Source organism: Nonomuraea sp. NPDC049504 (assembly GCF_040676845.1).
Classification (GTDB): Bacteria; Actinomycetota; Actinomycetes; order Streptosporangiales; family Streptosporangiaceae; genus Nonomuraea; species Nonomuraea salmonea.
The window spans coordinates 56,421-112,453 of the sequence record NZ_JBFAPT010000030.1 but is presented as its reverse complement, the minus strand read 5'-3'; the positions used below and the strand labels follow the sequence as shown (position 1 = coordinate 112,453).

Sequence of the window (56,033 nt, the reverse complement as noted above, 5' to 3'; positions counted from 1 at the left end):
CAAGGGCAACCTGTTCGCCGACGTGCTGGCCGCCGAGCGGGCCGCGGGCACGCGGGTGGTGGCCGCGAACGAGCTGTGGACGGCCTTCGTGCCCGCCGCGGCGCGCTGGCCGTTCGAGGTGCACATCTATCCGCACCGGCAGGTGCCCGACCTGGCGGCGCTGACGGAGGCGGAGCGGGCCGCGTTCGCGCCGCTCTACACCTCGGTGCTGCGGGCGTTCGACGGGCTGTTCGGGGTCGTGATGCCGTACATCTCGGCCTGGCACCAGGCGCCGGTGCGTACGGGGAGGGAGCTGGCGTACCTGCACCTGGAGCTGTTCAGCATCCGGCGGGCGCCGAACAAGCTCAAGTATTTGGCCGGCTCGGAGTCGGCGATGGGGGCGTTCGTGAACGACGTACGGCCGGAGGAAGCGGCGCGTATGCTCCGGTCACAGATAGATCACTAATAGATTTCTACTTAAGGTCGCATGACTCGTGATCTACCACTAATATCCCCATATGCGGCGGCCGTAACCCGGCCGACCGCCCGCCTAATCCCGGGCGCGTCGCCCGGGAGCCGGGGACCCAATCCGCACCTTGGGGTGAATCCGCGACAGCGGTAGGGAGCTCCATGCCCGAACCCGTCAGCTAACCCGGCCGGCAGAGGGAGAGGAACTCCTACGTGGCGGCTTCGTCCCCCGCGAAACTTGCCATCGGTCTCGTCACCGCCGCCGCCCTCGCCATCCTCCCGGCGAACGTCGCGGCGGCCGCGCCCAAACCGACCGAGTCCGAGCTCCGCGCCCAGCTCAAGCAGCTCAACAACAAGGTCGACAAGCTCATCGAGAAGTACAATCTCAAGCGGGTCGAGCTGGCCGAGGCGCAGGAGGCCGCCAGGAACGCGCAGGCCAAGCTGGCCGCCGCCGAGCAGACGCTGGCCGCGGCCGAGCAGCGGGTCGCCGAGATCGCCCGCCTGCGCTACCAGAACATCGACCCGTCGCTGCCCGGCTTCATGCTGCCCAGCAACGGCGGCAGCGCGGCCCTGCTCGAACAGCTCACCGCCGAGCAGCAGGCCGTCGTGCAGAGCGTGGCCAAGGCCCGCGACGAGCGCAAGAAGGCCAGCGAGGAGGCCGCCGCACTGACGGCCAAGATCAAGTCGGACGCCGCCACGGTCGCCGGCCAGCGCGGCGAGGCCGAGGACGTCATCAAGGACATCGAGAAGAAGCTGCAGGACCTGGTGCCGGTCGCCACGGGCCGCAAGTCCAACGGCACCTGGGCGCCCGAGCTGCCCGGCGGCACCGACAACATCACCCCGCGTACGCGGCTGATGAAAGCCCAGGTGGAGAAGAACTTCGCGCTGCCGTTCACGGTCGGCTGCTTCCGCGGGGGCTCCAGCGGCGAGCACCCGCTCGGCCGGGCCTGCGACTTCATGATGAGCACCGGCGGCAGCATGCCCACGGCCGCCAACAACGCGCTCGGCGACCGCCTCGCGGAGTGGGCGCTGCAGAACAAGGACAAGCTCGGCGTGAAGTACGTGATCTGGAAGCAGCGCATCAACTCCGGCAGCGGCTGGCGCACGATGTCCGACCGCGGCAGCATCACCGAGAACCACTACGACCACGTGCACATCTCGATGAACTGAAAGAGGGACGAATAGCATCTGATGGGCTATTCGCGCATTTGAAGAAGGCATTTGAGCTGGTCATCGTCCTGCCCGGGTGACCTTCATCGAGGTTGTTGTGCACGGCCGTCTGCCTGCTGACTTCGAGGTTCGCCAGACGGATCTCGCATCAGATGCGAGCATGTCGCATCTGGTGCGAGGTGGTACTCAGGGTGAAACGGGTCCTGCTACCCGCGCACCCAGGCCAAGTAGTCTGTTCCGACCGCGGCGAGCTGGCCCCACCCTTCGTGGTTCCGGGCGGCCGAGGTGTCCTGTGCGATCTGTGGTCGGCGCGACCGTGGTCGGCACACCGGCATCGGTGATGCTCCGGCGTGCTTTAGTTGCATGCTCGTCGATCGCGTGGACGGCCTGCTCACGGGGCCTGACCGGAGCAGGCCGCGAGGGGTCAAGAACCGGCACCGGCTCCTGTCGTGTACAGCCAGGCCGTCGAGAGCTAAGGGTCTGAATTACCCCAGCTCGTGGACATATGTGCCTTGGTTCCTGCAGGATTCAACCTCGATCATTCGAGGAGGCGGCCCTCATGCGTGAGCGGCATATGAGTTGATCAGGACTGAGTAGAGGTGGATGACGTGGCCGAAGCGCCTGAGATGCTGCTGTCTGTCTTTGAAAGCCAGTTACGAGGCCTGGTTCCGCAGGACCTGCCATGGGGAGCCGTCGTCGAGCGGGACGGGCCGCTGGTGCGCACCCACTATGGCACCCACGGGACCGTCGACCACACCGGTCCAGCCAGCGACGACCTGGCGGAGTTGATCCGTCGACAGCAGGACCTCTTCGCCGCGCGCCACGAGCCAATCGAGTGGAAGGTCTACGCTCACGACTCTCCGCTACTCGGCGAATCGCTGCGGGCCGCGGGTTTCATCCCCGGGCCGGAGCGCACCGTTCTCGTGGCTGACATCGCGGACGTCCCGTCGCTCGAACTCCTTCGGCCGGGCATGCAGGTACGGCACCCTCTCTCCGGAGAACGTGAGCGACTCTCCCGTAGGGCCGCGGCCGCACCCGATCAACGACGGCCGCTCTCGGAGATGGAGGCCGACGGAATGGCCCGCGGGACGGGATTGGAGATGGAGATCCTGGTGCTGGAGTACGACGGGCGAATCCTGGACGCGCTCTGGATCGAACGCGTGGGCGGCACCGACTTCGCAGCCATCGGAGGCATCACCGGCCCCCGCCGCGAACTACTCCAAGCCGCGGCCGCATGGGCCGAATGGCGTGGTCTACGCGTGTTCCGGCCCCGTACGCCGCGATATCTCGTAGCCGAAGCGCCCGACTCGCTGGTGCCCGCTTACGTCACCACGGGCTTTCATGAGATCGCCCAGGTGAGCACCTACCGATGGGCGCCCGCAGGTGAGCCGGCCACTGACCGTGCCACGAAGCAACTCCTGTCCGACCCCGAGCACGACGAGATCTGGAAGCGGTTCGAGACCCGGTTCGAGGTGACCTATGAGACCGCCGATCGCGGCATCATCGAACCTCCAGACTCCGCCACCTGGCTTCTCGCCACCGTCGAGCGCTCGAACGATCCCTTGCTGACCCAGGTGGAGGAGGTCATCAAGCGCGGCATACGCGCCGGTGCTCGATCTGGAGATCGACTCTACTGTCTCAAGTGGCACATCAGCGGATCCCGTATGGATCCGCTCCGTGCCGGTGAGCCAGGTCAACCACGCTGGGCAAGTTACGCCTACCTCGTCGATGAACACGTCATCCAGGTCACCAAGGACCTCAGGATGGGCACGTTCGGCAACTGGCGCGAAGCCTCCCTGTGTGTCTTCGGCGAGGAACTCCTGGCACACGTGGACGAAGAACTGACCGCGCTGCTCGGCACCGTCCTGCGACGCGGTGGGCGCCCGATCGGCAACGTCTGGAGCTTCGGTCCCTGACGACATGCCGCCCGCGCGGATTCAACCCGACAAAGGCCGATCGGAGCAGCTGCCATTCCCACACTCTGAAAAGACTCTCCGCCACCACGGGGTGAAGGGTCAGGGCTGTTCAGGCGCGCGTGGGACGAGCAGCCTCCGGTTGAACGCCTCGGTGACGGCGGCGGCGCAATCCCCCACGCCGAGCTTGGCGCAGATGTTCAGAAGGTGGCTCTTGACCGTGGCCTCGGTGATGAACAGCCGGGCGGCCGCCTCACGGTTGGTGTTCCCGGCCGCCACGGGTTCGAGGACCTCAAGCTCACGCCGGCTGAGCAGTTGCGGCGCGGGCGGCCTGACCCGGTTCATCAGCCGTGCCGCGACCGAAGGGGACAGCACGCTCTCGCCCTTGGCGGCGGCCCGCGCACCCCGCAGCAGGTCCTCCCGGAGAGTCCTTGAGCAGGTACCCGGTCGCACCCGCCTCGATCGCGGGAAGGACGCGGGTGTCGGTGTCGTAGGTCGTCAGAACCGGCACACGCGCGGTGACGCCGAGCCTGGTCAGCTCCACGGTCGTGGTCTTGCCGGCGCCGTTCGGACCGAGGATGCCGAAGATCTCACCCTCCTGGACGGTGAGCGAGACATCATCGACCGCGATCTTGTCGTCGTAGCGTTTGTGGAGGTCGCGTACCTCGATCACTGGTGGCATGCGCGCGTCCTTCCGTGGTCGGCCCATCGGTGATTGGCGCATTCAGCGTGCTACGACCAGCACCTCCGCCACCATCGGGCAGGAGACGCGCATGACGAAAGTGGCATCCCGTACCTGCCGAACGGCAGATGCGGCGGTCTTCTCCCGCACGCCAGGGTGAGCGCCATGTCATCGATCACCCTCACTCCCCCGTCGGTCCACACCAACGCCTGGTTCCCCGGGCGGCTCCTCGGTGGCGGCGCCCTGGTGCTCGGCCCGCTCCTGTGGTTCGCCGGGCTGGCGCTGCGCCATCTGGCGTGGAGCACGGCGGACTTCACGCCGGAGCAGCGGGCGTCCTTCGCCGCGCAGCCGTTCGCCGCACCCGAGCAGCTGGCCGCGTACGTCGTGAACCCCGGGCTCGCCACGGCCGGGTACGCCCTCTACACGGCAGGCGCCATCGTGCTGTGCCTGGCCTTCGCCACGCTGGCCAGGGTGGTCGCCACGCGCTCGCCACGAGCGGCCCTCCTGGGCGGCGCGCTGCTGGTCGTGGGGCTGTTCTCGCGCCTGTACTGGGCCGGGGTGGACGAGACGGCCCTGCGGCTCATCGGGACGCTCGGGCTGGAGCGGACGACCGGGATCGTCATGGACCTGTACGCGGACATCTCCTACGGGCCCTGGCGGGTGCCGGTCTCGGCCGCCTTCGGCCTCTACCTCGGGACGCTGGTCCTCGGCGCGGCCGCCTTCCGTTCGGGCGTGTTCGGCACCGGGCGGCTCGCGCTGTTCGTGTTCTCCGGGTGGCTGTGGACCGGCGTGCTGAAGAGGAGCGAGCTTGTCGACGGCGTCCTGTCGGGCGCCGCCCTGTGCCTGGTGCTGGTGCCGTTCGGGATCACGGTGCTGCGCGACGCCGTGCCCGAGCTGCGGGTGCAGGCGCGACCTGCCGGAGAGCGGGCGCGGCTGCGGGTGCTGAGCTGGTGACGCCCAGCGGACCGCCAAGGGGTCAGTTCGTCAGCGTGAGCGGGTTGACCAGGTCGGCGTAGACGAGCAGGCCCGCCATGATGATCATGACGATCGCCACCGCGTACGTCACCGGCAGCACCTTCGCGATGTCCACATAGGCGGGCTCCGGCCTGCGCATGATCCTGGCGTAGGCCCGCTTGATGCCCTCCCACAGGCCCCCGGCGATGTGGCCGCCGTCGAGCGGCAGCAGCGGCAGCAGGTTGAACATGCCGATCGCCAGGTTGAAGCCGGCCAGCAGGTTGACGAAGATGGCGATCTTCTTCTCGGTCGACAGGTCGGAGGCGAGGATCTCGCCGCCCATGCGGCCCGCGCCGACCACGCCGACCGGGCCCTCGGGGTCGCGCTCCTCGCCGGAGAAGGCGGCGTGCCAGACGCCGACCATCTTGTTGGGCAGGTTGAGCAAGGAGCTCGCGACCCTGACCGACAGGTCGCCCATGTAGCCGACCACCTGACCGATGCTCTGCTTCTCCATGACCTCGGTGGGCAGCACGCCGAGGAAGCCGACGTTCTTGTCGATCTTCGTCGGGTCGTCGAGGTTGGGCCGGTCTTGGGCGATGAGCGTGACGTCGAGCGTCATCGGCTTGCCGTCGCGGACGATGCTGACCTTGGCCGGGCCGGGGCCGTGGGAGCGGATGAGCTTGGTGGCGTCGTCCCACGAGGTGATCTTCTTGCCGTCGAAGGCGACGATCTCGTCGCCCGGCTTCATGCCGGCCTGGGCGGCCGGGGTCGGCTTGTCGGCGGGCGTGCACTGCGCGCGCTGCTCGGAGATCGGGATCACGCACGTGTTGGTGTCGGGCGAGACGATCGGGGCCCAGGTGGGCAGGCCGATGCCGACCAGCAGGATGCTGAAGAAGACGAAGGCGAGCACGAAGTTCATCGCCGGGCCGCCCGACATGATGATGACCTTCTGCCACCACTTCTTGCGGTAGAAGACGCGCTCTTCGTCGCCCGGCCGCACCTCTTCCTGGGCGGCGTCGCGGGCCGACTCGATCAGGCCCTGGAACGGCCCGGTGGCGGTGCTGCGCACCTTGGTCGGGTCGTCGCCGGGACGCGGCGGCAGCATGCCGATCATGCGGATGTAGCCGCCGAACGGGATCCACTTGATGCCGTATTCGGTCTCGCCCTTGCGCCGGGACCACGCGGTGCCGCCGAACCCCACCATGTATTGGGTGACCTTGACCCCGAAGAGCTTGGCGGGGACCAGGTGACCGAGCTCGTGCAGCGCGATGGAGACCATCAGGCCGAGGAGGAACAGGATGATCCCCACGGCGTAGAGCCAGTTCATCTAGACGCGCTCCCGGCAAACGATAAGGACAGACGAAAGGTCCGACAGCCCCAGAGTAGTCGAACTCGCCACGCCGCACGGCGTACCGCTTTTGACGGGCATTGACAGGGTGCGATCAGACGATCACCCTAAGAGACGACGGAGGGGGACGTCTTGATCCGCATACTGATCGCCGAGCACCTTCCCTTGGTGCGCCGTGGTCTGCTCGCCACGCTCGGAGCCGAGCCCGACATGCGGGTGGTGGCCGAGGCAGGACACGCCGACGAGGTGGTCCGTGCGGCGCTGGACGCCGATCCTGACGTGGCGGTCGTCGATCTCGACCTTCCAGGACGGCCGGCGAGCGCCCTGCTCGCCGAGCACGCGCCCCGCTGCGGGGTGCTGCTCCTGTCGGCCGCCCCCAACCCGGCCCAGGTCCGCGAGGCGCTGGCGGGTCGCACGCTGGGCTTCATGAGCCTGTGTGTACGCCCCGAGCACCTGACGGAGGGCGTGCGCCAGGTGGCCGCGGGCCATCGGGCGATCGAGGCGGAGCTGGCCGTGGCCGCGCTGGAGTGCGCCACCAACCCGCTGACCAGGCGCGAGCTCGACGTGCTGCGCATCGCGGCGGGCGGCGCCCGTTCGACGGAGATCGCCGACGAGTTGTTCCTGTCGGTCGGCACCGTGCGCAACCACCTGTCGCGCATCATGTGTAAGACGGGCGCGCGCAACCGGCTCGACGCGGTGCGCATCGCGAGCGACTGCGGCTGGTTGTGATGGGAGGAGCCGCGTGACGGGACCCGGTGGAGCCGCGCCGCTCCGCCGGGGCCCGACCCCCTAGAGGATCTCAGCCGGGCGGCGTCCGCTGAAAGTGACCGGTGTCACGACTCGTCCCGTGTGAAACGTCACGGTCGCCAGATGAGCACCAGCGCGCAGTCGTCGTTGTGGCCGGAGGCCATGGCGTTGACCAGGGCCCTGGCGCCGTCGCGGAAACCCGACGGCAGCAGCCGCTCGGCCTCGCCGAGCAGCCGGTCGAGCCCGGCGTCGATGTCGCGGCCGGGCTGCTCGATGAGGCCGTCGGTGAACAGCAGCAGCGCGTCGCCCTTGCGCAGGGTGCCGCTGTCGGGCTCGCAGTGCAGGTCGGGCACCACGCCGAGCACGACGCCCTTGGCCGAGGCGACCTGCCAGTTGCCGGTGCCGGCGTCGAACTTCACGACCGGCGGATGCCCGGCCGAGGTGATCGTGTAGTCGCCGGTGGCGAGGTCGAGTCGCAGGTGCACGGCCGTGACGAAGCCCTCGTCGCCGCGCTGCCTGTGCAGGTAGGCGTTGCAGGCGGGCAGGAAGTCGTCGACCGAGCCCAGCAGGCCGCCGAACGTGCCCGACAGCAGCAGCGCGCGGGTGCCGGCGTCGACGCCCTTGCCGGAGACGTCGACCAGAGCGATCTCGACGGAGTCGCCGTCGCGCATGGAGACCAGGAAGTCGCCGCCGAACGACGAGCCGCCCGCCTGCTTGAGCACGACCTTCGCGCCCCAGTCCTTCGGCAGCTGGGGCAGCTCACCCTGGCTCTTCAGCCGGTCGCGCAGCTCCAGCAGCATGGCGTCGCCGCGCAGGCCCTGGACGCCGAGCTTGCCCCTGGTGCGGGCCATGAGCACGGCGAGCACGGTGGTGAACAGGATCGTCACGCCGAGCCCGAGCCCCACCCGGCCCGCGCCGAGGTTGACGGCGACGTAGCCCAGCGAGACCCCGACGCCCACCAGCAGCTTGATCAGGCTGCGCAGCCGGAGCTGGAGCCCGCCGACGAGCGTGACGAGGATGAGCAGCGACGGCGAGAACCACTCGTTGGACACCTCGGCCGCGAGGAACCCGATGACGAGCGCCAGCACGATGAGCGTGATGAGCAGGTTGCGGTCACGCGCGATGAACACGCGCCGGACGAAGCGGACGACGTGCACGAGGAAGGGCACCCGCACCAGGGCGGCGCGGACCCGTGGCGGGATCAGCGGCGCCGGACGGGAACTCATGATGCGCCTGACTGTATCGGTCTGACCCCTGTTTGGGCAGCCCACTTGACCAACGCCTTGATCATTAAGCAGGTATATTCGGTGGCCTCACCCCTTTGCCCGCTCCTACCGTGGACGGATGACGTACCCGATCCGTCCGATTGACGAGTCCGAGTTCCCGGTCTACAGCCAGGTGCTCGAAGAGGCGTTCGGGTGGGCGCCCCATCCCGCCATGATCGAGCGGGCCAAGGCCGAGACGGAGTTCGACCGCACGCTCGCGGCCTTCGACGGCGACCAGATGGCCGGCGTCACCTCCGTCTACAGCTTCACGATGACGGTTCCCGGCGGGCAGCTGCCCGTCGCCGGGGTGACGGCCGTCAGCGTCCTGCCCTCCCACCGCCGGCGCGGGGTGCTGTCCGCACTCATGCGCAGGCAGCTGTCCGACATCCGTGAGCGCGGCGAGCCCGTGGCCGCGCTCTACGCGTCCGAATCCCTCATCTACGGCCGGTACGGCTACGGCAGGGCCTCCACCAGCCTGCCGTTCCGCATCGACACCCGCCGCTCGGCGTTCGTGCGGAACGCTCCCCAGGATCCGTCGCTGCGGATCAGGGTGGCCAAGCCCGCGCAGGTGCGCGAGGAGCTGGAGAAGCTCTTCGCCGCCGTCGTCATGCGGCGCCCCGGCCGCTACGAGCGCAACGCGCACCACTGGACGGGCATCCTGGCCGACGAGGAGGCCGACCAGGCGGGGCGCGGCCCGCTGCGGGCGATCCTGGCCGAGGACGACCAGGGCGTGCGCGGCTACGCGTTGTTCCGCATCAAGTCGTCGTGGGACGAGAACGACATCCCGGCGGGCACGCTGATGCTGGGCGAGCTGGAGGCGGCCGACCCGGCCGCGTACGCGCTGCTCTGGCGCAACGTGCTCGACCGCGACCTGGTCACCCGCGTCGAGACGTACGGCAGGCCGGTCGACGACCCGCTGATCGCGCTGCTGGCCGACCAGCGGCAGGTCCGCGCCCGGTGGGCCGACGAGCTGTGGGTGCGCGTGGTCGAGGTGGACAGGGCGCTGTCGGCGCGGTCGTACGCGGCGCCGGTGGACGTGGTGATCGAAGTCGAGGACGACGTCTGCCCGTGGAACGCGCGGCGCTGGCGGCTGACCGCCGACCTGACCGGCGCCACGTGCAAGCCGGTGGACGACGAGCCGGACGTCACGCTGCCGGTGGCCGCGCTCGGCTCGGCGTACCTCGGCGACGGGATGCTCGGCGAGCAGCTGCAGGCGGGCCTGCTGCGCGAGCACACCGCGGGCGTCGTGCACAGGCTGGCCACGGCGATGTCGTGGAGCCCGAGGCCGTGGACGGGGCTGGTCTTCTGACCCGCCCGGCGATCCTGACGTAGGCTCGACGGCATGGCCTTGCAAAGTCTGCAGATCACGCCGGTCGTCGCGATGCGCGCCCGCGACGTGTCGCGACCGTCGAAGAACCAGCAGGAGGCCGCCGACAGGCGGCCCCTGCGCGACGAGATGCCCAGGCGCGAGGCCAAGCGCAAGGGCTAAGGGAGCGAGGGCAGCTGGCCGATGGTCTCGTAGGAGGTCAGCTGCGCGATGCGCCTGCTGTGGCGCTCGCTGCCGGAGAACGAGGTCGACAGGAAGACTTCCACGAACCTGGTGGCCTCCTCGGTGGAGTGCATGCGGGCGCCGACGCTGACGATGTTGGCGTTGTTGTGCTCGCGGGCGAGACCGGCCGTCTCCTCGCTCCAGGCGAGCGCGGCGCGGATGCCGCGCACCTTGTTGGCGGCGATCTGCTCGCCGTTGCCCGATCCGCCGATCACGATGCCCAGGCTGCCCGGGTCGCCGGCGACGCCTTCGGCGGCGCGCAGGACGAACGCGGGATAGTCGTCCTCGGCGTCGTAGACGAAGGGACCGCAGTCGGTCACCTCGTGCCCGTGGTCCTTCAGCCAGGACACGAGGTGGTTCTTGAGCTCATAGCCGGCATGGTCGGCACCGATGTAGACACGCACGGTGCCAGTCTTCCACAGCCCCGGCGAGAGGTTCCCGCTCGGTAGAGTAAGGACTCCTATGCACATCCAATCCTTACACGAGAGGCGAGAGCAGAGTCATGCGAGAGATCCGGGCCCTCGGCGACCCCGTCCTGCGCACGCCCGCGGAGCCGGTGACGGACTTCGACCGCGAGCTGCGCAGGCTCATCGAGGAGATGTTCCAGGCCATGTACGCGGTCAACGGCGTCGGCCTGGCCGGCCCGCAGATCGGCGTGTCGCGGCGGTTGTTCGTCTACGACATCGCGGGGCGGAAGGGACACGTGATCAACCCGGTCCTGACCGTGGACGACCCTGAAGAGGTGATCGACGAGGAGGGCTGCCTGTCGGTGACCGACCGCGGCACCCGCAAGCCGCTTTATGCGCCGGTCGCGCGCGCCGCGGGCGTGTCGGTGGAGGGGCTCGACCGGTTGCAGCGGCCCGTACGCCTCAAGACGCGCGGCTCGCTGGCCCGCTGCATGCAGCACGAGACCGAGCACCTCGACGGCAAGCTCTACATCGATCGCCTGCCGCGAACCGAGGCCCGGACGATCATGCTCAAGGCGTAGCTTGGCGGCATGAGCGTACTTTCCGGCAAGGGCGCACTGGTCACCGGCGGCTCCAGGGGCATCGGCAGGGCGATCGTCGAGCGGCTGGCCGCCGACGGCGCCGAGGTCGTCTTCTGCTACCAGAGCTCCGCCGAGGCGGCCGAGCAGGTCGCCAAGGAGACGGGAGCACACGCCGTGCGCGCCGACCTCGGCGACGAGGAGGACCTGCGGCGGCTGTTCGCCGAGGCGGAGGCGCGGCTGCCCGGCCTCGACATCCTGGTCAACAACGCCGCCACCGCCGAGGCCCAGAAGCCCATCGACGCCATCACCGGCGACGACTACGACCGGGTGTTCGCGGTCAACGCCAAGGCGGTCTTCCTGGCGATTCAGTGGGCGGGCCGGGTGATGCGCGACGGCGGGCGCATCGTCAACGTCTCCTCGCTCAACACGCGGGTGCCCGCCCCCACCCTGGCCCTCTACTGCGGCAGCAAGGGGGCGATGGAGCAGTTCGCCAAGGTGGCGGCGCGCGAGCTGGGCGGGCGCGGCATCACGGTCAACGTGGTCTCGTCCGGCGCCACCGACACCGACATGCTGCGTGGCGCCAACCCGCCGGAGGCGCTGGCGCAGACGCCCGCCATGACCGCGCTGGGGCGGCTGGGCAGGCCCGACGACATCGCGGCCGTGGTCGCGTTCCTGGCCGGCCCCGACGGGCGGTGGGTGACCGGCCAGAACATCCTGGCCACGGGCGGCCTGGTCGTCTAGAGCTGCAGTGACTTGATCTCCAAGAACTCCTCCAGGCCGTGCTCGCCCAGCTCGCGGCCGAGGCCCGACTGTTTGTAGCCGCCGAAGGGGGCCATGGGGTTGAACCGGCCGCCGTTGACGGCCACCTGACCGGTGCGCAGGCGGCGGGCGACGTCGAGTGCGCGCTCGTCGGTGCCCGCCCAGACCGCCCCGGCCAGGCCGTAGGGAGTGCCGTTGGCGATCTTGACGGCGTCGTTCTCGTCGAAGTACGGGATCAGCGACAGCACCGGGCCGAAGATCTCCTCCTGCTCGATCGTCATGCCCGGCTCGACGGCCGCGAAGACCGTGGGCTCGACGTAGTAGCCGCGCTCGTACGGCCGCTCGGTGCCGCCCGCCACCAGCCTGGCGCCCTCCTCCTGGCCCCGGTTGACGTAGCGGGTCACCCGGTCGCGCTGGGCGGCCGAGACCAGCGGCCCGATCTTGGTGGACTCGTCGAAGGGGTCGCCGACGCGGTAGCCGCGGGCCAGCTCGACGGCCAGCCCGACGGCCTCGTCGTACTGGTCGCGCTGGACGAGCATGCGGGTCCACGCCGAGCAGGTCTGGCCCGCGTTCACGAAGCAGTTGGCCACGCCGACCTTGACCGCGAGCGGCAGGTCGGCGTCGGGCAGGATGAGGTTGGCGGACTTGCCGCCCAGCTCCAGCGCCACCCGCTTGACGGTCTCGGCGGCGAGCGCGGCCACCCGGCGGCCCGCCGCGGTGGAGCCGGTGAAGGAGACCATGTCGACGCCCGGGTGGGCGGCCATGGCCTCGCCGACGACCGGCCCCCGGCCGCTGACCAGGTTGAACACCCCCGGCGGCAGGCCCACCTCGTCGAAGATCTCGGCCAGCGCGTACGCGGCGAGCGGCGCCACCTCACTCGGCTTGAGCACCACGGTGCAGCCGGCGGCCAGCGCGGGCGCGACCTTGCACACGACCTGGTGCAGCGGGTAGTTCCACGGCGTGATGGCGGCGACGACCCCGACCGGCTCCTTCACGATCAGCGAGTTGCCGACCCGCGACTCGCGCGGGTGGCTACCGGCCAGCTCGGCGTAGGAGGCGAGGACGGCGGCGGGCGTGAGCGTCTGCACCTTGAGCGCGAACCCGAGCGGCGCGCCCATGTCGGTCGCGATGGTCTTGGCCATGTCGTGCGAACGCTGTCTCAGCAGCTCGGCGGCCTCGGCGAGCAGTCTGCCGCGCTCGGCGGCGGGCGTGCGCGACCACTCGGGGAAGGCGCGCCCGGCCGCGGCCACCGCCGCCTCGACGTCATCGGGCGTGCCGGCGGGCACGTGATCGATGACGTCTTCGGTGGCCGGGTTCACGACCTCGATGGGTTCGTCGGATGCCGATGCGGTCCAGGAGCCGCCGATGTACAGCTGACGCATGGACCCATCCTGACAGCGACCCGGCCCGGGATGCGAGGGCTCATCCGCACTCGGGGATAAGCCCTTTACACCGCGACCCGCTTTTCTTCTTCCCGGAGTGGTCAGTCGAACTGCGGGCGCTTGGTCCTGGTGCGCTTGAGTTCGAAGAAGTCGTGGTACTGGGTGACCATGAGGACGCCGTCCCAGAGCTTGCCCGCGTCCTCGCCACGAATGATCTTGGTGATGACCGGGCCGAAGAAGGCGTTCTGGCCGACGCGGATGATCGGGGTGCCGACCTCCTCGCCGACCAGGCCGATGCCCTCCTCGTGGGAGGCGCGGATGGCCGGGTCGTAGTCCTCCGAGCGCATCTCGTCGGCGAGCGAGCGGTCGAGGCCGACCTCGTCGAGCGCGCCCTCGATGACCTCGCGCAGCCGCTCGGACTCCTTGCCGAGGCCCTCGTTGTGCAGGCGGGTGCCGAGCGCGGTGTAGAGCGGGCCGATGACCTGCTCGCCGTGCTTGGCGGCGGCCGCGGCGACGACGCGTACGGAGCCCATGCCCTTGGCGGCCCGCTCGAGGTAGTCGGCGGGGACGTCCTTGTCCTCATTGAGGAAGTAAAGGGACATCTGCCGCCAGCGCGGCTCGATCGGCCTGACCTTCTCGACTTCGAGCAGCCATCGTGAGGTGATCCAGGCGAACGGACAGGCAGGATCGAACCAGAGATCCACGGGAATCTTCTCTGTCATGTCAGCCCGTAACCTGAGGTGGTTCGGGTCCTATTCCCGGCGTGGCAGGATACGGACAACCCCGACGAAGTGGTGAAAAGGAGCGCAAGTTGGCAGGCAACCTGACCCGGGACGAGGCTCGTGAGCGCGCCCGGCTGTTGACGGTCGAGTCGTACGACGTGGCACTCGACCTGACCGAGGGAGACGAGCGCTTCGAGAGCGTCACGAAGGTCCGCTTCACCAGCACGGCCCCGGGGTCGTCCACCTTCATCGACCTGCACGGCGCCGAGGTCAGGCGGGTCACGCTCAACGGCGAGGACCTCGACGTCAGCGCCTATGACGCCGGGCAGGGGCGCTTCCCGCTGCTGTCCCTGGCCGCCGCCAACGAGCTCGTCGTCGACGCCCGCTGCAGCTACATGCGCACCGGCGAGGGCCTGCACCGCTTCGTCGACCCGGTCGACCAGAAGGTCTACCTGCACAGCCAGTTCGAGACGGCCGACGCCCACCGCATGTACGCCTGCTTCGACCAGCCCGACCTCAAGGCCGCCTTCAAGCTCACCGTGCTGGCGCCGGGCGACTGGGAGGTCGTCTCCAACGCCGCCGCCGAGACGGTGAGCGACGTTCCCGGGCAGACCGCCAAGCGGTGGGAGTTCCCGCCCACGCCGGTCATGTCCACCTATATCACCGCGCTCGTCGCCGGGCCGTACCACAAGGTGACCTCCGAGCACGACGGCATCCCGCTCGGCATCTACTGCCGCGCCTCGCTCGCCGAGCACCTCGACGCCGACAACATCCTCGAGGTCACCCGGCAGGGCTTCGACTTCTTCCACCGCGTGTTCGGCGTGCGCTACCCCTTCGGCAAGTACGACCAGCTCTTCGTGCCCGAGTTCAACGCCGGCGCCATGGAGAACGCGGGCTGCGTGACGTTCCTGGAGGACTACGTCTTCCGCTCCCGCGTCACCGACGCCGTCGTCGAGCGGCGCGCCGAGACGATTCTGCACGAGATGGCCCACATGTGGTTCGGCGACCTCGTCACCATGCGCTGGTGGGACGACCTGTGGCTGAACGAGTCGTTCGCCACCTACATGTCGGTGCTCGCCCAGGCCGAGGCCACCCGGTGGGGCGGCGGCGCGTGGACGACGTTCGCGAACGTGGAAAAGGCATGGGCCTACCGCCAGGACCAACTGCCCTCCACCCACCCCATCTCCGCCGACATCCCCGACATGCAGGCGGTCGAGGTCAACTTCGACGGCATCACGTACGCCAAGGGCGCCTCCGTGCTCAAGCAGCTCGTCGCGTACGTGGGGCTGGACAACTTCCTGGCCGGCGTCCGCGACTACTTCGCCGAGCACGCCTGGGGCAACACCGAGCTGAAGGACCTGCTCGACGCTCTTGAGCGCACCTCCGGGCGCGACCTGTCGGCCTGGTCGAAGGAGTGGCTGGAGACCTCCTGGGTCAACACGCTGCGGCCGGAGTTCGAGGTGTCCGGGGGCCGCTTCACCAAGTTCGAGGTGCTGCAGGAGGCTCCCGCCGACTACCCGACGTTGCGCTCGCACCGCATCGCGATCGGCCTGTACTCGCTCTCCGGCGGCACCCTCACCCGCACCAAGCGGGTCGAGCTGGACGTCGTCGGCGCCCGTACCGAGGTGGCCCAGCTCGTCGGCGAGGAGCAGCCCGACCTGGTGCTGCTCAACGACGACGACCTCACCTACGCCAAGATCCGCCTCGACGACGCCTCCCTGCGCACGCTCGTCGACGGCGGCATCGCGAAGATCACCGAGTCGCTGCCGCGCGCCCTGTGCTGGTCGGCGGCCTGGGACATGACCCGCGACGGCGAGATGCCCGCCCGCGACTACGTCAGGCTCGTCGTCTCCGGCGCGGCCACGGTCACCGACATCACGGTCCTGCAGGCCGTGCTGCGCCAGGCCAGGCAGGCCGTGCAGCAGTACGCCGACCCGGCCTGGCAGCCCGAGGGCCTCGCGCTGCTGGCCACCGAGCTGCGCGCGCTGCTCGGCTCCGCCGCGCCGGGCTCCGACCACCAGCTCGCCTTCGTGCAGGCGTTCGCGGGCGTCGCCACCTCGGGCGGCGACCTCGACCTGATCCAGGGCATCCTCGACGGCACCTCGGTGCCCGACGGGCTGGCCGTCGACACCGACCTGCGCTGGACGCTGCTGCAGGCGCTCGTCTCCGGCGGCCGGTGCGGCGAGGCCGACATCGAGGCCGAGCTGCGGCGCGACCCCACGGCCACCGGTGAGCGCTCGGCCGCCACGTGCCGGGCCGCCATCCCGACGGCCGAGGCCAAGGCGGCGGCGTGGGAGCGCATCGTGGGCGGCGAGCTGGCCAACCACATCGCCAGGGCCACCATCGGCGGCTTCCAGGACCCGCACCACATCGACCTGCTGGCGCCGTACAGGGAGAAGTACTTCGCCGAGGCCGGGCGCATCTACAAGGAGTGGACGTTCGACCAGGCCTCGACGTTCGCCGTCGGCTGCTTCCCCTCGTTCCTCATCGAGCCCGCCACGGTCGAGGCCGCCCAGCGCTTCCTCACCGAGGCGCAGCCGCCGCAGGCGCTGCGCAGGCTCATCCTCGAGGGCGCCGACGGCGTCGGCCGCGCGCTGCGCAACCGGGAGAAGGACGCCGCGGCGGCAGGTTGATCGGTCACAGCCGGTAGGTCTCCGTGGCCTACCGGCTACATCGAGTTGACGATGGCACCCCGGGTGCGGTGTTAGCCTCGAACGGTGCTAGGCGCGGGGACCACCCTCAACGACCGCTACGTGCTCGGCGACCGTCTCGGCGGCGGCGGCATGGGCGAGGTGTGGCGTGCCGGCGACACCGTGCTCGGGCGCACGGTCGCGGTCAAGGTGCTGATGCCCGCGCTCAGCGAAGACCCGACCTTCATCCAGCGTTTCCAGAACGAAGCCAGGGCCATGGCCACGCTGCGCCACCCCGGCGTCGTCGACGTCTACGACTACGGCGTCTGCGAGGTCGAGGGGCGCCGGGTCAGCTTCCTGGTGATGGCCTACGTCGAGGGCGAGTCGCTCGACCGGGTGCTGCGGCGCGGGCCGCTCGGCGTCGAGACCACCATGCGGCTGGTCGCCGAGGTCGCCGACGCGCTGGCCGCCGCCCACGCCCAGGGCATCGTGCATCGCGACGTCAAGCCGGCCAACCTCATGGTCAGGGCCGGTGGGGGCGTGGTGCTCACCGACTTCGGCATCGCCCACTCCGCCTCGGCGGGGCAGCTCACGGCCACCGGCACCATGCTCTGCTCGGCCGGCTACTGCGCTCCCGAGATGGCCACCGCCAGCGACGTGACGCCCGCGGTCGACGTCTATGCGCTGGGGGTGGTGGCGTACGAGTGTCTGAGCGGGGAGCTGCCGTTCCAGGGCGACACTCCCGTACAGATCATCTTCAAGCACCTCAACTCCCCCGCGCCCCGGTTGCCCGACAGCGTGCCGCCCGGGCCGCGGCAGGTCGTCACCAGGGCGCTGGAGAAGTCGCCCGACGCGCGCTGGCAGTCCGCGCCGCAGATGGCCGAGGCGGCGCGCAAGGCGCTGAGCGCCCCCCGCGAGCTGCCCGCGCCGCGGCGCCGCAACAAGACGCTGCGGGCCGGGCTCACCATGCTCATCGCCGTCATCGTCACCGCCGTCGTGGCCGGGACCGTGTGGTGGCGTCCCGCCGAGCCCACGAGCGGCGGCGCCAACGTCTCGCCGCCCACGTTCCTCGGCACCCCGGTCGACATCGTGCCTCCCACCCCCACGGCCACCCCCAGGCGCCCCACGGCCCAGCCCGTCCGGCGCTCCCCCACCCCGAAACCGTCGGCGACGAGCACCCCCGCGCCCAGCGTCTCCCACCCGACCACCACCCCCACCACCCCGACCCGCACCCCCAGCTCCCCGCCCACGACGCCGCCAGAGCCGACCCCGACGGAGGAGCCGACGACCCCGCCAGGCCCTGAGGAGCCGACGTCGGAGCCCACGGTCAGCAAGCCGACGGGCGAGATCCAGTGCATCCGCGCCCCCTGCCCCTAACCAGGCCGCCAGCCCCTTAGCGGGCGTTCCGCCCTCGCCCACGTTTTCCGGCTCCGTCCCGCACCTCTTGTGAGCGTTCCGAGCCTCTCCTGTGCTTGTCCGGGGCGCCTCGCCCTGCTCCTGCGCTCAGCCGGGCGTTGCGGGCGGGGGATCGAGGGGTGTATGTCCGTCATCGGGCGCTGATCGTGAGAAAGTCATCGCGTGGACTCGACTCGTGACCTGTTCATCGCCCTTGCCCGTCGTTACGCCTTCGCCGATCTCGGTGCGCTCGCGCCCGCCGGGGAGATCGAGGAGGTGTGCGAGTTCGGGCACCGGTTGCTTTCGCTGGACGCCGAGGACTTCGCGGCCGAGGCGCGGGTGGTGCCCGCCGACCTGCGGCGGCGTGCCCGGGCTTGCCACATGCCGCAGACCCCGCGCGAGCAGCCGCGCGGCGCCCTGGAGTCGCTGCGGCCCGCGTACGGGCTGCTGCTCGAGGTCATCGCGGCCCGCTGGCACCGGCGCGAGCTCAGCCCGATGATCGCGGCCGTGCACATCGCCAGCGAGTACCTGCCGTTGCTGGCCTTCGAGCCGCAGCTCGGGCACGCCGGCGATCCGGCGCGGTGGCCTGAGGGGCTGAGCGCGGTGGGCAGCCGGTTCGGGGTGATCGGGGATCGGGAGTGCGATCACACCAAGTCCGAGCAGTCCGCCACCAACCGGACGTTGCGCGTTTCCGTGGAGCCGGCCGCGGGGTGGCGGGCGTACTTCGACCGGCAGCACAGCCAGGTCGCCGGGGCGCTGGCCGTGTGCGTGGCCGCCTGCCGCAACCCCTGCACGGCCATGCACTGGATCGATCCCGAGCCGCGCGCCGACCTGGAGACGCGGGCCCGTACGGCGCTGACCTTCGCCGAGACCCCGCTCGTACGGCTGCGGCACGCGGCGCCGGTCGGGCACGGGTTCGGGGTGCCGTCCCCTGAGGAGGTGCTGGACGCCTGGGAGCGCAGCCGGGCCTCGCTCGACAAGAACGCGGTGGGTGCGGCGGCGCTCAAGGACGACGGGTTCCCGCTGCCCGGCCTGCCGTCGCTGTTCTCGGCGGTCGCCGACGCGCCCATCGAGCCCGCGACGCTGCTGGAGGGCGTCAGCCGCCACATCGTCACCTTGCTCGAACGCCTCTGACCGCGCTGCCTTCTCTGGCCCCGTTTCCGGGCTGTGAGTGACCGCTCCGGCGGAGCGGGACGACGAGAGTGTGGACGTCCCGGCGGCGTGGGTGCTCCCCCTGCGGGCCGGCTTCGGTGTGGCGGGGCGAGGGGGGTCAGCGGCGGGCGGTGGCGTGTTCGCCGAGGGCGGCGATGCCGTACAGGAGGCCGCCCGCCAGGTCGCCGACGCTGAACGCGGTGGCCATCGACATCGCGACCAGCCGGCAGGCGCCGTCGCTCAGGCGGCGCCTCGCGTTCTCGCCGGTGACGATCTCCAGGCCGCGTCCGTTCAGGTCGACGAAGATGACGACGGCGTCGGGGGCTTCCGTGCCGAGTGCGGCGTGGAGGCGTTCGGCGAAGTGGCGCCGGCCGCCGGCGGATTCGCCGATGAAGAGGCCGAAGCGCAGGCCGCTGCGCCGCTCGGCGGTGTGCAACGCCTGCCGGATGTCGTCGGCCTGTGCGGCGGTCAGTCCTCGCATGACGTACCTCGCCAGGTGGTGGGACGGGCGGCGATCAGCCTTCGGCCGGTGGTGCGGCGGGCCAGGGATGTGGGGAGGTGGGGCATGGGGGTCACCAGCCGGCGGAGGCGCCGCCAGTGCGGGCGCTGGGTTCGGCGGTCTCCGCGGCGGTCACCCAGTCGTGCTCTGGGACGTCGGCCCACTCCGGTACGCGGTCGGCCAGCGCCAGGCCGGAGGTGCTCACCCCGCGTTCGCTCCTGGAGGGGCCGCCCAGCCAGATGGGGCCCGAGCGGGGCCGGGCGGAGCCGCGGCCGGGGAGCAGGACGAGCAGGGTGATCAGGACGAACAGCCCCATGGACGCCCCGATGAGGAAGAGCAGGATCTCTGCCGCGCTGTTCACAACAAGACCGTAATCCTCGCCGCCGGGTCCGGCCAGACCCGCCGCGGGTGTCTTACCAGACCGGGGGCCGCCGGGAGCCCCAGAAGCCGCCCTTGGCCGCCTCCACCTGCGCCGACAGGGAGATCAGCAGGCCCTCCTCGCCGATCCGGCCGGCCAGCATGACACCGATGGGCAGCCCGCCGGCGCTCCAGTGCAGGGGCAGGTTCACGGCGGGCTGGCCGCTGACGTTGTAGATGGCGGGGAAGGCGGCGAAGCGTTTCATCCGCTCGAACCTCTCCTCCGGGTCGTCCACGTCCTCGAACCAGCCGACGGGCCGGGGCGGCTGGGTGACGGTCGGGGTGAGGACGGCGTCGTAGGCGTTCGTGATCTCCAGGGCGGCGCGCGTGGCGAGCTGGAGCTGCGCCTGGGCCTGGAGGAAGCCGGGCGCCGAGGTGGCGTGGCCGCGCCGGCGCAGCCAGCGGGTGAGTGGCCGCAGCAAATGCTCGTTCTCCTCGGGTACGGGGTGCATGCAGGCGAAGGCGTACCAGAGGGTGACGAACGTGGGCACCACGTCGGGCCCGAAGGGACGGGGGATCTCGACGACGTCATGGCCGAGGTCGGCGAGGGTCTTGGCGGCCTCCTCGTACGCGGCCAGCACCTCGGCGTCGACCTCCGCCTCCGGCACGACGGGCTCGGCGTAGCGGGCGATGCGCAGCCGGCCGGGTTCGCGGAAGGCGCAGGAGAGGAACGTGCCCTCGTGCGGCGGCGCCAGGTAGAGGTCACCGGGCGCGTTGTGGGCCATGACGTCGAGCAGGGCCGCGGCGTCGGCGACGGTACGGGCGATGGGCCCGTTCGTGGACAGACCGGCGAGGTCGGGGATGATCGGCGCGAAGCTGATGCGCCCGCGCGTGGGCTTGATGCCGTACAGGCCGCAGACCGAGGCGGGGATGCGGATCGAGCCCGCGCCGTCGCTGCCGTGGGCGGCGGGGGCGAGCCCGGCGGCCACGGCGGCGGCGGCTCCCCCGCTGGAGCCGCCCGCCGACGTGCGCGGATCCCACGGTGAGCGGGCGGGCGGCCCGACGGAGGTCTCGGTGTAGCAGGGCAGGCCGAACTCGGGGGTGGCGGTCTTGCCGAGCATGATCGTGCCGGCTGCGCGCAGGCGGGTGACGACGGTGTCGTCGACGGGTGCGACGAAGTCACGGTAGGTGGCCGAGCCGAAACGGATCGGCACGTCCTTCACCAGGTTAAGATCTTTGACCGGGATCGGCACTCCGGCGAGCGGCCCGTCGGGCAGCTCGCGTTCCAGGCTGCGTGCCTGGTCGAGTGCCTGTTCGCCGGTCACGGTCACGTAGGCGCCGATGTCCGGATCGATGCGTTGGATCCGGTCGAGGTAGTGCCGCGTGAGCTCGACGGGCGAGATGTCGCGCGAACGGATGGAGCGGGCTTGGTCGAGCGCGGACAGCTCGTGGAGTTCAGGCACGTTCGGAACCCTTGGACATCTCTAGAGAAGAACAAAAGACATACCCCGAAAACATGCGTGGAACACGATGAGCCGGGCCATAAAACTATGGACACGACAACACTAGGAATCGATCGAAACCCCGGGCTACGGTGAGTTGCGTGGACTCCGACAACCAGCGTGAAGACGGTCACAACGCCTCACCCATCTGGGTGAGCGACCGGCCAGAAAGCGAGCAGACCGCCGCTGCGAGGCCTTCGGCGCCCACCTCCACGTACGCGCCGGTCGAGCGCGCGTCCGTGCGCAGCCTGCTGCAACAACCACGGGTCCGCCGCCTGCGCAACCGCGCTCTGGTGGCGGTGGCCGTCGGCTTGGCGGTGGGCTTCCTTGTGCACGACTGGCGGATAGGGGTGACCGCGGGCGTGATCGCGGCCATCCTGGAGGCGGTCTACCGCTCGCGGTCCCACTCGTCCGTGCCGGCGTGGCGGCGCTCGTCCGTCGCGGAGCGCCGCACCGAGGCGCAGTTGAAGAAGCTCGAACGTAGCGGCTACCGCACGTTGCACGCCCGTGCGATTCCCGGCAGCGAGGCGCAGATCGACCATCTCGTGGTGGGCCCGACCGGCGTGTACGCGGTCGACTCCGAGAAGTGGGATCGCCGGCTGCCCGTACGCGTGCAGATGGGCAAAAAGCTTTTCCACGGCCCCTTCGACATGAAGCCCCGGCTCACCGAGGCCAAGTGGGAGGCGACGGAGGCGAGCAAGCTGATCAGCGAGATGTTCGGCCGGGAGATCTCGGTCGTGCCGTCGCTGGCCATCTACGGCCCGCCGGTCCCGTGGAAGATCATGACCATCCGCGACGTGGACGTCTACCAGGGCGATCGCGCCCGTAAGTGGATCACGAAGCGCGAGCGGGCGCTGACCGCCGCCGAGATCGACCGCATCTACGACATCGCCGCGCAGGTGCTGCCGCCGCGCTACGGCGAGGGCTGACCGACCAGACGTCGACCGGCCGCCCGTCTCGATCACCGAGACGGGCGGCCGGTTTTTTTCACGCCGGGATGTCCGGCGTCTGGACAGTCGTCTCATGTACCGGGCGGTGGCCGTACCATGTGAAGACTCACCAAGCGATGGGAGAAGCCCAATGCCCGCCCTCAGGTCACGTACAGTCACCCACGGCAGGAACATGGCCGGTGCCCGGGCCCTGCTCCGGGCGACCGGCGTAGCCGGGAGCGACTTCGGTAAACCCATCATCGCCGTGGCCAACAGCTTCACCCAGTTCGTCCCTGGCCACGTGCATCTGCGCGAGGTGGGCGACGTGGTGTCCGCGGCGATCAGGGAGGCGGGGGCGATCCCCCGCGAGTTCAACACGATCGCGGTCGACGACGGCATCGCCATGGGCCACGGCGGCATGCTCTACTCGCTGCCGTCGCGCGAGCTGATCGCCGACGCCGTCGAGTACATGGTCGAGGCCCACTGCGCCGACGCGCTGATCTGCGTCTCCAACTGCGACAAGATCACGCCGGGCATGCTGCTCGCCGCGTTCCGGCTGAACATCCCGACGGTCTTCGTCTCGGGCGGCCCCATGGAGGCCGGCAAGACGCCCGGCAAGAAGCTCGACCTGATCGACCCGATGATCGCCTCCGCCGACGACTCCGTCTCCGACGCCGAGCTGCTGGAGATGGAGGAGAACGCCTGCCCGACCTGCGGCTCGTGCTCCGGCATGTTCACCGCCAACTCCATGAACTGCCTGACCGAGGCCATCGGCCTGGCGCTGCCCGGCAACGGCACCGTGCTGGCCACCCACAAGGCCCGCAAGCAGCTCTTCGAGGACGCCGGCCGGCAGCTCGTCGAGATCACCCGCCGCTACTACGAGGACGGCGACGAGTCGGTGCTGCCGCGCTCGATCGCCACCCGCGCCTCGTTCGAGAACGCGATGGCCCTCGACGTCGCCATGGGCGGCTCCACCAACACGATCCTGCACCTGCTGGCCGCCGCCCGCGAGGCGGAGGTCGACTTCGGGCTCAAGGAGATCAACGAGATCTCGCTGCGGGTGCCGTGCCTGTGCAAGGTCGCCCCGGCCACCGACAAATACCACGTCGAGGACGTCCACCGGGCCGGCGGCATCCCCGCCATCCTGGGCGAGCTCGACCGGGCCGGGCTGCTGCACCGCGACGTGCCCACGGTCACCGGCGGCACGCTGGCCGACGTGCTGGCGGCCTGGGACGTGCGCTCGCCGTCGGTCAAGCCCGAGGCCGTCGAGCTGTGGCACGCGGCGCCCGGCAACGTCCGCACGGTCAAGGCCTACTCCCAGGACAACCGCTGGGACACCCTCGACCTCGACCGCGAGGCCGGCTGCATCCGCGACCGCGAGCACGCCTACACCGCCGACGGCGGCCTGGCCGTGCTCTACGGCAACATCGCGCGTGACGGCGCGGTCGTGAAGACGGCCGGCGTGGACGAGTCGATCTGGACGTTCAGCGGTCCGGCCGTGGTGTTCGAGTCGCAGGAGCAGGCCGTCGAGGGCATCCTCGGCGGGCGGGTCAAGGCCGGCGACGTGGTCGTCATCCGGTACGAAGGCCCCAAGGGCGGCCCGGGCATGCAGGAGATGCTCTACCCGACGTCCTTCCTCAAGGGCAAGGGCCTGGGCAAGGCGTGCGCGCTGGTCACCGACGGGCGCTTCTCCGGCGGCACTTCCGGCCTGTCCATCGGCCACGCCTCACCCGAGGCGGCCGAGGGCGGGGCGATGGCGCTGATCGAGGACGGCGACATCATCGACATCGACATCCCCAACCGGGGTCTCGAGCTGCGGGTGCCGGAGGACGAGCTGGCTCAGCGCCGCGAGCGGCTGCTGGCCGAGCTGGGCGGTTACCGGCCGCGCGACCGCAACCGGCCGGTGAGCGTGGCGCTGCAGGCGTACGCGGCGATGACGACGTCCGCCTCCACGGGCGCCTCCCGCGACCTGACGCAGCTCTCCCGCTGACGCACCGACACGAAGGACCCCCGTCGCACTGCGGCGGGGGTTCTCGCGTCTCCGAGGGAACCGGCCCACGTGGTCCGGCATCTCATCCCACATGAGGTCATATCTGCGCGCGAGCGCGTGGCTGGCCGCGTTCGTCGCAGGCGTGCCCGCGCTGTGGCTGCTCGCGGTGGTCGTCGCGTTATGGGGACGGTCGTGGGTGGCGTTCGCGGTTCCCTATCTGGGGCTGTTCGGCCTGGCCTTCCTCGTGGGCCTGATCCCGCTCGCGCTGCTGCGCTTCCGGCCGGACTGGCTGCGGGCGCTGGCGGCGGCCGCGGTCGTGTACGCGCTCGCGTCCTTCACGCCGATGGTCGCCGAGATGACGCGGTACCCGTACCACGTGGTCAGGTGCGGTGGCCTGCCGGTCGTCGCCTCCGGCTTCATGGCCGCCATGAGCTACAACGTCCCCGGCGACGAGTTCTACACGACGCCGCTGCAGGACCGGTTCTTCTGCACGGAGGAGGAGGCGAGAGCCGCCGGATACCGCCACTATCCCTGATGTGAGGGGTGTCCTTCCGGACAGGTTTTCGAAAAATGTCGGTCGTCATCTCTATTGTTGGGGTATGACGACAGTCGTGAAGCACGATACTCGCCCGCTGACGACCGCCGAGATCGCCGCACTCGCACTCTCCCTCGCCCACCTCGGAGCGGGGCCCCAGGCCGTCACCGCACGGCGTGGCCTGCAGCACGCATTCGAGCACCTCGACCTCGACGACGACGTCATCGCCACCACGCTCACGACCCTCACAGAGCCGCTGCCTGCCGACGTCGCCGCGCGGGCCAGGCTCATGGCCGACGCCATCACCAGCCGGCTCAACGTCCGCCTGCACTACCGCGACGCCTCTGGCCGCGTCACCGCGCGTGACGTGGAGCCGGTGACGTGCCTGGTGCACCGCGAATACTGGTACCTCGTCGGCGTGTGCAGGATGCGCCGGGCGATCAGGGCGTTCAGGTTCGACCGCATCATCGCCGTCGAGCCGACGCTCACACCGTCCAGGCCGCACCTCGCCGACCGGTTCCTGCCGTTCCAGCGCCGCAAGCGGCGCGCCTCCAACACAGCTGCCTGACCCGGGAGAACTGGCCGGGGCTTGACTCCGCTCGCCCCGGCCGTTGGGGTGACGGCTGGCAGGCTCCCGCACATGCGCGTACGGGAGTTGTCGCTGTTCGCCGCCCTGCTGGTCACCCTCCCAGGCGGCCCGGGGCCGCCTGAGCCGCCCCCGAGCCTTCCTGTCCTGCACGCCCCCGAGCCGGGCGAGGGTTCGCCGCCCACCGACGTGTGGCGAGCCCTCGACCTCAAGCTGGAGCGCTACCTCGGCGGGCGGCCAGGCAGGGCCGCGCTGGCCGTCCACGACCGTACGACGGGCGTCAGGTACGCCTTCCGCGAGCGCGCCTCGTTCCTGCTGGCCAGCGTCGCCAAGGTGGACATCCTGCTGGCGTTCCTGCTGGACGGGCACGACCGCCGGCTCAGCGCGCACGAGCGGCGGCTGACCTCGCGGATGATCCGGCAGAGCGACAACGACTGCGCCCGCGAGCTGTACGCCGCGATCGGCGGCGCGCCCGGCCTGGCGCGGACGTTGCGCCGGCTGGGCGTGCGGCACACCACGCCCGGCGCGGACACGTCGTGGGGCTACACGCGCAGCCGGCCCTCCGACCAGGTGGAGGTGCTGGAGCGGCTGGTCGTGCCCGGCGGGCCGCTGCCCGACCGCGAGCGCCGCTACGCGCTGGAGCTGATGTCGTCGGTGGAGCCGGCGCAGGCATGGGGCGTCAGCGCGGCGGCGGCCGGCGGCGAGGTGGCGCTGAAGAACGGCTGGCTGCCCGCCGCGCGGCACGACGGGCTGTGGACGGTCAACAGCGTGGGCCGGGTCATCGTCCCCGGCCACGACCTGCTCATCGCCGTGCTGTCGGAGCGCAGCCCCACCATGGAGGCGGGCGTCACGACGATCGAACGACTGTCGAGAATCGCGGTCACCGCCCTCACGGAACAGCCGCCGGCGGGTGGGGCGGGGCTAGGAGGCGCAGCAGCCACCGCCGCAGCAGCCACCGCCACCGCCGCCCTTGGGCGCGGCGGCGCTGCCCGTCATCGAGACGGTGGACAGCAGCTTCACCGTGTCGTCGTGCCCCTCGGGGCAGGCGGCCGGGGCGTCGGAGGCCGACATGGGACGGGACACCTCGAAGGTGGAGCCGCAGGCGCGGCACCGGAAGTCGTAACGCGGCATGCAGCCATGGTAACCGCGTCAGGCGTAGACGACATGGCCGTAGTCGCCGACCGGTTCGTAGCCGATGGCCTGGTAGATGGCGTTGCTGGTGGGGTTGTCAAGGTCGGTGAAGAGCACGACCTGCGCCTGGCGCTCGTCCGTCCCCGTACGGCTGGCGTACGCCGTGACGGCGGCGCCGTAACCGCGGCGGCGGCGTGAGGGCGGCGTGTAGACGGGACCGATGCGGCACACCCCGCCGCACGACGGCGAGAGCCCGGCCAGCGAGACGGGCGCGCCTTCGTCCTCCCACACGAACAGCTCCCTGCCCGCCAGCCGCCTGGCCACCCGCTCGACGACGTCGCCCTCCGGCATGCCGGTCTCTTCGCCGAAGGCGTGATACCAGCTCACCAGGAGCGGGAAGTCGCCGGGCACACAGGCACGGCCCTGGCCGGGAACGTCGGGGACGGTGAGCGTGCCGAGGCGGTAGAGCCGCTCCGACACCACCCGCGCGGGCTGACCGAGCAGCCGGACCGCCGCGTCGACCACGTCGAGCGGCCCGACCAGCACCGGCAGGTCGCCGCCGAGCGCGTCCACCAGCGGGGCGACCGCCTCGACGGGCACCGAGAAGAGCCCGACGGGATGCGGCGGCGTGCGGAAGACCGCCCCGCGCACCTCGCCGCCGGCCGACCACCAGCCGAAGAGTGGATCCTTGGCCGGCATGCCGGCCCGCAGACCGGCCAGCACCGTCAGCGGGACGGTGTTGCGCACCGGGTCGCCGAGCAGGAACGGCTCGGCGACCGCGGCGTACGCCTCGACGTCGGAGGTGAAGGTCCACATGCCTGTCCATGCTGTCAGGCGGTGGCCGCCACCATCAACGCCGCACTCGACGCCGTTTCACACCCGGCTCATGCGGCCGCTTCGAGGTAGGGCGCCCATTGCGGGTCGCCGACGAGCGAGGCGCCGATGAGCCGCCAGTGGGCGCCCCGTGGCACCGCGGGGTGCACGCGCAGCGTCCACCCCAGCTCCTCCAGATACTTGTCGGCCTTCCTGTGGTTGCACGTGGTGCACGAGGCGACGCAGTTCTCCCAGGTGTGGGCGCCGCCCCGTGACCGGGGGATGACGTGGTCGATCGTCTCGGCCTTCTGCCCGCAGTAGGCGCAGCGGTAGTCGTCGCGCCGCATGAGGGCGGCCCTGGTCAGCGGAATGCGGGAACGGTAAGGGATGCGGACATATCTCCGGAGCCTGATGACCGAGGGCACGTCGAGCGTGCGGCTCGCGGAGCGCAGCACCGCTCCCCTGCCGTCGCGGTGGACGACCTCGGCCTTGTCACGCAGCACCAGGACGATCGCCCGGTGCAGCGACAGGGTGGTCAACGGCTCGTAGGTGGCATTCAGCAGCAGGACCTGGCGCATCATCGGGCCTCTCCCTGCTGCGCGCGTATCAAAGGGGACATGCCGTGGCATGTCCCGGCTGTCGGCCCCTCCTGGGGCACTCGTGCTTCCGTCACGTGGACCTCCGCCGGACGGTCCGACGGGTGGTCACCACGGCACCGTCCTGTCACCAAGTCTGGCGTTTGCACCGCGGTCCCCGCCACCCCAAAAATCTCTGTCCGGAATGACCAGAGGGACGCACGGTACGTTTTATGCCCGCTCGACCAGCACTTTACGCATGCCCGTTGGCAGTAGGGTTCGGTCCATGACGCGAGAGCCGTACCCGAGCGCACGCCGCGAAGACACCGTCGACATCCTGCACGGAACCCCTGTCCCCGACCCCTACCGCTGGCTCGAGGACCCGGACAGCCCCGAGACCAAGGGATGGCTGGACGCGCAGGCCGAGCTCTATGCCAGGGAGCGGGGGCCGCAGCGGTTCAAGAGCCGCATCGCCGAGCTGCTCAGGTCGGGCTCCGTGGGCGCGCCTGTCTGGCGTGGCGAGCGTCGTTTCTTCTCCCGCCGCACGCCGGACCAGGAGCACGCGGTCTACTACGTGGTCGATCCCGACGGCACCGAGCGCGCGCTGATCGACCCGATGGAGCTCGACCCGTCGGGGCTGACGACGCTCGACGCGGTGCAGCCCGACAAGGAGGGGCGGCTGCTGGCGTACCAGATCTCGGTGGGCGGCGACGAGGAGTCGGTGCTCTACGTGATCGACGTCGCGACGGGCGCTCGCGTCGAGGGGCCGATCGACCGCTGCCGCTACTCCCCCGTGGCGTGGCTGCCGGGCGGTGAGGCGTTCTACTACGTGCGCCGGCTGCCCGGCATCGAGGTGCCCGAGGACGAGCGGCAGTTCCACCGCCGCGTCTACCTGCACCGCGTCGGCACCTCCACCGAGGACGACGTGATGATCTTCGGTCAGGGCATGAAGATGACCAACTACTACGGCGTCTCGGTCTCCCGCGACGGCCGCTGGCTGCAGGTGTCGGCGTCCGAGGGCACCGCGCCGCGCAACGACCTGTGGGTGGCCGACCTGACCGAGTCGCCGATCGACCGGCCTGAGCTGCGGGTCGTGCAGGAGGGCGTGGACGCGCAGACGGGGCTGGTGTTCGGCCGCGACGGCCGGCTCTACGTGCACACCGACCGCGACGCGCCGCGCGGCCGGGTCTGCGTCACCGACCCCGCCGAGCCGGGCTACGAGAGCTGGCGCGACCTCATCCCCGAGGACCCCGAGGCGGTGCTGACCGACTTCGCGATCCTCGACGACCTCGACCGCCCGGTCATGCTGGTGGGCTGGACCCGCCACGCCATCAGCGAGATCACCGTGCACGACCTCGCGACGGGCGAGCGCGTCGGCGAGGTGCCGACGCCGGGGCTCGGCTCGATCGGCGGCATCGTCGAGCGTCCCGAGGGCGGCCACGAGGCGTGGTTCGGCTACACCGACAACACCACGCCGCCCACCGTGCAGCGCTACGACGCGCGGACGGGCGAGACCACGCTGTGGGCGGCCTCGCCTGGCGTGGTGGAGGTGCCGCCGGTCCGTACGGAGCAGGTGGTCTACCGCTCACAGGACGGCACCGACGTCCGCATGCTGATCATCTCGCCCGAGGGCGAGGCGTCCGGCCCGCGGCCCACCATCCTCTACGGCTACGGCGGCTTCGGCCTGTCCATGACGCCCGGCTACTCCGCCACGGTCCTCGCCTGGGTGGAGGCCGGCGGCGTCTACGCCATCGCCAACCTGCGCGGCGGCGGCGAGGAGGGCGAGGAGTGGCACCGCGCGGGCATGCTGGCCCACAAGCAGAACGTGTTCGACGACTTCCACGCCGCCGCCGAGCACCTCATCGCCACCGGCGTCACCACGCGCGAGCAGCTCGGCATCTCCGGCGGCTCCAACGGCGGCCTGCTGGTGGGCGCCGCGCTGACGCAGCGCCCCGACCTGTACGCGGCAGTTGTCTGCTCGGCCCCGCTGCTCGACATGATCAGGTACGAGAAGTTCGGCCTCGGCGCCACCTGGAACGTCGAGTACGGCTCGGCCGACGACCCCGAGCAGTTCGGCTGGCTGCACGGCTACTCGCCCTACCACCACGTCAAGGAGCAGGTGGCCTACCCGGCGACGCTGTTCACGGTCTTCCAGTCCGACACCCGGGTGCACCCGCTGCACGCGTGGAAGACGTGCGCGGCGCTGCAGCACGCCTCGACGTCCGACCGGCCGGTGCTGCTGCGCAACGAGGCCGAGGTGGGCCACGGCGCCCGCGCGGTGAGCAGGTCGGCGGACCTGTGGGCCGACACGCTGACCTTCCTCGCCAAGCACACCGGGCTATAGCCTCGAAGGCATGAGCGAGCTGGGGACGGTCATCGTCGAGGCCGCCCCCTCCTCGCGTACACCCGCACCGACCCCTGGTTCTTCGGGACGTACCGGCCCTAGCGCGGGAAGATGATCGTCTTGTGGCCGTCGAGCAGCACCCGCTGCTCGGCGTGCCATTTGACCGCCCTGGCCAGCGTCACGCACTCGACGTCGCGCCCCATCGCCACCAGGTCCTCGGGCGAGTGGCTGTGGTTGACCCTGACCACCTCCTGCTCGATGATCGGGCCCTCGTCGAGGTCGGCCGTCACGTAGTGGGCGGTCGCGCCGATGAGCTTGACGCCGCGGTTGTGCGCCTGGTGGTAGGGCTTGGCGCCCTTGAACGACGGCAGGAACGAGTGGTGGATGTTGATGGCCCGGCCCGCCAGCTTCGCGCAGAGCTCCTCCGACAGCACTTGCATGTAGCGGGCCAGCACCACCAGATCGACCTGATAGTGCTCGACCAGCGCCATCACCTCGGCCTCCTGGCGCGGCTTGGTCTCGGGGGTGACCGGCAGGTGGTGGTAGTCGACGCCGTTGGACTGCGTGAGCGGCCGCAGGTCGGGGTGGTTGGAGACGACGGCGGCGATCTCGATGTCGAGCGCGCCCGACCGTACGCGGTAGAGCAGGTCGTTGAGGCAGTGGTCGAACCTGCTCACCATGATGAGCACGCGCGGCTTGCGCGCGACGTCGCGCAGCCTGAACTCCATCGCGAAGTCGGGCGCCAGCGCGGCGAACGCGGCGTTGAGGTCGTCCTCGCCCAGCGGCGAGGAGAACTGCACGCGCATGAAGAAGCGCTGCCCCACCCTGTCGCCGAACTGCTGGCTCTCGATGATGTTGCAACCGCGTCCGGCGAGCAGGCCGGAGACGGCGGCCACGACACCGGGCCGGTCGGGACAGGACAGCGTCAGGATGTATTCGGCGGGGCTGGTCATCGCTTCACTCTCGGGCTGTGGGCGGTCACGTCGAGGGTACCTGGGAAGTCTTCGAGCAGTGATGCTGTTACTTGCGTTTCAGGGTAGTTAGTCGGTTGCAACCCGGCCCGATACCGTAGGTGACTTCTATGGTGTCCCGCCGCAGGCAGGCGGGGCGGAGATGGAGCATGTGCCTTTGGAAGCCGTCGTACTGTTCGTGGTGGCCGGTCTCTTCGCCGTCGTGTCAGGGATCAATGACGGAGGCGCGCTCGTAGCGACAGGGCTCAAGCTGCCGACCGTGCGACCGGTGACCGGGGTCCTCGTCCTCGTCGTGGCCGTGGCCGTCGTGCCGCTGCTCACCCATCAGGTGGCGCTGACGTTCGTCAACCGGCTGGCCTCCTTCGACGAGCCGGGCGCGCGCATCGCGATGACCATCGCGGTCATCGCGGCGCTCATCGTGGTGACAACGCTCAGCGCGAAGGGCCGCCCGACCAGCCTCACCCTGGCCGTCGTCGGCGGGCTCACCGGGGCCGGCCTCGGCTGGGGGCTGCCGGTCAACGGCGGCTCGGTCGCTCTGGTGCTGGTCTTCGGCGTCGCGGCGCCGATCGTCGGCGGGCTGCTGGCGTGGGTACTGATCCGGGTGCTGGTCGCCGCCACCACGGCCCGCGGGCTGTGGCGCTGGCACTGGGCCGGGTTCCTCCTGCAGACGCTGGCGTACGCCTCCAACGACGCCCAGAAGATGCTGGCCGTGTTCATGGTCGCGGCCGGGTTCAGCGGGGCGCCGGTCACGTACACGGTGCTCGTCGCCGCGCTGTTCGGCATCGGCACGATGTACGGGCTGCCGAGGGGCGGCCGCACGCTGAGCAGGGAGATCATCGTCTCCCGGCCCGCGCACGGCGTGGCAGCCGAGCTGTCGGCGGGCACGGCGGTGATCGCGTCGGCGGCGGCCGGCATGCCGGTGAGCATGACCCAGGCCATCGCGGGCGCGCTCATCGGCGCGGGCGTGGCGCAGGGCGGCGGGCGGGTGCGCTGGTACGCCGCGGGCAAGATCGTGGCGGCCTGGCTGCTGACGCTGCCGGCCAGCGGGCTCCTCGGCTGGGGACTCGCTCTTCTGATGAAGGGATTCGCGGGCGTGAGGTGGACGTGACGGTCTTCTTAGTGGGGGGTGCCGTGAAACGACTGAGGCGGATCAAGGACCTCATGACCGGGCGCATGGACAGTGCGCTCACCGAGGCGTTGCTGGGCCAGCTCGAGGCCACGAAGGAAGGCGCGTGGCTGGCCATGGCGATGATCGGCGGTGAGGTCGGCAGGACGGGCGCGCACGAGCAGATGCGCTCGATCGAGCACCTCGGCGACGAGGAGCGGGCCCGCCTCATCGACGAGCTCAAGACCGCCCTCGTCACCCCCATCGACAGGGAGGACCTGTTCCGGCTCTCGCGCTCGATCGACGACGTGCTCGACTCGCTGCGCGACTTCGTCCGCGAGTCGCACCTCTACCGGGTGCCCGACCAGATCCGCTTCACTCCCCTGCTCGACCAGGTCATCGTGGGCATCGACGCGCTGGAGAACGCGGTGCGCGACCTCGCCTCCCGGCCGTCCGTGGTCGCCCAGGACGCGCTCGAGGCGAAGAAGGCGGGCGGGGCGATCAGGCGGATGTACCAGTACGAGATCTCCCGCATCTTCTCCGGCGAACTGACCGCCGAGGCCATGAAGCAGCGCGAGCTGGTGCGCCGGCTGGAGATCGTGGGCGTGGCCATCGGCGAGGCGGCGGACGCGATCGCCGACGGCGCCATGAAACGGTGACCAGGTAGGATGTTCGACTGACATGGAACAACACGTCCGGAGCAGGACCCGCGGCCTCACGCACACCGCGCCCGCCGAGGTCACGCTCCAGGCCGCCCTCGACGCGCTCGCCGACCCGATCCGCCGGCGCATCGTGCGTGAGCTGGCCGGGGTGCCCGACTGGGAGCGGGCCTGCGGCACGTTCAACCACCTGCCGGTCGCCAAGTCCACGCTCAGCCACCACTTCGCCGTGCTGCGCGGCGTCGGGCTGCTGGAGCAGCGCGACGAGGGGGCGCGGCGGCTCAACCGGCTGCGCCGGGCCGAGTTCGACGAGCGGTTCCCCGGGCTGCTGACGCTGGTCGTCGGCGAGGAGGGGCCGTGAGCGACGTCCAGGACACTCCCGCCGCGCGGGTCGTCTGCCTCGACCGTGACGGCCGGGTGCTGCTCATGCACTGGTACGACCGGGTCGCCGGCGCCGACCTCTGGGAGCCGCCCGGCGGCCGGCTCGAACCCGGCGAGACGCCGCTCGACGCCGCCAGGCGCGAGCTGACCGAGGAGACCGGGCTGCCCGGCGCGGCGGTGTCGGGGCGGATGGTCGAGGTCGAACGCGACTTCACCTGGCTCGGTGTCCGTTACGTCCGGCGCGAGCCGTTCTACCTGGCCCGCTTCGACGAGGCCCGCCCCGAGGTGGTGCCCGGCGCGCTGACCGACGAGGAGCAGGCCGGCCTGCTCGGTCACCTGTGGGCCGAGGAACTGCCCGTAACCGTCGACCCGCCGCACCTCGCCGAAATCGTCGCACTGCTCACCCGCGATCCCGGTGGCCCTGAGGCCCAGCGGCTCTCCCGCGGCCCCGATGACCCTGAGGCCGAGCGGCTCTCCCGTGCCCCTCGGCGAGCCTGAGGCCCAGCGGCTCCCGCGGCCCCCGGCGAGCTCAGGTCCGGGCGCGGTCAGCCGTGGCCCAGCTCGGCCATCGTCCGCGTCATGAGGCCGCGCAGCAGCTCGCCCGCCACCTTCTCGTGGCGGTCCTCCACCGACAGGCCCGTGGTGACGCGCTCGCGGTAGACCTCGCGCTCGTGCGCGTCGGTGTAGGGCAGCGCGGTCATCGCGACGACGACGCTGGCCCTGCTGCCCCCGTGGGGCAGGACCGCCACCGCGTGCGTACGCAGGCACGTCTCGTCGGGCCCGCCGTACCAGCCGCACTTGACCGCGGCGCCGGGCCGGCCCACGGCCACGCGGGCACCGAACGTCTGCGAGTCGGGCACCTCCGCCATCCAGCCGAGCACCGCCTCCGCCACCGGGTCGCCGGTCGCGGCGGCCTGGGCGAGCACCGCGTACGCGGCGGCCACCTCGCCCGCCGCGACCTCCACCGAGCCGAACCGCGACGGGTCGCCGTTGGGCGGCTCCCAGCGCACGCCGGTGCGCTCGCACAGGTCGTCGAGGATGACGCGGGGCCCGACCGACAGCCACAGGCCGAGCGTGTCGGTGTTGGAGGAGACGACGACCGCGGGCTCGGCGTGCCTGCGCCACCGCTCGGCGTCGGCGATGCGGCCGGCCGCCACCCAGGCGTACAGCGGCTTGAGCAGGGAGGCGCAGCGCAGCCTGGTCAGCCCTGAGCCGACCGCGACCGTGCGGGGCGGCGGCCCGCCGTAGCCGCGCCTGATGCCCGCGGCCTGCGCGCCGGCGCCGTGATCGAGGCCGTCGAGCAGCTCGTTGAAACTCACCCGCCAACCGTAGACCCACCGGCCGCCTGCTCCCGCCATGCCGCGCGCTCTCACTCCGGGACCTCACTCCAGAGCCTCATTCCAGGGCCTCACTCCAGGGCGGCGGCGAAGCGGGAGCGCAGCTCGGACAGGCGCTTGACGGGCTCGTTGCTGAAGACCAGACGGACGTACCGGGGCGCCACGTGCTCGCCCCACGCCGTCATGGGGGTGGCGGCGATCCTGCCGCGTTCGAGGAGGCGGGCCGACAGCTCGGGCGCGGACAGGCCCATGGCCTCGGCGTCCACCAGGCAGGACCAGCCGCCGCCGGCCCGTACCAGCGGCAGGTCGGCGAGCTGCGCGGCCACCGTCTCGTGGCGCGCCTGGTACTCGGCCACCGCCTCGGCGACCCCGGACGGCTCCCTGAGCGCGGCGGCGGCGCCGAACTGGTGGAAACCGCTGGCCACGGTCGTGTTGTAGATGCCCGCGACCATGATCCGGGACATGATGCCGGCCGGGCCGGCCACCCAGCCGATCCGCCAGCCGATCATGCGGTACTCCTTCGACATCGAGCCGATGATGATCGTCCGCTCGCCCAGGCCGTCCACCCGGCACGGGTTGATCAGTGGGTGGCCGTCGAAGACGATGCGCTCCATGGCCGCGTCGTAGATCAGGTACGCGCCGGTGCGCTCGCACACCTCCGCCACCGCCGCCCAGTCGTCATGGTCGAGCACCACGCCCGACGGCATCGACGGGCTCATCAGCAGCAGCGCCGCTGCCGTCCGCACCTGCGACAGCGCCTCGCGGTCGAGCCGCCAGTGGCCGTCGTGGACGCGCAGCGGCACGAGATGAGGGCTCGCGCCGGACAGGCGGACGCGCTGGAGCAGGCCCGCGTACGTCGGGTCGGTCAGCACCACCGGGTCGCCGGGCTCGGTGGTGGCGAGCAGCACCGGCATGACCGCCGACGTGCCGCCCGAGGTGATCGTGATCTGGCGCAGCGGGTCGTAGCCGAGCCCGGTGCGCCGCCGCAGGTCGTCCGCGACGGCCTCGCGCAGCTCGGGCAGGCCGGTGAAGGGCAGCCAGCTGTTGCCCGTGCCCTCCTCCAGCGACCTCCGGGTGGCCTCGACGGCGGCGGGTGGCGGCGGGACGTCGGTGTCGAGGTTCTCCAGGCGCAGGACGTCGGGGTCGGCGCCGGCCTCGGCCGCCACCCGGTCGATGTCGAACGGCTGGACGTGCGCGAAACGGGAGTTGGGGCGCATGGCAGCACCTCCGTGAAGGAAGGGTTCCGTATACGGAACGTCCGTCATCAGGGAGCTGCTGTCAAGGGGTCACAGGTCGTACAGGGTGAGTGCGGCGGCCAGCGCGGCGGGTATCAGGGCGGCCACGACGGTGATCGCGGCGATCCGCGCCGCACGCGCCGCCCTCGGCTCCGTCATCAGGGCCGCCAGCGCCCCCGCCGCCGCGAACGCCGCGCCGGTCGCCAGCACGTGCGCGAGCGTGGACGTCCACGACGGCACGGCCTCCCCCGCGATCCTGATCACCACGAACGTCCCCGCCGCGACCAGCGCCACCCGCCGCCCCGGCCGCACGTCCACCCGGTCCAGCGCGTACGCCGCTCCCGCCAGCCCGGCCAGGCTGATCACCACGAGCACGGCGATCGACGGCACCAGGCATCCCCGGTCCGCGCACCCGACGCCCGTCCAGGCCAGCCGCACACTGGCCCACCACCACACGCCGAGCACCCCGCACACCGTCGCGGCCCGCCCGATTCGCCCCGTCATGCCCCTCATGCTGCCACCTGGCCGGCGGAGGTCAGGGCTGGGCGGCCCGGTGATCGTCGGCCTCGGCCTCCGCGTGGCGGCCGAGCACGCGCAGGACGACGGCGCGGTTGGCGTACAGGTCGGGCTGGGGCTGCAGGGCGATGGCCCGGGTGAGGTCGGCGATCGCGCCCTCCAGGTCGCCGGTCGCGTAGCGCAGGATGCCCCGGTTGCCCCAGGCCGCAGCGAGGTCGGGGGCGCCCTCGACGGCGCGGTCGAGCGCGTCGGCGGCCTCGGCCAGGCGCCCGGCTGCCGTCTCCAGCTGGCCGAGCACGGTGAGCAGGTGCGGGTTGCCGGGCGCGAGCGCCAGCCCCACCTCGACGTCGGCCCTGGCGGCCTCGTCCCGGTCGAGCGCGGCCAGCAGGCCCGCGCGGTTGATGTAGGCGTCGAGGTAGGAGGGGTCGAGCTCGATCACGTGCCCCAGGTCGGCCAGGGCACCGTCGGTGTCGCCCCGCACCGTACGCAGCTCCGCCCGGTTGTAGTACCCCTCGGGCAGCGGCGGCCCGGCGTCGATGGCGCGCTCGAAGTCGGCCAGGGCCTCGTCGTGGCGGCCGAGCCGGAAGAGCAGGTTGCCGCGTTCCAGGTAGTAGTCGGGGAAGCCCGGGTCGAGGGTGATGGCGGCGGCGTAGTCCTCCAGCGCCTCCTTGACCTGCCCGCGCCCGGCCAGCAGCTGGGCCCTGTTGGCCAGCAGCACCATCCGGTGCACGGGGTGCCGCGCGCCGAGCTCCCCAGCCAGCTCGATGGCGGACTCGACGAGGGCCAGCGCGGCGTCCGCCCGGCCTTCGCGCAGCTCGACGAGCGCCAGCCCGTTGCGGTCGAAGCCGAGCTTGAAGGCACGTTCTGCGGGGTCGGGCAGCAGGCGGGAGACGGCGATGGCGAGGTTGAGCCAGGCGCGGGCGCGGGTCAGGTCGCGCCGGGCGGGGTCGGGGTGGCGGGCGTCGAGCATGGCGGTGCCGTACGCGGCGGCGGCGTGCATGGCCGGGTCCTGGCTGGCCAGGCGGACGCGGTCCCAGAGGGCGCGGGCCTGCGCGGTGCGCCCGAGGCCGCCGAGCGCGGTGGCGGTGCGCTGCGCGAAGCGCCACCACAGGTCGCCGCCCTGCTCCGTGGCCGCCATGCCCAGCTCGCCCAGCTCGGCCACGGCGTGCAGGAACCCCTCGCGCATGCACCGGTCCACGAGCTCCCACAGCTCGCCCGGGTCGCGGTGATCCAGCGGAGGTTCAGGGCCGCCGGAGTAGAGGGTGATCGCCAGGATGGCGGGCGGCACCCGCCGCATCAGCACGTCGATCAGCTCGGTGTCGGTGGGGTCGGCGGCGGCGGCGTTGCACACCACGACGGACGACCCCGGCGGCACGGCGTCGCGGACGAACTCGGCGATCCCGTTGGCCAGCCGCAGCGTACGGCGGGGCGCGGGCACGAGGATGCGCTCCTCGTCGGTGAGCCCGGCGTCGATCGTGCCCCTCGGTGCCTTGACCCGCGCCTTCACCAGGCCGGCCAGCTCGGGCGCCGCCGCCAGGATCTCGATGTCGTGTGCGGCCACCAGATCGGGGAAGTCCCGCAGGGCCGCCGGCACCAGGTGGCTCAGCAGGGCGGCGGCGAAGGCGTAGGGGCCGCGCGGCCGTCGATGCGCGTCGATCATCGGCATCTTAGGCCGCGCGGCCCCGGTGAGGACGGGTGGATCGCCCAGGACCTTGAGGTGGGACCTCTCCTCAGTCACCCCTTGTGAATGACGCTGGAGGTCCCTGCGAGCCTCGCGGTACCAGGCTTGCGGACGACGATGCGCTTCATAACGTGCCTCTCCACTCGGGGTCAATCACCCATTATTAGGGCACCCCACCGAATAGCAAGGTTTATTCCGAATAAGTGGGAGGCTAATGGATAAAATGCACTTGCCTTTCGAATGGTATGTCTAACCTATTCGGAGCGAAACCACCGCTGCAATCCTGTGGTATGAGCCTGCTGCTCGGAATCCTCCATGAGATCACACAGGCACCGCCCGAGCAGCGTGACCGACTGGCAGCACCCAGGCCCGTTCTTGGCCCGCACGATGCGGGTGGCCCGGTTGAGCAGCCGTTCGAGGCTCGGCTCCGCGCCGCCCTTGAGCGAATGGGTCTGCCAGGGGCAGGACGCGGCGTCCGTACAGGCGCTGGCGGCGACATAGGGCACGGGCCCGCTCTGGAACCGCAGCCGGCCCTCCCGCTTGACCCGCTGCTCGGCCAGCACGTGCGCGGCCCTGCGGGCGATCGTCAGCAGGTGGCGCCGGCCACCGTCGCCACCTCCCGTCACGGAGCGTGACGGTAGCGCGAACAACGTCGCCCCGCCCATCAGCACGCCGCCCACGATCATGCCCCAGCCCATCGGCTCGTCGAACCAGATCACCGCGATGGCCGCCACCCACACGGGCTGGGTCGACATGAGGATCTGGCTCGGCATCGCCGACAGGTACTTCTGCCCGTACGAGCGGGCCAGGAAGCCCAGCGCGCACGACACCACGGACAGGTGGGCGAGGATCGTCCAGTCGGGCAGGCCGGCCGGCAGGGTGATCCCGTCGCGTACGGCGAAGCAGCCGGTCAGCACCCCGATGGTGAGCAACTGCACGGTGGTCAGCCCGTACGCGGGAAAGCCCGACGGCCGCTTGGAGAGGTGGGCCAGGAAGAGCGTGTGGCCCGAGTACAGCGCGGCGGCGAGGAGCGTGACCCCCAGCGCCGGCAGCGACATGTCGTCGGTGTTCATGCCGCGGACGAACGCGAACACCCCCATGCCGGCCAGCGCGAGCACCACCCCCACCCAGATCCGCCGCGCCACCCGCTGGCGGTACAGCACCAGCGTCAGGATCGGCGTGATGATGACGCTGCACCCCACCGCGAACCCCGACACCGCCGACGGCAGGCTGTCCAGCGCCACCGCCTGAGCCGCCTGCCCGACCCCGAACAGCACCCCCAGCAGCACGCCGTGCGACCAGGAACCCCACGACATCCCCCGCAGCCCCCGTGGCCTGATGGCGAGCAGCGTGAGCCCCGCGAGGAGATAGCGCTCGGCGAGCAGATCCTCCACCGGTAAACGGAGAATGAGGTCTTTCATCAGCGGGAACGCCGACCCCCATGCGGCGCTGACGAACAACAGAAGCACGGCTCCCAGTAGGGGGCGGGAAGCGGGCACACCTGCCATGGAGAAAGCATGGCACTACTATTCGCGACGTCAGATGTACAGGGAGCAGCCGGTGAGGCTTGCTTACACCTCAGTGGTAAGAGCCTCACCCGCAGGTTCGTACAACCTTATCCGCGGGGGCCGATACGGCATGATCGGACATTTCCTGCTTGGGATACGGCCTGGAATGCCGAGGCCGTGGAATGTCCGGAATACAGCCGGCGGGCATGTCACGCCGGTGTTCCCGGGTGGCTTCGCCGGGAAAGTCAAAGGCAGCGGCCCCAGGAGGGGGTGGATGGGGCCGTAGGGGGTGGTGCCGGCTAGCGATCTATTACGGCGCGCGGGACCAGCCGTTTCTCGCCGTAGATCACGGTGAGATCGCCGACCCGCTCGCGGGAGAGCTCACGCCATCCGCGGCGCTGATAGAGCGCCAGCGCGGCCTCCTGGTTGAGCGTGGTGTCGCCGCGCACGCGCTGGAAGCCGAGCTCCACCGCGCGCCGCTCGATCGCGGCCAGCATGGCCGCCCCGAACCCGCGCCGCTGGAACTCCGGATGCACCCGGAGCCTGCAGACCTCGGCCGTGGCGGTGTCGACGGGTTTCAGCCCGCCCATCGCCACGATCCGTGAGCCCACCTCGCCCACCAGGAAGTCGCCGCCGCAGGCGAGGTAGATCTCCTGGATCCGCGGGAAGTCGTCGTCGTAGTAGACGCCGTCACCCGGGACCAGGCCCACCTCGGCGAGGCAGATCCGGTGGAGCGCGAGCAGGGTGTCGAGATCCGACCAGCGATAGCGCCTGATCTCCAGCTTCATGCATCGCCCCCTTGCATCTGGTGCTGTTTGGGCCGTCGCAGCTGCGCCAGATACTCATCGAGGTTCGGGGCGTTCGCCGCCCTGAGCCGGTCGCCGAGCAGGATCGCGGGACGCACGATGAGGTCGGTGAGGTAGTCGACGGGGACCAGGCTGAGCGCCTTGGTCGCGATGGCCACCGCCTCCCGGACGTCACCGTCGAGCAGCTTGCACTGAGCCTGGTCGAGCCGGATGAGCGTCTGGTCGAGGATGTGGTCCTCGTATTTGCCGAGCGCCTGGTCGAGCACGACCTCCGCTTCGAGCGTCTGGCCCAGCTTGGTGAGGACGTCGCCCTGGTAGAAGTAGAGCTGCTTCTCGGTGTAGCCGAAGGCGACGTCTTCGCGGTCTTCGGCCTTCATGTGGGAGAAGGCGTTCCTGGCCCGCGCGAGAGCGCGCTTGGCCTGGTCGACGATCTCCTTCTTGTTGTCGTTGCCGGCCAGCGCGGCCAGCGCCCTGGCCTCGACGACCGGGGCCATGGCCTGCGCGGGGCAGGGCGTGGAGCCGGCCATGTCGCGGCTCTTCTTGGCGAGGTTGAGCGCCTCGCGGGCGTCGCCGAAGTAGAGCGGCACGAGCGACTCGCGCGCGCAGATCCACGCGCGCAGCGCCCGGTCGCCGGTCTCGTCGGCGGCGGTGCGCCCGGTGCGGAAGAACGAGCGGGCCAGCCGGTGATCGCCCAGGTTGATGAGGATCATCCCGCTCAGGCCGGACAGCTGGGCGGCCATCCTGCACAGCCGCTCCTGCAGGTCGATCGGCTGGCGGCGGGACATCGCCGTGCGTACGGCGCTCAGCTCCAGCAGCACGTCGCACAGCAGCCGCAGCGGCGCCGTCGTCGTGTACTGGCGGCCGAAGCTGACCGTCGCCTCCTCCCACTGGTCGAGCATCGCGGCGGAGACCGTGGCCGAGACCAGCGTCTCGTCCATCCTGCGCCGGATGCCCTCGCACGCCCCCAGCACCGGACCGTCAACCTCCGCGCCCTTGGCGTCGGTGTTGAGGAGGTTTAAGAGGGTGCGCCGGAGGATGTTCTCGTCCTCCTCGGCGTCGGGCTCGGGCTCCATCGGCTTGATCACCAGCTCGCGATCCTGCTGCTGGCAGCGGTCCTTGGAGTCACCGCCGACGACGCCCGGCATGCGGTGGCCGTGGCCGCAGATGCAGGGCGCGTCATAGCCCAGGGCGATCGGTTCGACCCGGTAGACCGTGCACAGGTAATGCAGGTATTCGGGGCCGGGGCGTTTCAGCCCGCTCTCGTAGGCCGACAACAGGGTCTCTCCGATGCCGGGCATCGGCTTGGAGTCGCGCTCGAACAGGGCTCTCACCTGTTCGATGACGTCGGCCAGCGCGATCCCGTAGGCCAGTCGATGCGCCTTGATGCGGGTCGTGCTGAACTGCGCCGTGCACGCCTCGTGGATCTCATCAGCTATCTGAGCCGACGTGCGCCCGGCGGCGAGGCCCCTGGCCCTGATCCGCCGGGCGATCTCCGTCTCTCGGTGCTGTCTGCCGGACATCCCGGCCCCTCTCACGCAAGTCTCGACCGGTCCGCAACTGGTGACTCAGCGTAGTCCTCAAGTCGCTGTACGCCTACCCATGACTATGAAGCAATGACGCCGGGATGGGAAACGCCGATAGGGAGCCTACGGTTAAGGATCGTCCTCCCGAGGACTGTTTCTTACAACCCATGAGTGAGAAGCGACTCCCCGTGAGCAAACAGCCCCGTTGCGCGAACCCTTGACTTGGGCCATCTTTGGCGCACCGGCAACGATTCCCAAGGGAGGGACGAACGGTGGGGGACGACAACTTCGAGCACCTTGAGCGTCTGGTGACCGAACTCGGCGCTCGCGGGCTGCTCGCACGAGTGGTCCGGACCCAGAGCGGGCGCACCTTCGTCCGGGTGATCAACCCGGACGCCACGAGCCTTTCCGAGAACGTCACGTGCCGCCCGGCCGCCGTCTCGGAGGTCTCGGCCTGGTGGTACTGCTGGTCCTGGGGCGACCGGATGCACACGGCCGACGACCCGGCCGGTGCGGCGAACAAGGTCGCCCGCGTGCTCGCCGTCGCGGGTGAGTGAACGGCGTGGTGATCCGGGTGGAGCGCAGCCACCGCGGCTCACCGCGACCCGCGGCGGCTTCTGGGAGCCGGCGGGGTGACCGGTGCGGAGGGGCTCCGGCGTGCCCGGGCCCCTGGTCACCCCGCCGGTTCCGGCCGGCCGCACGTCACATGCCTCTTCATGGCCTCCCCGTGAGGCCCGTCCGTACGGCGCCGCCCGCCGTACGGGCTCTCAGACCCCCGCCCGCATCACCGGGCGGGTGTTCGGGGGATCCCCCCCGGAACCGGCTCGGGACACGCTTCCGGGTGCGTGTCCCGTTCCGAGCCGTCCGTCATCGGAGCGCCGTCTCTCTCCCTCCGCGGCCCAGAGAGCCGGCGACCCCGTCTTCCCCGGCGTGATGTGACGGCGGGCGGTTCGGTCGGCGGTATCTTTTGGATCGAAACGGTCCAATAGGCGACCGAACCGCTTCCGGAGGGGGATCCACCATAGTGTTACTGCTGGTGACGCCGGCACCACCATCCGCGTCTCCGTCGCTTCTGCCGGACGTGGATCAGATGACCACGCAAATGTCCGCTGTCTGCCAAAGTGACACGGTCCTTTGCTCTACCCTGGTCAGGGTGTTCGGCAACGAGCCCTGGGCGCCCCTGGTGTCCAGCGCGATAACCATCGTCCTGATCCTCGTGCTCGCCTTCGTTCTGCGGAACGTCGCGCACCGGATCATCACGAGGGTGGTCAACCGAGCGGCCACGGGTGGGTCGATCACGAGCCGGTTCCGCAAGGGAGCGGCTCCCGACGGCATCGACGCGCTGCTGCACGAGCGGCGCAAGCAGCGGGCAGAGACCATGGGGTCGGTGCTCAAGCACGTCGCCTCGATCGTGGTGCTCGGCACCGCGGCGCTGACCGTGCTCGACCGGCTGACCATCCCGATCGCGCCCCTGCTGACCAGCGTCGGCATCCTCGGCGTCGCGGTCGGCTTCGGCGCGCAGGAGCTGGTGAAGGACTTCATCGCCGGCATGTTCATGCTGCTGGAGGACCAGTACGGCGTCGGCGACGTGATCGACACGGGCGCCGCCGTGGGCACCGTCGAGGCGGTCACGCTGCGCATCACCCGGCTGCGCGACGCCGACGGCCGCGTGTGGTACATCCGCAACGGCACGATCACCCGGGTAGGCAACGAGTCGCAGGGGTGGTCGCGGGCGTACATGGACGTCCCCGTTGCGTACGACGCCGACGTGGTGGGCGTGAAGGTGCTGCTCGAGCAGGTGGCCGAGGAGATGTGGGCCGACTCCGAGCTGCGCGAGAGCAAGATCGTCGAAGAGCCGCAGGTCTACGGCGTCGAGCAGTTGTCCGACAGCTCGCTGGTGTTCCGCATCACCACCAAGACGCTGCCGTCGGCGCAGTCCGAGGTGGCGCGCGAGATGCGGCTGCGGGTCAAGTCGGCGCTCGACACCGCGGGCATTCAGCTGGTGGGCAGCGCCTAAGCTAGGGATCGTGACAGAGACCTCCTTTTACGACGCCGTCGGGGGCGAGGAGACGTTCCGGCGCCTCGTACACCGCTTCTATGAGGGGGTCGCGGAAGACCCGCTGCTGCGGCCGCTCTATCCGGAGCCCGATCTCACGGGCGCGGAAGAGCGGCTGCGCGGTTTCCTGGTCCAATACTGGGGCGGTCCCAAGACCTACAGCGAGCAGCGCGGCCACCCCCGGCTGCGCATGCGGCACATGCCGTTCGTCATCGGCGAGCCCGAGCGCGACGCCTGGCTGCGCCACATGCGTGACGCGGTCGACTCGCTCGACCTGCCGGAGGAGCAGGACAAGCGGCTCTGGGACTATCTGGTCTACGCGGCCCACAGCCTGGTGAACTCCCCCACATAACGGGGCATGACACGCCACATGGATATCCCCTGGTGGCGTGACGCAGTCGTCTACGAGATCTATGTCCGCAGCTTCGCCGACGCCTCGGGAGACGGCGTCGGCGATCTCGCCGGCATCCGCGAGCGCCTGCCCTATCTGCGGCGGCTGGGCGTGGACGCCATCTGGCTGACCCCGTTCTACCCCTCCCCCATGGCCGACGGCGGCTACGACGTGGCCGACTACCGCGGCGTCGATCCGATGTTCGGCTCGCTCGACGACTTCGACGCGCTGGTGACGCAGGCGCACGAGCTGGGGCTGCGGGTGCTCGTGGACGTCGTGCCCAACCACAGCTCGTCGGCGCATCCCTGGTTCCAGGAGGCGCTGCGCGGGGTGGGCCGCGACCGCTACATCTTCCGCGACCACACCAACAACTGGAAGTCCACCTTCAGCGGGCCGGCCTGGACGCAGACGCCCGACGGGCAGTACTACCTGCATCTGTTCGCGCCCGAGCAGCCCGACTTCAACTGGCGCAACCGCGAGGTGCACGAGGAGTTCCTGGACGTGCTGCGCTTCTGGCTGGAGCGCGGCGTCGACGGGTTCCGCATCGACGTGGCGATGGGGCTGTACAAGGCGGAAGGGCTGCCCGACGTGGGCGACCAGTCGTTCACCTCGGTCTCGCCGGTGTGGGGGCAGCCGGAGGTGCACGGCGTCTACCGCGAGTGGCGGCGGCTGCTCGACTCCTACCCGGGGGAGCGGATGGCGGTGGGCGAGGTGTGGACCGACGACGCCGAGGACCTCGCCCGCTACGTACGCCCCGACGAGCTGCACCAGAGCTTCAACTTCGCCTGGCTGGAGGCGCCGTGGTCGGCCACCGCGTTCCGCAAGGTGATCGACGACACGCTGGCGGCGGTGCCGTACGCGACGTGGGTGCTGTCCAACCACGACGTCGTACGCCACCGCACCCGCTACGGCACGGACGACCCCGGCGCGGGCCTGGCGCGGGCCAGGGCGGCGCTGCTGACGATGCTGGCCCTGCCCGGCTCCGCCTACCTCTACCAGGGCGAGGAGCTGGGGCTGCCGGAGGTGACCGACCTGCCGGACGACGCCAGGCAGGACCCCATCTTCTTCCGGTCGAAGGGCGAGCTGCCGGGGCGCGACGGGTGCCGGGTGCCGATCCCGTGGACGGTCGATCCGCCGTCCCACGAGTTCTCGCCGGGCGGGGTGGAGCCGTGGCTGCCGCAGCCGGAGTCGTTCGCGGAGCTGAGCGTGGAGAAGCAGGAAGGGGTGGCGGACTCGACGCTGGAGTTCTACCGGCGGGCCCTGGCGTTGCGCCGCGCGCTGGCGGGAGAGATTCCTTACACCTTGGAGTGGCTCGACTCCCCCGAGGGAGTGCTTTTCTTCACCAGGGGTCCGCTGATCTGCGCACTCAACTGCGGCACGGGCCCCGTCCATCTGCCCGAGCACACCGAGGTGCTGCTGACGAGCGGCCCGCTCAAGCGCGGCCTGCTGCCGCAGGACACGGCGGTGTGGCTGCGCCACGCGTCATGAGCGGTCGGCGCGCAGCGGGATGACCGGCAGCGAGACCAGCGCGCAGCCGAGGCCGGCGGCGAAGCCCGCCCAGTAGCCGGTGCCCTCGATGAGCAGGCCGGCGAGCGGGGTGGCGACGAGGGCGACGGTGTTCTGGACGGTGTTGTGGGTGCCGAGCACCCGGCCCGCCCAGCCGGGTCCGGCCAGTTCGCCGGCCGTGAGGTAGGCGAGGCCGTTGCCCGCCACGGTCATCACCGAGGTGAGCGCGAGCATGGCCACGCCGAACGCGGCTCCGGTGAGCGCGCCGGCGACGAGCAGGGCCAGCACGGCGAGGTTCCAGAGCGTGAGCAGCAACAGGGGACGCATGCGCAGGCCGGTCCTGTCCGACCAGCGACCGGCCGCGACGCGGACCACGGCGCCGCCGATCGCGGCCACGCCGAACAGCCGCCCCGCCGCGACGCCGTCCCAGCCGTAGGAGGTGACCAGGCAGTCCACGCCGTACGTGGTGACCACGATCTGCGGCACCGCGTGCAGCGCGCTGGTGGCGTGCACCCGCCACAGCGCGGGCTGCCGGTACGGCGAGCCGGCCGCGGCCGCCCTGCTCCCGGGCGCCGCGTTCGGCGGCTCGGCCAGGAAGAGCGCGGCCAGCACGGCGGCCAGCAGGCTGAGCCCCGAGCAGAGCAGCAGCACGCCGGACAGCCCGTGGGCGGCGGCCACGGGCGGCAGCACGAACGCGGCGGCCGCCATGCCGAGGGTGAAGGAGACCTGCCGCACGCCCATGGCGACGCCGCGCTCGGGCGGGCTGAACCAGCGCAGCACGATCCGGCCGCCGCCGACCATCGCGGCGGAGCCGCCCGCGCCGGCCAGGGCGAGCAGCGCGATCACGGCCCAGGTGGCCTCGGCGAACGCGGCGGCGGCCAGCGTCACGGCGGCCACGCCGACGCCGAGTCCTAAGACGAGCCGTTCGCCGTGCCGGTCGGCGAGCGCGCCCCAGGCGACGAGGGCACAGAGAATGCCGATCGCCGGGGCGTTCCCTATCAGGCCACCCACCGGCAGCGAAACACCGAAATGTCGCAGGATTTCGGGCATGACCAGGGGCAGTCCGAACAGCCCCAGGGTGACGCTGGCGTGCGCGTTGACGCCCAGCGCCAGCATCCACCACCGCTTCATGCTCAGGGACGCGTCATTCGGCGTACCGCTTGAGGTAGGCCAGCTCGCTCTCGGTCAGGCGGCGGGGCGCGGCCCGCTCGACGTCGTACGCCGCGAGCACCGACGTGGCGGTCACGTAGAGGTCCTCGTCGTCGCGGATCTCGTAACGCAGCGTGAACCGTACCGCCCGGATCTCCGTCACCCAGGTCTCGACGCGTACGGGCGCCGCGCGGAAGCCGAGCGGGCGCCGGTAGTCGATCTCGTGACGCGTCACGACCAGCCCCTTGAAGGGCTCCACACCCTCGTTGTACGGGTCGATGCTCAACATGCCGAACCGCGCGTCCTCGAGGTAGTCGAGGAAGCGCACGTTGTTCACATGACCTTGGGAGTCGATGTCACCGAATCTCACCACGCGGGGATAGATGTGCCGTCGGGCCGGGGAAGGTTCGTCCACGTCCGCCACCGTACCGGGCCACGTCAGGTGGCCTTGCGCCGGGCCAGGCAGGTCAGCACGGTCAGCACCGACACCGCGGCCATCGTGCCGAGCGCCCACCGGTAGCCGGTGACGAGCTGCCCGACGGCCTCGCCGGAGAGCAGGCCGAGCGTGCCGGCGAAGACCTGCTGGTGCAGCGCGGCGGGCAGCGGCGCGACGAGGATCGACAGCACCATGCCGGTGCCGACGACGTTGCCGGTGTTCTGCAGCATGAGCCGCATGGCGTTGACGATGCCGAGCCGGTTCGACGGCAGGCCGTCGAGGATGGCGGTGTTGTTGGACGGCAGGAAGATCCCGGAGCCGAGGCCGATGAGCACGAGCCCGGTGGCGACGGCCGGATACGGCATCGTCGTGGACATCACCGCCATCATGACCGCGAGGCCGCAGGAGGTCGTCGCGGCCCCGGCCACGGCGAGGGTGCGGGCGCTGAAGCGGCGCTGCAGGAAGCCGGAGACGACCGAGGCGCACAGGGCGGCCACGGCCAGCGGCAGCACCTTGAGCCCTGCCTGTACGGGATCGTCCCCGCGGACGGCCTGGAAGTAGAGCGCGACGAGGAAGACCATGCCCATGCGCGCGACGGCGTTGAGGAACGAGGCGAGCGTCCCGAAGGCGAAGGACGGCTCGCGGAAGAGGCTCATGTCCACCACGGGGTGGGCGGCCCTGCGTTCCCTGAGCACGAACAGCGGCAGCCCCACGACGAAGGCCACCGCGCCGCCGAGCACCAGCGGATGCTGCCAGCCGAGCCTGGTGAACTCCGACAGCGCCAGCAGCAGCCCGCCCAGCGTCAGCAGCACGAGCAGGCTGCCCGGCCCGTCGAGCCCGCCGTCGCGCCGGGCGGGCGGCGTCCTGCGCAGCGTGATCGACCCCCACAGCAGGCAGAGCAGCCCGATCGGCACGTTGAACCAGAACACCCACCGCCAGCCCAGGCTCTCGGCCAGCACGCCGCCCAGCGTGGGGCCGATCAGCCCGGCGATGGAGAACGAGGCGACGTACACGCCCATGCCCTCGCCCAGCCGCTCGCGCGGGAAGGCGTCGCTGACCAGGGCCGCGCTGTTGGTGAGCAGCATGGCGGCGCCCGCCGCCTGCACGGCCCGCATGGCGACGATCAGCCAGGCGTTGGGGGCGAGCCCGGCGAGCAGCGCGGCGCCCGTGTACGTGGCCAGCCCCAGCAGGTACATCCTGCGCCTGCCGAACAAATCGGCCAGCCTGCCGAATACCACCATGAGGACGGTCGTGGTCAACTGGTAGCCGAGGAGGATCCAGCTCGCCGCGGTGGCGTCGGCGCCGGTGTTGCGCGCGATCTCGGGGAGCGCGACGTTGATCGCGCTGCCGCCGAGCCCGGTCAGGACGCTGGCCAGGCTCACGACCGACAGAGTTCGCCAGGCGTAGCCGAGGGTCGGGATGGTCGCCGCCAAAGGCCCTTATCCTTTCTAGATTTCAATACTAGAATCTTATTCGCATCGTTCGCCGGTCAAGGATTCGAGGTGTCGGATGAGCGGGATAGTCGAGGGCCGCGTGGTGATCGTCACGGGCGCGGCCAGGGGCATCGGACGGGGACACGCCCTGGAGTTCGCCAGGCAGGGCGCGAAGGTGGTGGTCAACGACCTCGGAGCGGAGGTGGACGGCACCGGCTCGTCGGGAGCGGCGGCCGAGGTGGTGGCGGAGATCGAGGCCATGGGCGGCCAGGCGATCGTCAACGGCGAGGACGTCTCCGACTTCGACGGCGCCGAGCGGCTGGTCCGCGCCGCCATCGACCACTTCGGCACGCTCGACGTGCTGGTCAACAACGCGGGCATCCTGCGCGACCGGATGCTGGTCAACATGACCGCCGAGGAGTGGGACGCGGTCATCAGGGTGCACCTGCGCGGCACGTTCGCACCCCTGCGCCACGCCGCCGCCTACTGGCGCTCGAAGGCCAAGGCGGGCGAGCAGGTCGACGCCCGCATCATCAACACGACCTCGTCCTCCGGCATCTACGGCAACCCCGGTCAGGGTAACTACGGCGCCGCGAAGGCCGGCATAGCGGGTCTGACCGTCATCGCCGCCAGGGAGCTGGAGCGCTACGGCGTGACGGTCAACGCGGTCGCGCCCGCCGCGCTCACCCGCATGACCGAGAACCTGCTGCCGAAGGGCGCCACCGGCGCCGACCCCGACGACATCGCGCCGCTGGTCGTGTGGCTGTCCAGCGCGGAGGCCAGGAGCATCACCGGGCGAGTGTTCAACGTGCGCGGCGGGGTGATCAGCGTGGCCGAGGGCTGGCACGCGGGGCCCGGCGTGGACAAGGGCGGTCGCTGGGACCCGGCCGAGCTGGGCTCGGTCATCCCCGCGCTGGTCGAGAAGGCCGCGCCCAACGCGCTGACCAACGGCCGCATCCCCGGGCGGGAGGACTGACATGCCACTCGACCACAGCGTGATCGGCGTCGAGAGCGCGCCCCACGAGCGCACGTGGACGGCCAAGGACACCATGCTGTACGCGCTCGGCGTCGGCGCCGGCACCGCCGAGCTGGAGTTCACCACGGAGAAGGGGCAGCGGGTGCTGCCGACGTTCGCGGTGCTGGCCGCGCAGGCGCCGGGGCGGCGGCTCGGCGGCTTCGACCCGGCCATGCTGGTCCACGCCGAGCAGGGCTTCGAGCTGCACCGGGAGCTGCCCGCGGCGGGCGGCGTGCGGACCACCTCGAAGGTGACCGGCATCTACGACAAGGGCTCGGGCGCGCTGGTCACCTCCGAGGCCAGGGCCGTCGATCTCGACACCGGCGACCTGGTCATCTCCTCCTACAGCTCGGTGTTCATCAGAGGCGAGGGCGGGTTCGGGGGTGACCGGGGGCCGCGCGACTCCTGGGCGGCGCCGGACCGGGCGCCCGACCACAAGGTGACGTACTCGACGTATCCGGAGCAGGCGCTCATCTACCGGCTGTCGGGCGACTACAACCCGCTGCACAGCGACCCGGAGTTCGCCGCCAGGGCCGGGTTCGACCGGCCGATCCTGCACGGGCTGTGCACGTACGGGCTGACCGGCAGGGCGCTGCTGCACGCGGTGGCGGGCTCCGACCCGGCGCGCTTCAAGGCGATGTCGGGGCGCTTCTCCAGCCCGGTCTTCCCCGGCGAGTCGCTGACCGTCTCGATCTGGGCGGACGGCACGGATGTGCTGTTCAGGACCGCCAAGGACGACGGGACGGTGGTGATCGACCGGGGCCGCGCGACGATCGGCTAGCCCTCGCGCAGCTCCCTGAGGGGGTCGAGGCGGTGGATGAGCGTCACCGCCGCCTCGATCACCTCCTGCGCCTCCTCCTCGTTGTCGGAGGTGGCGACCTCGCGGGCGGCCTCGCCGATGATGCTGGTCAGCACGGCCACCGTGAACCGGTCGAGCGGGTCGCCGCCGGCGCCGAGCAGCACCGCGTTCTGGCGTACCCACTCGCGCCCGCGGGTGCGGCGGATCAGCTCGAAACCAGGAGGGCCGTCGCCGTCGATGAAGAGCCTGACCAGGTCGCGGCGCTCCCACGCGCCCGCGAGGTAGGCCCGCGCGCCCGCGATCAGCAGCTCGACCGGGTCGGTGACCCCCTCTTTCTTGGCCTTGGCCACGCTGGCGGCCGACGCCTGCTCGTGGGCGGCCTGGTGGTCCTCGTAGAGGGCGAGGAAGAGCTCCGTCTTGCCACCGAAGTGGTGGTAGAGGCTGCCCACGCTGGACCCGGCGCGGGCGACGACGTCGGAGACGTTGGAGTCGGCGAAGCCGTGCTCGCTGAAGACCTCACGGGCGGCCTGCAGCATGCTCTTGCGGGTCTGGGCCGTACGGCTCCACTCCCACGAGGACTTGCGTGCCATGCGCCTATCGTAGCGCGGCGAATTCTAGAATCCGATTCTTGACACTGGACGACATAGGCTAGAACCTCTTCCTAGAGAACGATTCTAGAAATGCCCTGGGAGGCGGCTGTGGACTTCTCGCTCACCCCCGAGGAACGGCAGATCCGTGACACCGTCCGGTCCTTCATCGAGAAGGAGGTCATGCCGCTGGAGCCGGAGGTCCTGCGCAACGAGCGCGAGGGCCGCCCCGGCCTGGACGCCGACGTGCTGCGCGACCTGCGCGCCAAGGCCAGGAAGTCGGGCTTCTGGGGCATCAACACCCCCGAGGAGTACGGCGGCGCCGCCCTCGGCCCCATCATGTCCGCGATCATCGCCATGGAGATCGGCAGGACGTTCGTGCCGTTCTCGTTCGGCGGCAGCGCCGACAACATCCTGTACGCCGGCACCGACGAGCAGAAGCAGCGCTACCTCATCCCCACCATCGAGGGCGAGCGCCGCTCCTGCTTCGCCATCACCGAGCCGGGCGCCGGCTCCGACGCCCGCAACATCCGCACCCGCGCCACCCGCGACGGCGCCGAGTGGGTGATCAACGGCGAGAAGACGTTCATCACCGGCGGCAACGAGGCCGACTTCGTCATGGTCTTCGCCCTGGCCGAGGAGCACGGCGTCACCTGCTTCCTGGTGGACAGGGACATGGGCTGGACGTCCGAGCCGATCCCGACCATGGGCCAGTGGGGCCCCGCCTCGCTGGTGTTCCAGGACGTCCGGGTGCCGGAGGAGAACATCCTCGGCGAACTGGGCAAGGGCTTCGAGCTGGCCATGCAGTGGATCGGCCAGGGCCGCTACATGATCCCCGCCCGCGCCATCGGCTCGTCCGAGCGCATGCTGCAGATGGCCATCGACTACGCCAAGATCCGCAAGTCGATGGGCCAGACCATCTCGAACTACCAGGCCATCCAGTGGATGATCGCCGACTCCCAGGTGGAGATCGAGGCCGCCAAGTGGCTCACGCTGTACGCCGCCTGGCAGGTGGGCCAGGGCATGGACGCCCGGCACGCCTCCTCCATCGCCAAGCTCAACGGCGCCGTCATGGCGAACCAGGTCGTGGACCGGGTGCTGCAGATCCACGGGGGCATGGGATACACCAAGGAGCTGCCGATCGAGCGGTGGTATCGCGAGCTGCGCCTGCTGCGCATCTTCGAGGGCACCGACGAGATCCAGCGGCGCACGATCGCCCGCAACCTGATCAAGGGGCACGCTCGGCTCGGCCTCATCGGAGAGTGAGGGGTATGTCCGTCCGCGAACTGTTCAACCCGCGCTCGATCGCCCTGGTCGGCGCGACGGACAAGTCCGGCTGGTCCATCAGCACGCTCGGCAACCTGCGCGCGCACGGGTTTCCCGGGCCCGTGCACCTGGTCAACCCCCGGGGCGGCGTCGTGCACGGCATGCCGGCGCACAAGAGCCTCACCGACATCGCCGAACCCGTGGATCTCGCGTACGTCATGGTCCCCACCACCGCCGTGCTGGGCGTGCTGCGCGAGGGCGCCAAGCTGGGCATCGGCTGCTACGTGATCCTCACGGCCGGGTTCGGCGAGTCGGGCGAGGAGGGGGCGCGGCTGGAGGCCGAGATCGCCGGGTTCGCCGTGGAGCACGGGCTGACCATCCTCGGGCCCAACGGCAACGGCTACATCAACGCCGCCGCGGGCGTGACCCCGTACGGGCTGCCGATCCCGCCGCCGCTGCTGCGCGGCGAGGTCGGCGTGGTGCTGCAGAGCGGCGCGCTGGCCAGCTCGGTGCTCTCCTTCGCGCAGGCCCGCAACGTCGGCATCAGCCTGCTCACCTCCATGGGCAACGAGGCCGTCGTGAGCGTCACCGACGTCATCGACTACCTCGTGGACGACCCGGCCACCAAGGTCATCGCGCTGTTCCTGGAGACGATCAGGAACCCGGCCGAGTTCTCCCGGGTGGCGCGGCGGGCGCTGGAGGCGGGCAAGCCGATCGTGGCGCTCAAGATCGGCCGCAGCACGCTCGCCTCGCACACCGCCCAGGCCCACACCGGCGCGCTGGTGGGCGACGACGACGTGATCGACGCGGCGCTGCGCCGGCTCGGCGTGATCCGGGTGCGCTCGCTGGAGGATCTCATCATCACCTCCGGGCTGCTGGCCTCCAGCGGGCCGCTGCCGGGGCCGCGCGTGGGCGTCGTGACGCCGTCGGGCGGCGCGTCGGAGATCATCGCCGACCGGGCCGAGGACGAGGGCCTGGAGCTGCCGGCGTTCGCGCCGGAGACGGTCGAGCGGCTCAAGGAGATCGTGCCGGCCTTCGGCACCGTGCAGAACCCGCTCGACGTCACCGGGTACGTGCTCATCGACCGCACCCTGCTCGGCCGCGCGCTCGACGTGGTCACCGCCGACCCGAACATCGACCTCGTCATGCTGCTGTCCGAGCCGCCCAAGCTCGCGCCGCCCGACCCGGCGCCCGTCCTGGCCCAGTACACGGCCAGCGCCGAGCGCATCGCGGCCTCTCGGGTGCCGGTCGTGGTGGTGAGCAACGTGCTGACCGACGTGACCGCGTTCGGGCGTCAGGTGCAGCAGGAGACCGGGTTCCCGTACGTGGCGGGCGGGATCGAGCACGGCATGCACGCCATCGGGGCCGCCGTACGGTGGTCGCGGACGCGGGCCAGGGTGCTGTCCCGGCCCGAGCCCAGCCCCCGCGCCGAGGGGGCGCTGCGCCCGCCCGGCGCGCACGGGGTGTGGGCCGAGCACCGCGCCGCCGCGCTGCTGGCCTCCTCCGGGCTGCCGGTCGTGCCGTCGGACCTGGCGCGCTCGGAGGAGGAGGCGGTCGCCGCCGCCGGCCGGTTCGGCTATCCCGTGGTGCTCAAGGCCGCCGCCGAAGGGCTGGGGCACAAGAGCGACGTCGGCGGGGTCAGGCTGGGCCTCTCCGCCGAGGAGGACGTGCGGCGGGCGTACCGGGAGGTGGTGGCCGCGGTGCCGTCGCTCGACGGCGTGCTCGTCCAGCCGCAGCGCGGCGGCGGGATCGAGCTGCTGGTCGGCGTCGTCCGCGACCCCGCCTGGGGGCTCACGCTGGCCGTGGGGCTCGGCGGGGTCTGGGTGGAGGTGCTGCGCGACACCGCGCTGCGGGTGCTGCCGGTGGACGCGGGCGAGGTGCGTACGGCGCTGGCGGAGCTGCGTGGCGCGGCACTGCTCGACGGCGTGCGCGGCGGCCCCGCCGCGGACCTGGACGCGGTGGCGGACGTCGTGGCCCGCGTCGCTTCGTTCGCCGAGTCGCTGGGCGACGGGCTGGAGTCCCTGGAGATCAACCCGCTGCTCGTCACCGGCTCCCGCGTCGAAGCGCTCGACGCCCTGATCACCTGGCGCTGACCTCGCGGTCCAGGCGACCCAGGGCCGGTTCACCGGTCCCGGTCCCCTGATCCGAAGGATCCTTGTCCCTGGTTTCGTGGGGAGGGACGCCCCCTCAGGCGCCCCTCCCCTGTTCAGGGCAGGCGGTTGGACAGGACGAGGGTGGCGGCCGAGGCGAACATGCCGCCGTTGCCCAGGACCACGCTCACCTCCACGCCGGGTACCTGTGCCGCCGCCTCGCCGCGCAGCTGGCGTACCGACTCCTGGATGGCGAACATGCCGTACATGCCGGTGTGCGTGTAGGACAGGCCGCCGCCGTTGGTGTTGAGCGGCAGCCGGCCGCCCGGCGAGGTGTGGCCCTCGGCGATGAACGCCCCCGCCTCGCCGCGCCCGACGAAGCCCAGGTCCTCCAGGCCGTAGATGGGCACGTGGGCGAAGGCGTCGTACACCATGAGATGGTCGACGTCCGCGTGCGTGATCTTCGCCTCGGCGAAGGCCGCCTCGCCCGAGAGGCGGAAGCCCTTGGAGGTGGTGAAGTCCTCCATCTGGGAGATGATCGGCGACTCGGCCGCCTCCCCCGAGCCCAGCAGGTGGACCGGGGAGCGCCGGGCCCGCTCGGGCGTGGTGACGATCAGCGCGCCGCCGCCGTCGGTGACCAGGCAGCACTCCAGCAGGTGGAACGGGTAGGCGACCAGGCGCGAGGCGAGCACGTCCTCGACCGTGATGAGGTCGCGGTACATGGCCCTGGGGTTGAGGTGCGACCAGCGCCGCTGCGCCACCGCGACCTCGGCGAGCTGCTCGTGGGTGAGGCCGGTCTCCTTCATGTAGCGCAGCGCGGTGATCGTGAACGACGTGGGCGGGCCGACCACCCCGTACGGCAGCTCGAACTGCCCGAGCAGCGAGTCGGGCCCCATGCCGTAGCGACCGGCCCCGACCCGCGAGCGCCCTGACTCGCCGTGCGTGATGAGCACGGTGTGGCACATCCCCGCCCTGATCGCGGCGGCCGCGTGCCGGACGTGGAAGAGGAACGACGAGCCGCCCACGCCCGTGCCGTCCAGCCAGGCGGGTGTGACGCCGAGGGCGTGGGCGATCTGGATCGGGCCAGGCGTCCCGACCGTGGCGATGCCGTCGATGTCGTGGATGGTCATGCCCGCGTCGGCGAGGGCGTTCCTGGCTGCCTCCAGGTGGAGCTGCAACGTGGAGTGGCCGGGCAGGCGGCCCACCTCGTCGGTCTCGG

53 protein-coding genes, 3 pseudogenes and 1 riboswitch (2 of these 57 cut by a window edge) are annotated in these 56,033 nt (G+C 71.0%); of the genes and pseudogenes, 30 read left to right on the top strand and 26 right to left on the bottom strand.

Annotated elements, in window-relative coordinates; genetic code table 11:
• The 3 genes from galT to AB0K28_RS41795 all read left to right on the top strand — a co-directional run.
• Window positions 1-445 carry the 3' portion of a galactose-1-phosphate uridylyltransferase gene (gene galT, locus AB0K28_RS41805; RefSeq protein WP_364381420.1) on the top strand. 629 nt of this gene lie to the left of the window's left edge, so the window shows 445 of its 1,074 coding nt (coding positions 630-1,074); its start codon lies beyond the left edge, outside the window; it ends in the stop codon at window positions 443-445.
• A gap of 71 nt (window positions 446-516) precedes the next feature.
• Window positions 517-655: riboswitch (cyclic di-AMP (ydaO/yuaA leader) on the top strand.
• Window positions 656-660: 5 nt separating this feature from the next.
• On the top strand, window positions 661-1,617 hold the full coding sequence (locus AB0K28_RS41800) for a hypothetical protein (protein WP_364381417.1): 957 nt from the start codon (window positions 661-663) through the stop codon (window positions 1,615-1,617).
• A 599-nt stretch (window positions 1,618-2,216) separates the two neighbouring features.
• Window positions 2,217-3,533 (top strand): DUF2716 domain-containing protein, encoded by a 1,317-nt coding sequence (locus tag AB0K28_RS41795; protein WP_364381414.1) that lies wholly within the window; start codon window positions 2,217-2,219, stop codon window positions 3,531-3,533.
• Between the two features lie 99 nt (window positions 3,534-3,632).
• Here the strand turns inward: AB0K28_RS41795 and AB0K28_RS41790 are convergent.
• Window positions 3,633-4,071: pseudogene (locus AB0K28_RS41790) on the bottom strand (response regulator transcription factor); the annotation flags it as partial.
• Window positions 4,069-4,212: pseudogene (locus AB0K28_RS41785) on the bottom strand (ATP-binding cassette domain-containing protein); the annotation flags it as partial. The pseudogenes AB0K28_RS41790 and AB0K28_RS41785, both read right to left, overlap by 3 nt.
• 165 nt (window positions 4,213-4,377) lie before the next feature.
• Here AB0K28_RS41785 and AB0K28_RS41780 point away from each other — a divergent pair.
• Complete coding sequence (locus AB0K28_RS41780; RefSeq protein ID WP_364381411.1) at window positions 4,378-5,166, top strand: hypothetical protein; 789 nt, start codon at window positions 4,378-4,380, stop codon at window positions 5,164-5,166.
• 22 nt (window positions 5,167-5,188) lie between these two features.
• On the opposite strand, the gene AB0K28_RS41775 is transcribed toward AB0K28_RS41780, so the two are convergent.
• The gene (locus tag AB0K28_RS41775) at window positions 5,189-6,493 is read right to left on the bottom strand and encodes a site-2 protease family protein (protein WP_364381408.1); all 1,305 of its coding nucleotides are present in this window, start codon (window positions 6,491-6,493) and stop codon (window positions 5,189-5,191) included.
• 153 nt (window positions 6,494-6,646) lie between these two features.
• On the opposite strand from AB0K28_RS41775, the gene AB0K28_RS41770 reads away from it, so the two are divergent.
• Window positions 6,647-7,243 carry a response regulator transcription factor gene (locus AB0K28_RS41770; protein ID WP_345388022.1) on the top strand — a complete coding sequence of 199 codons (597 nt, stop codon included), beginning with the start codon at window positions 6,647-6,649 and terminating at the stop codon, window positions 7,241-7,243.
• A gap of 128 nt (window positions 7,244-7,371) precedes the next feature.
• On the opposite strand, the gene AB0K28_RS41765 is transcribed toward AB0K28_RS41770, so the two are convergent.
• Window positions 7,372-8,487, bottom strand: coding sequence for a PP2C family protein-serine/threonine phosphatase (locus AB0K28_RS41765; protein WP_364381405.1), 1,116 nt, complete (start codon window positions 8,485-8,487; stop codon window positions 7,372-7,374).
• Between the two features lie 118 nt (window positions 8,488-8,605).
• Between AB0K28_RS41765 and AB0K28_RS41760 the strand changes: the two genes are divergently transcribed.
• Window positions 8,606-9,835 carry a GNAT family N-acetyltransferase gene (locus tag AB0K28_RS41760; RefSeq protein ID WP_364381402.1) on the top strand — a complete coding sequence of 410 codons (1,230 nt, stop codon included), beginning with the start codon at window positions 8,606-8,608 and terminating at the stop codon, window positions 9,833-9,835.
• A 33-nt stretch (window positions 9,836-9,868) separates the two neighbouring features.
• Window positions 9,869-10,015, top strand: a complete 147-nt coding sequence (locus AB0K28_RS41755) for a hypothetical protein (protein ID WP_345388027.1) — start codon at window positions 9,869-9,871, stop codon at window positions 10,013-10,015.
• Here AB0K28_RS41755 and AB0K28_RS41750 read toward each other — a convergent pair.
• Window positions 10,012-10,479, bottom strand: a complete 468-nt coding sequence (locus tag AB0K28_RS41750) for a ribose-5-phosphate isomerase (protein WP_345388030.1) — start codon at window positions 10,477-10,479, stop codon at window positions 10,012-10,014. The two genes, AB0K28_RS41755 and AB0K28_RS41750, sit on opposite strands and share 4 nt — an antisense overlap.
• A 98-nt stretch (window positions 10,480-10,577) precedes the next feature.
• On the opposite strand from AB0K28_RS41750, the gene def reads away from it, so the two are divergent.
• Both def and AB0K28_RS41740 read left to right on the top strand, forming a co-directional pair.
• The gene (gene def, locus AB0K28_RS41745; protein WP_345388033.1) at window positions 10,578-11,063 is read left to right on the top strand and encodes a peptide deformylase; all 486 of its coding nucleotides are present in this window, start codon (window positions 10,578-10,580) and stop codon (window positions 11,061-11,063) included.
• 9 nt (window positions 11,064-11,072) lie between these two features.
• Window positions 11,073-11,804: an SDR family oxidoreductase gene (locus AB0K28_RS41740; protein ID WP_364381397.1), complete on the top strand. Its 732-nt coding sequence runs from the start codon at window positions 11,073-11,075 to the stop codon at window positions 11,802-11,804.
• On the opposite strand, the gene AB0K28_RS41735 is transcribed toward AB0K28_RS41740, so the two are convergent.
• Together AB0K28_RS41735 and AB0K28_RS41730 are read right to left on the bottom strand one after the other, a co-directional pair.
• A complete protein-coding gene (locus AB0K28_RS41735; protein WP_364381394.1) occupies window positions 11,801-13,204 on the bottom strand; it encodes an aldehyde dehydrogenase family protein in 1,404 nt (467 codons plus the stop codon). The genes AB0K28_RS41740 and AB0K28_RS41735 overlap by 4 nt on opposite strands.
• A 101-nt stretch (window positions 13,205-13,305) precedes the next feature.
• The gene (locus AB0K28_RS41730) at window positions 13,306-13,926 is read right to left on the bottom strand and encodes a disulfide bond formation protein DsbA (RefSeq protein ID WP_345388036.1); all 621 of its coding nucleotides are present in this window, start codon (window positions 13,924-13,926) and stop codon (window positions 13,306-13,308) included.
• 89 nt (window positions 13,927-14,015) lie between these two features.
• Between AB0K28_RS41730 and pepN the strand changes: the two genes are divergently transcribed.
• The 3 genes from pepN (at window position 14,016) to AB0K28_RS41715 (ending at window position 19,085) form a co-directional block, all read left to right on the top strand.
• On the top strand, window positions 14,016-16,559 hold the full coding sequence (gene pepN / locus AB0K28_RS41725) for an aminopeptidase N (RefSeq protein WP_364381390.1): 2,544 nt from the start codon (window positions 14,016-14,018) through the stop codon (window positions 16,557-16,559).
• Between the two features lie 84 nt (window positions 16,560-16,643).
• Window positions 16,644-17,933, top strand: a complete 1,290-nt coding sequence (locus AB0K28_RS41720; RefSeq protein WP_364381387.1) for a protein kinase — start codon at window positions 16,644-16,646, stop codon at window positions 17,931-17,933.
• Between the two features lie 201 nt (window positions 17,934-18,134).
• Window positions 18,135-19,085, top strand: coding sequence for a hypothetical protein (locus AB0K28_RS41715; RefSeq protein WP_345388045.1), 951 nt, complete (start codon window positions 18,135-18,137; stop codon window positions 19,083-19,085).
• Between the two features lie 136 nt (window positions 19,086-19,221).
• Here AB0K28_RS41715 and AB0K28_RS41710 read toward each other — a convergent pair whose 3' ends face one another.
• The 3 genes from AB0K28_RS41710 to AB0K28_RS41700 all read right to left on the bottom strand — a co-directional run bounded on the left by AB0K28_RS41710 (window position 19,222) and on the right by AB0K28_RS41700 (window position 21,422).
• The gene (locus AB0K28_RS41710) at window positions 19,222-19,584 is read right to left on the bottom strand and encodes a TPM domain-containing protein (protein ID WP_345388048.1); all 363 of its coding nucleotides are present in this window, start codon (window positions 19,582-19,584) and stop codon (window positions 19,222-19,224) included.
• 91 nt (window positions 19,585-19,675) lie between these two features.
• On the bottom strand, window positions 19,676-19,963 hold the full coding sequence (locus AB0K28_RS41705) for a hypothetical protein (RefSeq protein ID WP_345388051.1): 288 nt from the start codon (window positions 19,961-19,963) through the stop codon (window positions 19,676-19,678).
• A 52-nt stretch (window positions 19,964-20,015) separates the two neighbouring features.
• Window positions 20,016-21,422, bottom strand: a complete 1,407-nt coding sequence (locus tag AB0K28_RS41700; protein WP_364381383.1) for an amidase — start codon at window positions 21,420-21,422, stop codon at window positions 20,016-20,018.
• Window positions 21,423-21,562: 140 nt separating this feature from the next.
• On the opposite strand from AB0K28_RS41700, the gene AB0K28_RS41695 reads away from it, so the two are divergent.
• The 5 genes and pseudogenes from AB0K28_RS41695 to AB0K28_RS41675 all read left to right on the top strand — a co-directional run.
• A complete protein-coding gene (locus AB0K28_RS41695) occupies window positions 21,563-22,390 on the top strand; it encodes a nuclease-related domain-containing protein (RefSeq protein WP_364381380.1) in 828 nt (275 codons plus the stop codon).
• A gap of 151 nt (window positions 22,391-22,541) precedes the next feature.
• Window positions 22,542-24,380, top strand: a complete 1,839-nt coding sequence (ilvD, locus tag AB0K28_RS41690; RefSeq protein WP_364381377.1) for a dihydroxy-acid dehydratase — start codon at window positions 22,542-22,544, stop codon at window positions 24,378-24,380.
• 91 nt (window positions 24,381-24,471) lie between these two features.
• A complete protein-coding gene (locus tag AB0K28_RS41685) occupies window positions 24,472-24,915 on the top strand; it encodes a hypothetical protein (RefSeq protein WP_364381374.1) in 444 nt (147 codons plus the stop codon).
• Between the two features lie 64 nt (window positions 24,916-24,979).
• Window positions 24,980-25,483 carry a WYL domain-containing protein gene (locus tag AB0K28_RS41680; protein WP_364381371.1) on the top strand — a complete coding sequence of 168 codons (504 nt, stop codon included), beginning with the start codon at window positions 24,980-24,982 and terminating at the stop codon, window positions 25,481-25,483.
• Between the two features lie 72 nt (window positions 25,484-25,555).
• Window positions 25,556-26,239: pseudogene (locus AB0K28_RS41675) on the top strand (serine hydrolase); the annotation flags it as partial.
• Between the two features lie 183 nt (window positions 26,240-26,422).
• Here the strand turns inward: AB0K28_RS41675 and AB0K28_RS41670 are convergent.
• From AB0K28_RS41670 to AB0K28_RS41660, 3 genes are all read right to left on the bottom strand, one after another.
• Window positions 26,423-26,632, bottom strand: coding sequence for a zinc ribbon domain-containing protein (locus AB0K28_RS41670; protein ID WP_345409330.1), 210 nt, complete (start codon window positions 26,630-26,632; stop codon window positions 26,423-26,425).
• Window positions 26,633-26,650: 18 nt separating this feature from the next.
• Window positions 26,651-27,448, bottom strand: coding sequence for a GNAT family N-acetyltransferase (locus tag AB0K28_RS41665; RefSeq protein WP_364381368.1), 798 nt, complete (start codon window positions 27,446-27,448; stop codon window positions 26,651-26,653).
• A 68-nt stretch (window positions 27,449-27,516) separates the two neighbouring features.
• Window positions 27,517-28,023 carry an HNH endonuclease gene (locus AB0K28_RS41660; RefSeq protein WP_345409331.1) on the bottom strand — a complete coding sequence of 169 codons (507 nt, stop codon included), beginning with the start codon at window positions 28,021-28,023 and terminating at the stop codon, window positions 27,517-27,519.
• A 283-nt stretch (window positions 28,024-28,306) separates the two neighbouring features.
• On the opposite strand from AB0K28_RS41660, the gene AB0K28_RS41655 reads away from it, so the two are divergent.
• The gene (locus AB0K28_RS41655; protein WP_345388066.1) at window positions 28,307-30,364 is read left to right on the top strand and encodes a prolyl oligopeptidase family serine peptidase; all 2,058 of its coding nucleotides are present in this window, start codon (window positions 28,307-28,309) and stop codon (window positions 30,362-30,364) included.
• 98 nt (window positions 30,365-30,462) lie between these two features.
• On the opposite strand, the gene purU is transcribed toward AB0K28_RS41655, so the two are convergent.
• Window positions 30,463-31,317 carry a formyltetrahydrofolate deformylase gene (gene purU, locus AB0K28_RS41650; RefSeq protein WP_364381364.1) on the bottom strand — a complete coding sequence of 285 codons (855 nt, stop codon included), beginning with the start codon at window positions 31,315-31,317 and terminating at the stop codon, window positions 30,463-30,465.
• A 175-nt stretch (window positions 31,318-31,492) separates the two neighbouring features.
• On the opposite strand from purU, the gene AB0K28_RS41645 reads away from it, so the two are divergent.
• From AB0K28_RS41645 to AB0K28_RS41630, 4 genes are read left to right on the top strand one after another with little or no spacing between them, the layout of a single operon-like run.
• Window positions 31,493-32,443 (top strand): inorganic phosphate transporter, encoded by a 951-nt coding sequence (locus tag AB0K28_RS41645; protein WP_364381361.1) that lies wholly within the window; start codon window positions 31,493-31,495, stop codon window positions 32,441-32,443.
• A 23-nt stretch (window positions 32,444-32,466) separates the two neighbouring features.
• A complete protein-coding gene (locus tag AB0K28_RS41640; protein ID WP_355420143.1) occupies window positions 32,467-33,099 on the top strand; it encodes a DUF47 family protein in 633 nt (210 codons plus the stop codon).
• Between the two features lie 22 nt (window positions 33,100-33,121).
• The gene (locus tag AB0K28_RS41635) at window positions 33,122-33,460 is read left to right on the top strand and encodes an ArsR family transcriptional regulator (protein WP_345388072.1); all 339 of its coding nucleotides are present in this window, start codon (window positions 33,122-33,124) and stop codon (window positions 33,458-33,460) included.
• Complete coding sequence (locus AB0K28_RS41630; RefSeq protein WP_364381356.1) at window positions 33,457-33,978, top strand: NUDIX domain-containing protein; 522 nt, start codon at window positions 33,457-33,459, stop codon at window positions 33,976-33,978. Before AB0K28_RS41635 ends, AB0K28_RS41630 begins: the two co-directional genes overlap by 4 nt.
• 47 nt (window positions 33,979-34,025) lie before the next feature.
• Here AB0K28_RS41630 and AB0K28_RS41625 read toward each other — a convergent pair whose 3' ends face one another.
• The 7 genes from AB0K28_RS41625 to AB0K28_RS41595 all read right to left on the bottom strand — a co-directional run bounded on the left by AB0K28_RS41625 (window position 34,026) and on the right by AB0K28_RS41595 (window position 42,083).
• Window positions 34,026-34,799, bottom strand: coding sequence for a hypothetical protein (locus tag AB0K28_RS41625; RefSeq protein ID WP_345388077.1), 774 nt, complete (start codon window positions 34,797-34,799; stop codon window positions 34,026-34,028).
• An 89-nt stretch (window positions 34,800-34,888) separates the two neighbouring features.
• Window positions 34,889-36,034: a pyridoxal phosphate-dependent aminotransferase gene (locus AB0K28_RS41620; RefSeq protein ID WP_364381351.1), complete on the bottom strand. Its 1,146-nt coding sequence runs from the start codon at window positions 36,032-36,034 to the stop codon at window positions 34,889-34,891.
• A 69-nt stretch (window positions 36,035-36,103) separates the two neighbouring features.
• Window positions 36,104-36,556 carry a hypothetical protein gene (locus AB0K28_RS41615; protein WP_364381348.1) on the bottom strand — a complete coding sequence of 151 codons (453 nt, stop codon included), beginning with the start codon at window positions 36,554-36,556 and terminating at the stop codon, window positions 36,104-36,106.
• Between the two features lie 31 nt (window positions 36,557-36,587).
• Window positions 36,588-38,306, bottom strand: a complete 1,719-nt coding sequence (locus AB0K28_RS41610; protein WP_364381345.1) for a tetratricopeptide repeat protein — start codon at window positions 38,304-38,306, stop codon at window positions 36,588-36,590.
• 197 nt (window positions 38,307-38,503) lie between these two features.
• Window positions 38,504-39,718, bottom strand: a complete 1,215-nt coding sequence (locus AB0K28_RS41605; protein ID WP_364381342.1) for a DMT family transporter — start codon at window positions 39,716-39,718, stop codon at window positions 38,504-38,506.
• A 338-nt stretch (window positions 39,719-40,056) separates the two neighbouring features.
• Entirely contained in the window at window positions 40,057-40,545 is a 489-nt protein-coding gene (locus tag AB0K28_RS41600) for a GNAT family N-acetyltransferase (protein WP_345388090.1), read from the bottom strand.
• Complete coding sequence (locus tag AB0K28_RS41595) at window positions 40,542-42,083, bottom strand: XRE family transcriptional regulator (RefSeq protein WP_364381339.1); 1,542 nt, start codon at window positions 42,081-42,083, stop codon at window positions 40,542-40,544. Before AB0K28_RS41595 ends, AB0K28_RS41600 begins: the two co-directional genes overlap by 4 nt.
• 275 nt (window positions 42,084-42,358) lie before the next feature.
• Here AB0K28_RS41595 and AB0K28_RS41590 point away from each other — a divergent pair, with 275 nt between their 5' ends.
• The 4 genes from AB0K28_RS41590 (at window position 42,359) to AB0K28_RS41575 (ending at window position 46,021) form a co-directional block, all read left to right on the top strand.
• Complete coding sequence (locus tag AB0K28_RS41590) at window positions 42,359-42,643, top strand: hypothetical protein (RefSeq protein ID WP_355420113.1); 285 nt, start codon at window positions 42,359-42,361, stop codon at window positions 42,641-42,643.
• Between the two features lie 596 nt (window positions 42,644-43,239).
• A complete protein-coding gene (locus AB0K28_RS41585) occupies window positions 43,240-44,103 on the top strand; it encodes a mechanosensitive ion channel family protein (protein WP_345388096.1) in 864 nt (287 codons plus the stop codon).
• A 10-nt stretch (window positions 44,104-44,113) separates the two neighbouring features.
• Window positions 44,114-44,494: a globin gene (locus tag AB0K28_RS41580; protein WP_364381334.1), complete on the top strand. Its 381-nt coding sequence runs from the start codon at window positions 44,114-44,116 to the stop codon at window positions 44,492-44,494.
• A gap of 18 nt (window positions 44,495-44,512) precedes the next feature.
• Window positions 44,513-46,021: a glycoside hydrolase family 13 protein gene (locus AB0K28_RS41575; protein ID WP_364381331.1), complete on the top strand. Its 1,509-nt coding sequence runs from the start codon at window positions 44,513-44,515 to the stop codon at window positions 46,019-46,021.
• Here AB0K28_RS41575 and AB0K28_RS41570 read toward each other — a convergent pair.
• From AB0K28_RS41570 to AB0K28_RS41560, 3 genes are all read right to left on the bottom strand, one after another.
• Window positions 46,016-47,170: an MFS transporter gene (locus AB0K28_RS41570; protein ID WP_364381328.1), complete on the bottom strand. Its 1,155-nt coding sequence runs from the start codon at window positions 47,168-47,170 to the stop codon at window positions 46,016-46,018. The genes AB0K28_RS41575 and AB0K28_RS41570 overlap by 6 nt on opposite strands.
• Before the next feature lie 13 nt (window positions 47,171-47,183).
• On the bottom strand, window positions 47,184-47,558 hold the full coding sequence (locus tag AB0K28_RS41565) for a thioesterase family protein (protein ID WP_345409333.1): 375 nt from the start codon (window positions 47,556-47,558) through the stop codon (window positions 47,184-47,186).
• A 68-nt stretch (window positions 47,559-47,626) separates the two neighbouring features.
• Window positions 47,627-49,057, bottom strand: coding sequence for an MFS transporter (locus tag AB0K28_RS41560; RefSeq protein ID WP_364381324.1), 1,431 nt, complete (start codon window positions 49,055-49,057; stop codon window positions 47,627-47,629).
• Window positions 49,058-49,133: 76 nt separating this feature from the next.
• Here AB0K28_RS41560 and AB0K28_RS41555 point away from each other — a divergent pair, with 76 nt between their 5' ends.
• A complete protein-coding gene (locus tag AB0K28_RS41555; protein WP_364381321.1) occupies window positions 49,134-50,033 on the top strand; it encodes an SDR family oxidoreductase in 900 nt (299 codons plus the stop codon).
• 1 nt (window position 50,034) lies between these two features.
• Complete coding sequence (locus tag AB0K28_RS41550) at window positions 50,035-50,853, top strand: MaoC/PaaZ C-terminal domain-containing protein (protein ID WP_364381318.1); 819 nt, start codon at window positions 50,035-50,037, stop codon at window positions 50,851-50,853.
• On the opposite strand, the gene AB0K28_RS41545 is transcribed toward AB0K28_RS41550, so the two are convergent.
• Window positions 50,850-51,461 carry a TetR/AcrR family transcriptional regulator gene (locus AB0K28_RS41545; protein WP_345388109.1) on the bottom strand — a complete coding sequence of 204 codons (612 nt, stop codon included), beginning with the start codon at window positions 51,459-51,461 and terminating at the stop codon, window positions 50,850-50,852. The two genes, AB0K28_RS41550 and AB0K28_RS41545, sit on opposite strands and share 4 nt — an antisense overlap.
• 90 nt (window positions 51,462-51,551) lie before the next feature.
• Between AB0K28_RS41545 and AB0K28_RS41540 the strand changes: the two genes are divergently transcribed.
• Together AB0K28_RS41540 and AB0K28_RS41535 are read left to right on the top strand one after the other, a co-directional pair.
• Window positions 51,552-52,724, top strand: a complete 1,173-nt coding sequence (locus AB0K28_RS41540; protein ID WP_364381314.1) for an acyl-CoA dehydrogenase family protein — start codon at window positions 51,552-51,554, stop codon at window positions 52,722-52,724.
• 5 nt (window positions 52,725-52,729) lie between these two features.
• The gene (locus tag AB0K28_RS41535) at window positions 52,730-54,817 is read left to right on the top strand and encodes an acetate--CoA ligase family protein (protein ID WP_364381311.1); all 2,088 of its coding nucleotides are present in this window, start codon (window positions 52,730-52,732) and stop codon (window positions 54,815-54,817) included.
• A 113-nt stretch (window positions 54,818-54,930) separates the two neighbouring features.
• Here the strand turns inward: AB0K28_RS41535 and AB0K28_RS41530 are convergent, their stop codons facing one another.
• Window positions 54,931-56,033, bottom strand: the 3' portion of a protein-coding gene (locus AB0K28_RS41530; protein ID WP_364381308.1) for a thiolase. Its footprint extends 25 nt past the window's final position; 1,103 of the gene's 1,128 nt are visible here — the last part of the coding sequence; its start codon lies off the right edge, out of view — the gene reads right to left on this strand; the stop codon is at window positions 54,931-54,933.

Bases quoted from the DNA above. Each gene is read 5' to 3' on its own strand.
- AB0K28_RS41540 (WP_364381314.1), top strand. From the start codon at position 51,552: ATGCCCTGGGAGGCGGCTGTGGACTTCTCGCTCACCCCCGAGGAACGG.
- AB0K28_RS41710 (WP_345388048.1), bottom strand. From the start codon at position 19,584: ATGCGAGGACTGACCGCCGCACAGGCCGACGACATCCGGCAGGCGTTG.
- AB0K28_RS41740 (WP_364381397.1), top strand. From the start codon at position 11,073: ATGAGCGTACTTTCCGGCAAGGGCGCACTGGTCACCGGCGGCTCCAGG.
- AB0K28_RS41655 (WP_345388066.1), top strand. From the start codon at position 28,307: ATGACGCGAGAGCCGTACCCGAGCGCACGCCGCGAAGACACCGTCGAC.
- AB0K28_RS41600 (WP_345388090.1), bottom strand. From the start codon at position 40,545: ATGAAGCTGGAGATCAGGCGCTATCGCTGGTCGGATCTCGACACCCTG.
- purU (WP_364381364.1), bottom strand. From the start codon at position 31,317: ATGACCAGCCCCGCCGAATACATCCTGACGCTGTCCTGTCCCGACCGG.
- AB0K28_RS41570 (WP_364381328.1), bottom strand. From the start codon at position 47,170: ATGAAGCGGTGGTGGATGCTGGCGCTGGGCGTCAACGCGCACGCCAGC.
- AB0K28_RS41660 (WP_345409331.1), bottom strand. From the start codon at position 28,023: ATGCGCCAGGTCCTGCTGCTGAATGCCACCTACGAGCCGTTGACCACC.
- AB0K28_RS41780 (WP_364381411.1), top strand. From the start codon at position 4,378: ATGTCATCGATCACCCTCACTCCCCCGTCGGTCCACACCAACGCCTGG.
- AB0K28_RS41575 (WP_364381331.1), top strand. From the start codon at position 44,513: ATGGATATCCCCTGGTGGCGTGACGCAGTCGTCTACGAGATCTATGTC.
- AB0K28_RS41550 (WP_364381318.1), top strand. From the start codon at position 50,035: ATGCCACTCGACCACAGCGTGATCGGCGTCGAGAGCGCGCCCCACGAG.
- AB0K28_RS41595 (WP_364381339.1), bottom strand. From the start codon at position 42,083: ATGTCCGGCAGACAGCACCGAGAGACGGAGATCGCCCGGCGGATCAGG.
- AB0K28_RS41680 (WP_364381371.1), top strand. From the start codon at position 24,980: ATGACGACAGTCGTGAAGCACGATACTCGCCCGCTGACGACCGCCGAG.
- AB0K28_RS41755 (WP_345388027.1), top strand. From the start codon at position 9,869: ATGGCCTTGCAAAGTCTGCAGATCACGCCGGTCGTCGCGATGCGCGCC.
- AB0K28_RS41555 (WP_364381321.1), top strand. From the start codon at position 49,134: ATGAGCGGGATAGTCGAGGGCCGCGTGGTGATCGTCACGGGCGCGGCC.
- AB0K28_RS41765 (WP_364381405.1), bottom strand. From the start codon at position 8,487: ATGAGTTCCCGTCCGGCGCCGCTGATCCCGCCACGGGTCCGCGCCGCC.
- AB0K28_RS41775 (WP_364381408.1), bottom strand. From the start codon at position 6,493: ATGAACTGGCTCTACGCCGTGGGGATCATCCTGTTCCTCCTCGGCCTG.
- ilvD (WP_364381377.1), top strand. From the start codon at position 22,542: ATGCCCGCCCTCAGGTCACGTACAGTCACCCACGGCAGGAACATGGCC.
- AB0K28_RS41535 (WP_364381311.1), top strand. From the start codon at position 52,730: ATGTCCGTCCGCGAACTGTTCAACCCGCGCTCGATCGCCCTGGTCGGC.
- AB0K28_RS41620 (WP_364381351.1), bottom strand. From the start codon at position 36,034: ATGCGCCCCAACTCCCGTTTCGCGCACGTCCAGCCGTTCGACATCGAC.
- AB0K28_RS41735 (WP_364381394.1), bottom strand. From the start codon at position 13,204: ATGCGTCAGCTGTACATCGGCGGCTCCTGGACCGCATCGGCATCCGAC.
- AB0K28_RS41615 (WP_364381348.1), bottom strand. From the start codon at position 36,556: ATGACGGGGCGAATCGGGCGGGCCGCGACGGTGTGCGGGGTGCTCGGC.
- AB0K28_RS41635 (WP_345388072.1), top strand. From the start codon at position 33,122: ATGGAACAACACGTCCGGAGCAGGACCCGCGGCCTCACGCACACCGCG.
- AB0K28_RS41665 (WP_364381368.1), bottom strand. From the start codon at position 27,448: ATGTGGACCTTCACCTCCGACGTCGAGGCGTACGCCGCGGTCGCCGAG.
- AB0K28_RS41685 (WP_364381374.1), top strand. From the start codon at position 24,472: ATGAGGTCATATCTGCGCGCGAGCGCGTGGCTGGCCGCGTTCGTCGCA.
- AB0K28_RS41670 (WP_345409330.1), bottom strand. From the start codon at position 26,632: ATGCCGCGTTACGACTTCCGGTGCCGCGCCTGCGGCTCCACCTTCGAG.
- AB0K28_RS41760 (WP_364381402.1), top strand. From the start codon at position 8,606: ATGACGTACCCGATCCGTCCGATTGACGAGTCCGAGTTCCCGGTCTAC.
- AB0K28_RS41545 (WP_345388109.1), bottom strand. From the start codon at position 51,461: ATGGCACGCAAGTCCTCGTGGGAGTGGAGCCGTACGGCCCAGACCCGC.
- AB0K28_RS41730 (WP_345388036.1), bottom strand. From the start codon at position 13,926: ATGACAGAGAAGATTCCCGTGGATCTCTGGTTCGATCCTGCCTGTCCG.
- def (WP_345388033.1), top strand. From the start codon at position 10,578: ATGCGAGAGATCCGGGCCCTCGGCGACCCCGTCCTGCGCACGCCCGCG.